At 53.5% G+C, this 56,467-nt stretch carries 55 protein-coding genes and 5 pseudogenes (2 of these 60 only partly in view); 40 read left to right on the plus strand and 20 right to left on the minus strand.

Annotation, left to right across the window (positions count from 1 at the left end; translation table 11 throughout):
• Window positions 1-44 carry the 3' portion of an aconitate hydratase AcnA gene (gene acnA / locus SK51_RS14510; protein ID WP_023306390.1) on the plus strand. It extends 2,632 nt beyond the left edge of the window, so 44 of the gene's 2,676 nt are visible here — the last part of the coding sequence; the start codon falls outside the window, past its left edge; it ends in the stop codon at window positions 42-44.
• A 37-nt stretch (window positions 45-81) separates the two neighbouring features.
• Here the strand turns inward: acnA and ribA are convergent, their stop codons facing one another.
• Window positions 82-672 carry a GTP cyclohydrolase II gene (ribA, locus tag SK51_RS14515; protein WP_013096372.1) on the minus strand — a complete coding sequence of 197 codons (591 nt, stop codon included), beginning with the start codon at window positions 670-672 and terminating at the stop codon, window positions 82-84.
• 197 nt (window positions 673-869) lie between these two features.
• On the opposite strand from ribA, the gene pgpB reads away from it, so the two are divergent.
• From pgpB to yciH, 5 genes are all read left to right on the plus strand, one after another.
• Entirely contained in the window at window positions 870-1,637 is a 768-nt protein-coding gene (pgpB, locus tag SK51_RS14520; RefSeq protein ID WP_032622464.1) for a phosphatidylglycerophosphatase B, read from the plus strand.
• 148 nt (window positions 1,638-1,785) lie between these two features.
• Window positions 1,786-2,094, plus strand: a complete 309-nt coding sequence (locus SK51_RS14525) for a LapA family protein (protein WP_006810839.1) — start codon at window positions 1,786-1,788, stop codon at window positions 2,092-2,094.
• A 6-nt stretch (window positions 2,095-2,100) separates the two neighbouring features.
• On the plus strand, window positions 2,101-3,270 hold the full coding sequence (lapB, locus tag SK51_RS14530) for a lipopolysaccharide assembly protein LapB (protein ID WP_003856819.1): 1,170 nt from the start codon (window positions 2,101-2,103) through the stop codon (window positions 3,268-3,270).
• A gap of 184 nt (window positions 3,271-3,454) precedes the next feature.
• Window positions 3,455-4,192: an orotidine-5'-phosphate decarboxylase gene (pyrF, locus tag SK51_RS14535; RefSeq protein ID WP_023306389.1), complete on the plus strand. Its 738-nt coding sequence runs from the start codon at window positions 3,455-3,457 to the stop codon at window positions 4,190-4,192.
• Window positions 4,192-4,518 carry a stress response translation initiation inhibitor YciH gene (gene yciH, locus SK51_RS14540; protein WP_023306388.1) on the plus strand — a complete coding sequence of 109 codons (327 nt, stop codon included), beginning with the start codon at window positions 4,192-4,194 and terminating at the stop codon, window positions 4,516-4,518. The genes pyrF and yciH overlap by 1 nt, the downstream gene beginning before the upstream one ends.
• A 104-nt stretch (window positions 4,519-4,622) precedes the next feature.
• Here yciH and osmB read toward each other — a convergent pair whose 3' ends face one another.
• From osmB to SK51_RS14555, 3 genes are all read right to left on the minus strand, one after another.
• On the minus strand, window positions 4,623-4,841 hold the full coding sequence (osmB, locus tag SK51_RS14545; protein ID WP_003856823.1) for an osmotically-inducible lipoprotein OsmB: 219 nt from the start codon (window positions 4,839-4,841) through the stop codon (window positions 4,623-4,625).
• A 262-nt stretch (window positions 4,842-5,103) separates the two neighbouring features.
• Window positions 5,104-5,856: a DNA-binding transcriptional regulator YciT gene (yciT, locus tag SK51_RS14550; protein ID WP_023306387.1), complete on the minus strand. Its 753-nt coding sequence runs from the start codon at window positions 5,854-5,856 to the stop codon at window positions 5,104-5,106.
• 37 nt (window positions 5,857-5,893) lie between these two features.
• Window positions 5,894-6,076, minus strand: coding sequence for a YciZ family protein (locus SK51_RS14555; RefSeq protein WP_022648315.1), 183 nt, complete (start codon window positions 6,074-6,076; stop codon window positions 5,894-5,896).
• Between the two features lie 191 nt (window positions 6,077-6,267).
• Between SK51_RS14555 and SK51_RS14560 the strand changes: the two genes are divergently transcribed.
• Complete coding sequence (locus SK51_RS14560; protein ID WP_022648314.1) at window positions 6,268-7,137, plus strand: crotonase/enoyl-CoA hydratase family protein; 870 nt, start codon at window positions 6,268-6,270, stop codon at window positions 7,135-7,137.
• On the opposite strand, the gene pdeR is transcribed toward SK51_RS14560, so the two are convergent.
• The 5 genes from pdeR to SK51_RS14585 all read right to left on the minus strand — a co-directional run bounded on the left by pdeR (window position 7,134) and on the right by SK51_RS14585 (window position 13,963).
• Window positions 7,134-9,122 carry a cyclic di-GMP phosphodiesterase gene (gene pdeR / locus SK51_RS14565; protein WP_048206781.1) on the minus strand — a complete coding sequence of 663 codons (1,989 nt, stop codon included), beginning with the start codon at window positions 9,120-9,122 and terminating at the stop codon, window positions 7,134-7,136. The two genes, SK51_RS14560 and pdeR, sit on opposite strands and share 4 nt — an antisense overlap.
• Window positions 9,123-9,328: 206 nt before the next feature.
• Window positions 9,329-11,263: an exoribonuclease II gene (locus SK51_RS14570; protein ID WP_023306386.1), complete on the minus strand. Its 1,935-nt coding sequence runs from the start codon at window positions 11,261-11,263 to the stop codon at window positions 9,329-9,331.
• 88 nt (window positions 11,264-11,351) lie between these two features.
• Window positions 11,352-12,338 carry an oxidoreductase gene (locus SK51_RS14575; RefSeq protein WP_032676207.1) on the minus strand — a complete coding sequence of 329 codons (987 nt, stop codon included), beginning with the start codon at window positions 12,336-12,338 and terminating at the stop codon, window positions 11,352-11,354.
• A 153-nt stretch (window positions 12,339-12,491) separates the two neighbouring features.
• A complete protein-coding gene (gene fabI / locus SK51_RS14580) occupies window positions 12,492-13,280 on the minus strand; it encodes an enoyl-ACP reductase FabI (RefSeq protein ID WP_003856831.1) in 789 nt (262 codons plus the stop codon).
• A gap of 281 nt (window positions 13,281-13,561) precedes the next feature.
• The gene (locus SK51_RS14585) at window positions 13,562-13,963 is read right to left on the minus strand and encodes a RidA family protein (protein WP_023306384.1); all 402 of its coding nucleotides are present in this window, start codon (window positions 13,961-13,963) and stop codon (window positions 13,562-13,564) included.
• 133 nt (window positions 13,964-14,096) lie between these two features.
• On the opposite strand from SK51_RS14585, the gene SK51_RS14590 reads away from it, so the two are divergent.
• The gene (locus SK51_RS14590; protein WP_022648309.1) at window positions 14,097-14,687 is read left to right on the plus strand and encodes a TetR/AcrR family transcriptional regulator; all 591 of its coding nucleotides are present in this window, start codon (window positions 14,097-14,099) and stop codon (window positions 14,685-14,687) included.
• On the opposite strand, the gene sapF is transcribed toward SK51_RS14590, so the two are convergent.
• From sapF to pspF, 6 genes are all read right to left on the minus strand, one after another.
• Window positions 14,684-15,490 carry a putrescine export ABC transporter ATP-binding protein SapF gene (sapF, locus tag SK51_RS14595; RefSeq protein WP_003856838.1) on the minus strand — a complete coding sequence of 269 codons (807 nt, stop codon included), beginning with the start codon at window positions 15,488-15,490 and terminating at the stop codon, window positions 14,684-14,686. The genes SK51_RS14590 and sapF overlap by 4 nt on opposite strands.
• A 1-nt stretch (window position 15,491) precedes the next feature.
• Entirely contained in the window at window positions 15,492-16,484 is a 993-nt protein-coding gene (gene sapD / locus SK51_RS14600; protein WP_048206782.1) for a putrescine export ABC transporter ATP-binding protein SapD, read from the minus strand.
• Window positions 16,484-17,374 carry a putrescine export ABC transporter permease SapC gene (sapC, locus tag SK51_RS14605; protein ID WP_023306383.1) on the minus strand — a complete coding sequence of 297 codons (891 nt, stop codon included), beginning with the start codon at window positions 17,372-17,374 and terminating at the stop codon, window positions 16,484-16,486. Before sapC ends, sapD begins: the two co-directional genes overlap by 1 nt.
• Entirely contained in the window at window positions 17,361-18,326 is a 966-nt protein-coding gene (sapB, locus tag SK51_RS14610; protein ID WP_023306382.1) for a putrescine export ABC transporter permease SapB, read from the minus strand. Before sapB ends, sapC begins: the two co-directional genes overlap by 14 nt.
• Window positions 18,323-19,963, minus strand: coding sequence for an ABC transporter substrate-binding protein SapA (sapA, locus tag SK51_RS14615; protein WP_023306381.1), 1,641 nt, complete (start codon window positions 19,961-19,963; stop codon window positions 18,323-18,325). The genes sapB and sapA overlap by 4 nt, the downstream gene beginning before the upstream one ends.
• A gap of 88 nt (window positions 19,964-20,051) precedes the next feature.
• On the minus strand, window positions 20,052-21,044 hold the full coding sequence (pspF, locus tag SK51_RS14620; protein ID WP_162882544.1) for a phage shock protein operon transcriptional activator: 993 nt from the start codon (window positions 21,042-21,044) through the stop codon (window positions 20,052-20,054).
• Between the two features lie 151 nt (window positions 21,045-21,195).
• Here pspF and pspA point away from each other — a divergent pair, with 151 nt between their 5' ends.
• The 15 genes and pseudogenes from pspA to SK51_RS14695 all read left to right on the plus strand — a co-directional run bounded on the left by pspA (window position 21,196) and on the right by SK51_RS14695 (window position 35,615).
• Entirely contained in the window at window positions 21,196-21,864 is a 669-nt protein-coding gene (pspA, locus tag SK51_RS14625; protein ID WP_022648305.1) for a phage shock protein PspA, read from the plus strand.
• A 49-nt stretch (window positions 21,865-21,913) separates the two neighbouring features.
• Window positions 21,914-22,138 (plus strand): envelope stress response membrane protein PspB, encoded by a 225-nt coding sequence (gene pspB, locus SK51_RS14630; RefSeq protein WP_022648304.1) that lies wholly within the window; start codon window positions 21,914-21,916, stop codon window positions 22,136-22,138.
• Entirely contained in the window at window positions 22,138-22,497 is a 360-nt protein-coding gene (gene pspC / locus SK51_RS14635; protein ID WP_006810819.1) for an envelope stress response membrane protein PspC, read from the plus strand. The genes pspB and pspC overlap by 1 nt, the downstream gene beginning before the upstream one ends.
• A 12-nt stretch (window positions 22,498-22,509) precedes the next feature.
• Window positions 22,510-22,734, plus strand: a complete 225-nt coding sequence (pspD, locus tag SK51_RS14640; RefSeq protein ID WP_006810818.1) for a phage shock protein PspD — start codon at window positions 22,510-22,512, stop codon at window positions 22,732-22,734.
• 184 nt (window positions 22,735-22,918) lie between these two features.
• Window positions 22,919-24,616 carry a sugar phosphorylase gene (locus SK51_RS14645; RefSeq protein ID WP_023306380.1) on the plus strand — a complete coding sequence of 566 codons (1,698 nt, stop codon included), beginning with the start codon at window positions 22,919-22,921 and terminating at the stop codon, window positions 24,614-24,616.
• 13 nt (window positions 24,617-24,629) lie between these two features.
• The gene (locus SK51_RS14650) at window positions 24,630-25,922 is read left to right on the plus strand and encodes an ABC transporter substrate-binding protein (protein WP_032676209.1); all 1,293 of its coding nucleotides are present in this window, start codon (window positions 24,630-24,632) and stop codon (window positions 25,920-25,922) included.
• A 21-nt stretch (window positions 25,923-25,943) separates the two neighbouring features.
• Entirely contained in the window at window positions 25,944-26,825 is an 882-nt protein-coding gene (locus SK51_RS14655; protein ID WP_022648300.1) for a carbohydrate ABC transporter permease, read from the plus strand.
• A complete protein-coding gene (locus SK51_RS14660; RefSeq protein ID WP_003856865.1) occupies window positions 26,812-27,654 on the plus strand; it encodes a carbohydrate ABC transporter permease in 843 nt (280 codons plus the stop codon). Before SK51_RS14655 ends, SK51_RS14660 begins: the two co-directional genes overlap by 14 nt.
• A 28-nt stretch (window positions 27,655-27,682) precedes the next feature.
• A complete protein-coding gene (locus SK51_RS14665) occupies window positions 27,683-28,735 on the plus strand; it encodes a D-guloside 3-dehydrogenase (protein WP_015570403.1) in 1,053 nt (350 codons plus the stop codon).
• Window positions 28,736-28,752: 17 nt separating this feature from the next.
• A pseudogene (locus tag SK51_RS14670) lies at window positions 28,753-29,540 on the plus strand (sugar phosphate isomerase/epimerase family protein).
• Window positions 29,541-29,551: 11 nt separating this feature from the next.
• Complete coding sequence (locus tag SK51_RS14675) at window positions 29,552-30,610, plus strand: D-glucoside 3-dehydrogenase (RefSeq protein ID WP_100248989.1); 1,059 nt, start codon at window positions 29,552-29,554, stop codon at window positions 30,608-30,610.
• On the plus strand, window positions 30,604-32,883 hold the full coding sequence (locus SK51_RS14680) for a glycoside hydrolase family 65 protein (RefSeq protein ID WP_023306375.1): 2,280 nt from the start codon (window positions 30,604-30,606) through the stop codon (window positions 32,881-32,883). Before SK51_RS14675 ends, SK51_RS14680 begins: the two co-directional genes overlap by 7 nt.
• Entirely contained in the window at window positions 32,873-33,538 is a 666-nt protein-coding gene (pgmB, locus tag SK51_RS14685; protein WP_022648295.1) for a beta-phosphoglucomutase, read from the plus strand. The genes SK51_RS14680 and pgmB overlap by 11 nt, the downstream gene beginning before the upstream one ends.
• Before the next feature lie 13 nt (window positions 33,539-33,551).
• Window positions 33,552-34,634, plus strand: a complete 1,083-nt coding sequence (locus SK51_RS14690; protein ID WP_022648294.1) for an ABC transporter ATP-binding protein — start codon at window positions 33,552-33,554, stop codon at window positions 34,632-34,634.
• Between the two features lie 66 nt (window positions 34,635-34,700).
• Complete coding sequence (locus tag SK51_RS14695) at window positions 34,701-35,615, plus strand: OmpG family monomeric porin (RefSeq protein WP_023306374.1); 915 nt, start codon at window positions 34,701-34,703, stop codon at window positions 35,613-35,615.
• 33 nt (window positions 35,616-35,648) lie between these two features.
• Here SK51_RS14695 and SK51_RS14700 read toward each other — a convergent pair whose 3' ends face one another.
• Window positions 35,649-36,659, minus strand: a complete 1,011-nt coding sequence (locus SK51_RS14700) for a LacI family DNA-binding transcriptional regulator (protein WP_022648292.1) — start codon at window positions 36,657-36,659, stop codon at window positions 35,649-35,651.
• A 155-nt stretch (window positions 36,660-36,814) separates the two neighbouring features.
• Here SK51_RS14700 and SK51_RS14705 point away from each other — a divergent pair, with 155 nt between their 5' ends.
• From SK51_RS14705 to tyrR, 3 genes are all read left to right on the plus strand, one after another.
• Window positions 36,815-38,212, plus strand: a complete 1,398-nt coding sequence (locus tag SK51_RS14705; protein WP_022648291.1) for a YcjX family GTP-binding protein — start codon at window positions 36,815-36,817, stop codon at window positions 38,210-38,212.
• Window positions 38,209-39,261, plus strand: a complete 1,053-nt coding sequence (locus SK51_RS14710; RefSeq protein WP_023306373.1) for a YcjF family protein — start codon at window positions 38,209-38,211, stop codon at window positions 39,259-39,261. The genes SK51_RS14705 and SK51_RS14710 overlap by 4 nt, the downstream gene beginning before the upstream one ends.
• A gap of 111 nt (window positions 39,262-39,372) precedes the next feature.
• Entirely contained in the window at window positions 39,373-40,914 is a 1,542-nt protein-coding gene (gene tyrR / locus SK51_RS14715; RefSeq protein WP_023306372.1) for a transcriptional regulator TyrR, read from the plus strand.
• 34 nt (window positions 40,915-40,948) lie between these two features.
• On the opposite strand, the gene tpx is transcribed toward tyrR, so the two are convergent.
• A complete protein-coding gene (tpx, locus tag SK51_RS14720; RefSeq protein WP_003856889.1) occupies window positions 40,949-41,455 on the minus strand; it encodes a thiol peroxidase in 507 nt (168 codons plus the stop codon).
• 106 nt (window positions 41,456-41,561) lie between these two features.
• Between tpx and ycjG the strand changes: the two genes are divergently transcribed.
• Window positions 41,562-42,527 (plus strand): L-Ala-D/L-Glu epimerase, encoded by a 966-nt coding sequence (gene ycjG / locus SK51_RS14725; RefSeq protein ID WP_023306371.1) that lies wholly within the window; start codon window positions 41,562-41,564, stop codon window positions 42,525-42,527.
• On the opposite strand, the gene mpaA is transcribed toward ycjG, so the two are convergent.
• Window positions 42,518-43,231 carry a murein tripeptide amidase MpaA gene (gene mpaA, locus SK51_RS14730; RefSeq protein ID WP_022648287.1) on the minus strand — a complete coding sequence of 238 codons (714 nt, stop codon included), beginning with the start codon at window positions 43,229-43,231 and terminating at the stop codon, window positions 42,518-42,520. The two genes, ycjG and mpaA, sit on opposite strands and share 10 nt — an antisense overlap.
• 183 nt (window positions 43,232-43,414) lie before the next feature.
• On the opposite strand from mpaA, the gene SK51_RS14735 reads away from it, so the two are divergent.
• The 13 genes and pseudogenes from SK51_RS14735 (at window position 43,415) to dbpA (ending at window position 55,339) form a co-directional block, all read left to right on the plus strand.
• Window positions 43,415-45,031 (plus strand): peptide ABC transporter substrate-binding protein, encoded by a 1,617-nt coding sequence (locus tag SK51_RS14735; RefSeq protein WP_023306370.1) that lies wholly within the window; start codon window positions 43,415-43,417, stop codon window positions 45,029-45,031.
• Window positions 45,032-45,643: 612 nt separating this feature from the next.
• Window positions 45,644-46,135: a type VI secretion system contractile sheath small subunit gene (tssB, locus tag SK51_RS14740; protein WP_023306369.1), complete on the plus strand. Its 492-nt coding sequence runs from the start codon at window positions 45,644-45,646 to the stop codon at window positions 46,133-46,135.
• A gap of 34 nt (window positions 46,136-46,169) precedes the next feature.
• A pseudogene (tssC, locus tag SK51_RS14745) lies at window positions 46,170-47,303 on the plus strand (type VI secretion system contractile sheath large subunit); the annotation flags it as partial.
• Window positions 47,302-47,577: pseudogene (gene tssK / locus SK51_RS24325) on the plus strand (type VI secretion system baseplate subunit TssK); the annotation flags it as partial. The pseudogenes tssC and tssK, both read left to right, overlap by 2 nt.
• Window positions 47,574-48,263, plus strand: coding sequence for a type VI secretion system protein TssL, short form (tssL, locus tag SK51_RS14750; protein WP_048206783.1), 690 nt, complete (start codon window positions 47,574-47,576; stop codon window positions 48,261-48,263). The pseudogene tssK and the gene tssL, both read left to right, overlap by 4 nt.
• Window positions 48,260-48,604, plus strand: a pseudogene (locus SK51_RS25005) (OmpA family protein); the annotation flags it as partial. The gene tssL and the pseudogene SK51_RS25005, both read left to right, overlap by 4 nt.
• A gap of 34 nt (window positions 48,605-48,638) precedes the next feature.
• Window positions 48,639-49,094 carry a type VI secretion system baseplate subunit TssE gene (gene tssE, locus SK51_RS14760; protein ID WP_022648267.1) on the plus strand — a complete coding sequence of 152 codons (456 nt, stop codon included), beginning with the start codon at window positions 48,639-48,641 and terminating at the stop codon, window positions 49,092-49,094.
• 23 nt (window positions 49,095-49,117) lie between these two features.
• A complete protein-coding gene (locus SK51_RS14765) occupies window positions 49,118-50,449 on the plus strand; it encodes a VasL domain-containing protein (protein WP_023306366.1) in 1,332 nt (443 codons plus the stop codon).
• A 25-nt stretch (window positions 50,450-50,474) separates the two neighbouring features.
• Complete coding sequence (locus SK51_RS14770; RefSeq protein WP_023306365.1) at window positions 50,475-50,963, plus strand: hypothetical protein; 489 nt, start codon at window positions 50,475-50,477, stop codon at window positions 50,961-50,963.
• Window positions 50,964-51,275: 312 nt separating this feature from the next.
• Entirely contained in the window at window positions 51,276-52,406 is a 1,131-nt protein-coding gene (locus SK51_RS14775; protein WP_022648264.1) for a methyl-accepting chemotaxis protein, read from the plus strand.
• A gap of 90 nt (window positions 52,407-52,496) precedes the next feature.
• The gene (gene zntB, locus SK51_RS14780; protein WP_023306364.1) at window positions 52,497-53,480 is read left to right on the plus strand and encodes a zinc transporter ZntB; all 984 of its coding nucleotides are present in this window, start codon (window positions 52,497-52,499) and stop codon (window positions 53,478-53,480) included.
• Between the two features lie 275 nt (window positions 53,481-53,755).
• Entirely contained in the window at window positions 53,756-53,908 is a 153-nt protein-coding gene (ynaL, locus tag SK51_RS25295; protein WP_154815129.1) for a proline-rich small protein YnaL, read from the plus strand.
• Window positions 53,909-53,965: 57 nt separating this feature from the next.
• The gene (dbpA, locus tag SK51_RS14785; protein WP_023306362.1) at window positions 53,966-55,339 is read left to right on the plus strand and encodes an ATP-dependent RNA helicase DbpA; all 1,374 of its coding nucleotides are present in this window, start codon (window positions 53,966-53,968) and stop codon (window positions 55,337-55,339) included.
• A 43-nt stretch (window positions 55,340-55,382) separates the two neighbouring features.
• On the opposite strand, the gene ttcA is transcribed toward dbpA, so the two are convergent.
• Complete coding sequence (ttcA, locus tag SK51_RS14790) at window positions 55,383-56,318, minus strand: tRNA 2-thiocytidine(32) synthetase TtcA (RefSeq protein WP_001186974.1); 936 nt, start codon at window positions 56,316-56,318, stop codon at window positions 55,383-55,385.
• Window positions 56,319-56,366: 48 nt separating this feature from the next.
• Window positions 56,367-56,467: pseudogene (locus tag SK51_RS25300) on the minus strand (tyrosine-type recombinase/integrase) (its annotated part continues 85 nt past the right edge of the window); the annotation flags it as partial.

Here is a 56,467-nt window from a genome sequence, read left to right on the forward strand (position 1 = left end):
ACGACGGCATTTTACATTATGTGATTCGAAAGATGCTGGATTGATAAAACTCGCCCGGCAGAAGTGCCGGGCGTTTTGCGTTTACTCGCTCAGCAGGTGCCCCATCTTTGCAGCTTTGGTATCGAGGTAGTGCGCGTTTTTCGGATTGCGGCCAACAATCAGCGGCACGCGTTCAACGATATTGATGCCCGCTTCAGTGAGGATCTCCACTTTTTTCGGGTTATTGGTCAACAGACGCACTTCGTCCACGCCCAGCAGCTTGAACATATCTGCGCAGAGGGTGAAATCGCGCTCGTCAGCAGCAAAGCCGAGCTGATGGTTTGCTTCGACGGTATCATAGCCCTGATCCTGCAACGCGTAGGCGCGGATTTTATTCAGCAGACCGATATTGCGTCCTTCCTGGCGGTGATACAGCAGCACGCCACGTCCTTCCTCTGCGATATGAGAAAGAGCGGCTTCGAGCTGGAAACCGCAGTCACAGCGCAGGCTGAAGAGCGCGTCACCGGTCAGACACTCAGAATGAACGCGGGACAGTACCGGCGTCTGCCCCGAAATGTCACCGTATACCAGGGCGACGTGATCTTGTCCGGTTGCCAGTTCTTCAAAACCCACCATCAGGAAATCGCCCCATGGGGTTGGCAGTTTGGCTTCTGCCACACGTTTAAGCTGCATGTGATTCTCCATACCAGGCTGACACGTTTCGTGCCTTTGCCCCATTTTGCTTTCTGTATTGGACTATTTTGCCACAAGCCCGGCTACTTCACCTAATCACCACCACGCTATACGGACGTTAAACGCACGATCCGACATATCCACCAGAAGGTGGAAATTCAGTTATGATTGTGGTGCTTAGTGAAAAAGGAGAGGACATGCTTTCAATTGCCAGACGCACGGCCGCAGGCGCCGCCGTATTGCTTGTTATACCCCTGATCGTTTGGTTCTCCGGCTGGATGTGGAAGCCCGGACAAAACGAGACGTGGCTGAAAGCCTTATACTGGATAACTGAGACGGTCACCCAGCCCTGGGGGATTATTACGCACGTGCTGCTCTGTGCCTGGTTCCTGTGGTGCCTGCGCTTTCGTCTTCGCGCGGCGCTGGTATTATTTGCCATTCTCGGAGGTGCCATTCTTGTCGGGCAGGGGGTGAAGTCGTGGGTGAAAGATCGCGTGCAGGAACCCCGTCCCTTTGTTATCTGGCTGGAAAAAACGCACCATATTCCGGTAGATGAGTTCTACACTTTAAAGCGTAAGGATCGCGGGGCGTTGGTGAAAGAACAGCTTGCGGAACAGCAGGATATCCCGACATTTTTACGCAAACACTGGCAAAAAGAGACCGGCTTTGCGTTTCCTTCCGGACATACGATGTTTGCTGCCAGCTGGGCGCTACTCGGCGTGGGGCTGCTTTGGCCACGTCGACGTACCCTCACGATTGCGATTTTGCTGGTCTGGGCGACAGGCGTAATGGGCAGCCGGATGCTGCTGGGTATGCACTGGCCGCGTGATTTGGTGGTGGCTACGCTGATTTCGTGGGTACTGGTTACGCTGGCGACCTGGCTTGCACAACGTTTCTGTGGGCCTCTGACGCCACCGCAGGAAGAGAAGGAAGAAATAGCCGAAAGGGAGTCAGGCGGAACCTGAAGCTTGATATTCCGCATTTTGACCATAAATCCATGAAGGGCGCATTACTTTTTCCGTTTCGCGCCCGCCACTAAAATGGTAGCTTATAAGGCTGATTGCAGTGAGTTGAACACGCTTTATACGCTCGAACCACATAACGGGAAGTCATGTGAAATATTTACTCATTTTCTTACTGGTGTTGGCGATTTTTGTCATTTCAGTCACATTGGGCGCGCAAAACGATCAACAGGTAAGTTTCAACTATCTGCTGGCGCAGGGCGAGTACCGGGTGTCGAGCCTGCTGGCTGTGTTATTCGCAGCGGGTTTTGTCATCGGATGGCTTGTATGTGGCCTGTTCTGGCTTAAGGTTCGTGTTTCCCTTGTTCGCGCTGAACGTAAAATTAAACGACTTGAACATCAACTTACGCCTGCGACTGACATTCCGGCGAGCTCTGGTGTGCCGGTAGTCAAGGAATAATCGAATATGCTGGAGTTGTTGTTTCTGCTTTTGCCTGTCGCCGCAGCCTATGGCTGGTATATGGGCCGCAGAAGCGCGCAACAAACAAAACAGGATGAAGCAAACCGACTCTCCCGTGACTACGTTGCGGGGGTGAACTTCCTGCTGAGCAATCAGCAGGATAAAGCGGTCGATCTGTTCCTCGACATGCTCAAAGAGGATACCGGCACCGTAGAGGCGCATCTCACCCTGGGAAACTTGTTCCGCTCGCGCGGAGAGGTTGACCGTGCCATTCGTATCCACCAGACCCTGATGGAAAGCGCTTCGTTGACCTATGAGCAACGGTTGCTGGCCGTTCAGCAGCTTGGACGGGATTACATGGCCGCGGGGCTTTACGATCGCGCCGAGGATATGTTCTCTCAGCTGGTGGATGAGACCGATTTCCGTATCGGTGCGCTTCAGCAACTTCTGCAAATCTACCAGGCAACCAGCGACTGGCAAAAAGCGATTGATACCGCCGAACGGCTGGTCAAACTCGGCAAAGACAAACAGCGCGTCGAAATTGCCCATTTTTACTGCGAGCTTGCCCTTCAGCAAATGGGTAGCGATGACATGGATAAGGCCATGGCATTGCTAAAAAAAGGCGCCGCGGCCGATCGCAACAGCGCCCGCATCTCGATAATGATGGGGCGGGTCTTTATGGCTAATGGTGATTACGCCAAAGCCGTGGAAAGCCTGCTTCGCGTTATCGATCAGGACAAAGAGCTGGTCAGCGAAACGCTGGAAATGCTGCAAACCTGCTATCAGCAGTTAGGTAAGCAGGATGAGTGGGTTGCATTCCTGCGCCGCTGTGTTGAAGAAAACACCGGTGCCACAGCCGAGCTGATGCTGTCGGATGTCGTCGAAGAGCACGAAGGGAGTGATACCGCCCAGGTATACATTACCCGTCAGTTGCAGCGCCATCCGACGATGCGCGTCTTCCACAAGCTGATGGATTATCATCTTAACGATGCAGAAGAAGGGCGCGCTAAAGAGAGCCTGATGGTGCTGCGAGACATGGTCGGTGAACAGGTGCGGAGCAAGCCGCGCTATCGCTGCCAGAAATGCGGCTTCACCGCCTATTCGCTCTACTGGCATTGCCCTTCCTGCCGGGCCTGGTCCACCATCAAGCCAATTCGTGGTCTGGACGGGCAGTGATTTTTTAAAACACTCCATTTTAGTTACAACATACTAAAGAGTGCATTATTTCTTTCAGCACCGTGCGGTCTGTGGTTCAGCAGGAAAAGCATTCGATTCTGTTCATTTACCCCGAGGGCAGGTAGAATGCACGCCGTTTATCTGTTCCGCGCCGCTGCGCGCCCATAGACGAAAAGGGCTGGTCATGACGTCTGTTACTTCCTCCACTTCCCGCGTAGTTACCGATTCTCCTGTAGTTGTTGCTCTGGATTACAATAACCGTGACGCCGCACTGGCCTTTGTTGATGGTATTGATCCCCGGGATTGCCGTCTTAAAGTAGGCAAAGAGATGTTTACGCTGTTCGGTCCGCAAATCGTCCGCGATCTGCACCAGCGTGGTTTCGACGTTTTCCTCGACCTGAAATTCCACGATATTCCGAATACCACTGCCCACGCCGTTGCTGCGGCGGCTGAACTGGGTGTGTGGATGGTTAACGTTCATGCCTCCGGTGGGGCACGTATGATGACGGCTGCGCGCGAAGCGCTGGTGCCGTTTGGCAATGACGCTCCGCTTCTTATCGCCGTCACCGTGCTGACCAGTATGGATGAATCTGACCTTCGTGACCTGGGTGTGACGTTGTCACCTGCCGAACATGCGGAGCGTCTGGCGCGCCTCACGCAACAGTGTGGGCTTGATGGCGTGGTCTGTTCAGCTCAGGAGGCGGTTCGCTTCAAATCTGAGTTAGGCCGCGAATTTAAACTGGTGACGCCAGGTATCCGTCCGGCAGGCAGCGAGTCAGGGGATCAGCGACGCATCATGACGCCAGAGCAGGCGCTGAGCGCGGGGGTAGACTATATGGTAATTGGTCGCCCGGTGACGAAATCCGCTTATCCGGCAGAGACTCTGAAAGCGATTAATGCATCACTGAAAAAGGGGGCATAATGCGTGATGCCAACACTCGTCTGGTCTATTCAACAGATACCGGGCGCATTGAAGAGCCAAAAGAGAAAGTTGAACGTCCGAAAGGCGATGGAATCGTGCGTATTCAGCGCCAGACCAGTGGCAGAAAAGGGAAAGGCGTTTGCCTTGTCACCGGCATTGATCTGGATGATGCAGAGCTGGTAAAGCTCGCCGCTGAGCTTAAAAAGAAGTGCGGATGCGGTGGGGCAGTAAAAGACGGCATAATTGAGATTCAGGGCGATAAGCGGGATTTAATTAAAACGCTGCTGGAAGCCAAAGGTATGAAAGTCAAACTGGCGGGCGGTTAAAATAAATGAGCCACGGACATTGCCGTGGCTCTTTTTTCTACGTGCGTAAGTCAGACCTGAAAATACAAAATATATTATTATACCGGTGAGAGCCGTTATGGTGATTATTTGCCCACCTGGTGACCGATAATACCACCTACGGCAGCACCACCTAATGTACCCAGCGTACTACCATCCGTTAATACTGCACCACCAAGCGCACCAGCACCGGCACCAATCGCGGTGTTACGGTCACGTTTAGACCAGTTAGAGCAAGCGCTCAGAGACATTGCTACAGTGATTGCCAGAACAGCGGCGGCTAATTTTTTGCTGGTAAAGGTCATAATACTTTCTCCTGAATTATCGATTCACGGAAAGGAATGCACTTTAAGTATAGACAATATCCATACTTAAATTCTGTTCCCGTGAAAGCTGGTCGCGCAGGCGTTACATCATCACGCAGGTGATAGTCACTTCCTGTTATATCGCTAATATTAATTTTACGTGTTTAGAACAGTTTCAACAGGTAAAAACTCTTAAAGGAAGGGTCGGAATACTCTCAGAGAAAGGTTTAAGTGCGCCCATTATTCGGGCGCAGCAGGATAATCAGGCCGTTTTTTTCACAATATCGACAGTCAGGCCGTCTTGTTCTAATTGCTGGCGATATTCATCGCGTAAACGCTCATCCGTGATCACACGGCTGAAGCGCGAAGCCGGACCCATCGTATAAGGGTGTACGGCGCCAAACTTAGAGCTATCGGTCAGCACAATCGCTTCACACTCTTTGGCGAGTACGGCGTTCACCACGTCTGAACGCATCATGTCGCGACCGGTAAAGCCGGTGTCGGGCTGCCAGCCGTCAATGCCAATGAATGCCTTACTGAAGTGAACCTGCTGAACATATTGACGCGTTAATGGCCCCACCATGCTTTCGCTTTTCTTCTGGTAAATGCCGCCCAGCAGAATGACCTCGCAGCGAGTTTCCTTCAACAGATGGGCGATATAGCTGCTTACGGTAATGATGGTAACGTCTTTTTGATCGGCAAGCGTGCGCGCCAGAAGGGCGTTACTGCTGCCATTTTCAATAAAGACGGTCTCACCGTTATTCACTAAGGATGCAGCAAACTCCGCCAGTTCCCGCTTGAGCGCAAAATTGTTCATCATGCGGGTTTCAACGTCCTCGCTGTCCAGTGGAACGGCATATCCGTGCGCACGCCGCAGGTAGCTCTGTTTTTCCAGAAGATTCAGATCCTGACGAATGGTGACTTCAGAAACGCCGGTAGCTTTAGCGAGATCGACTACGCTTACGCGTCCCTGATCGATCACCATCTGCAAAATGATTTGTTGTCGGGAATTCATAGCATCCATTTAAAAGGCAAGGGCGAAAACGACGTGGTTACACTTCCCACGGGGCTTTTGGTTGAGTGGATTCTGATGCGTTATCAGTGCCGTTCTCAGCCAGCAGTTCAGACTTGAGGATCTCAAGATTACGGATAGCAGAGTGATAATCGCCCGCGACAAGAATATCCAGCACAGTATCAATACGCTGTGCCACGGCTGTTGCATCAATGTTAGACATAAGCTCACCCTGAAGCGAAAAGTTAATATTATCAATGATGCAGAAAATTGATTCAAAAGAGAAGGTAAAAAATGCAATAACCAAAGTTCATAAATGAAAGTGACAAATTTAACCCCCGTATGCTGCGGGTTGTAGGGGTGGATTAGTCTAAAACTGCGCGCAACGCGCTTTTTTATAAGAGGAATTCGACTATGACAGTTATCAACCAGACAACCTGCACATTGTTTACTGATGCTGAACGATTCACTCAACTTGCGGCTTATTATGAGGCCGAACGGCGCACGGTGTGGATGATGTTACGTGCCACGCCACGGCCTTGCTTCAATCATGCGCTGATCGAGGAGATCATGAATCTCTCCTGGCTGGTTCGCCAGTCCGGATATGTCGTTGATTTTTGGGTCACCGGATCGCTGGTCCCTGACATCTACAATACCGGCGGTGATTTACAATTCTTCGTTGAGTGCATCAAAAACAACCGACGCGAAGCGTTACGCGCCTATGCCCGGGCCTGTGTGGACTGCGTTCATGCCGCCTCGCGAGGGTTTGATACCGGTGCTGTCACGCTGGCGATGGTTGAAGGAAGCGCGTTAGGGGGCGGGTTTGAAGCCGCGCTGGCGCATCATTTCATTTTGGCCCAGCGCGATGCCCGATTAGGCTTTCCGGAAATCGCGTTCAATCTATTCCCGGGCATGGGCGGTTATTCACTGGTGGCGCGTCGTGCCGGCATGAAAATGGCAGAGGCGCTGATCTATAAAGGTGAGTCGCATACGGCGGAATGGTATGAACAGCATGGTCTTGTGGATCTCTTATTCGAGCCGTTACAGAGCTATGTTTCGGTACGGACGTTTATCGACACGCTACAGCCGAAGCTGAACGGCGTAAGGGCCATGCTGCGCGCGCGTACGCGTGTCCTGCCACTTCCGCGAAGCGAGTTGATGGACATTACAGAGGATTGGGTGGATGCCGCCTTCTGCCTTGAACCGAAGGATATCGCCTACATGGAGCGGCTGGTTATGCTGCAAAATCGCCATCAGGCGACGGGCTTACGCAAAGCCAGCTAACGGACATTCCTGGCCTGATAGCGCTTTAGCCATCGCTCGAATGCGGCTGCGGGCATGGGCTTAGCAAAAAGATAACCCTGCCGTTCGTTGACGCCATTCTTCGTCAGAAAGGCGTCTTCTTTTGCACTCTCTACCCCTTCAGCAATGACCTGCAGATTCAACGCCTGTGCCACGGCGACTATCGCGCGCACGAGCGACTGTGAAATGGACTGCTTATGGATATCCCGGACGAAGGACTGGTCAAGCTTGATGGCGTCGATAGGGAAGCGCGCCAGCTGCGACAGGGAAGAGTACCCCGTACCAAAGTCATCAAGGTGAATTTGCGACCCCAGGCGGCTAAATTGCTGGATCACTGACAGGGCCAGCTCTTCATTTTCGATGAGACAGCTTTCGGTCAATTCCACGTCAATCGGGCAGTATTCAAAATTCAGGTCTTTCAGCGCCTGCTTCAGGTCACTGAAGATGGTCTGGTCCGCCAGCTGACGGGCGGAAACGTTGACCGCGACGCGCAGGTTGATCCCTTTGTCGCGCCATTTTGCCACCTGGCGCACCACATCGAGCATAACCCAGCGGCCAAGGGGCACTATCAGCCCTGACTCTTCCGCATAGGAGATAAATTCCATCGGCGGGATCAGGCCACGCTCTGGTGACTGCCAGCGCACCAGCGCCTCCAGACTTCTGACTTCGCCGCGCCAGGTCATTTTTGGCTGGTAGTGAATTAACAGCTGATCGTTATCCAGCGCTTTACGCAGGTTGGTATCCAGCCACAGATATTCAAATACGCGCTGGTTCATCTCTGGCGAGAAGACGCAGAATTTACCCCGGCCATTTTCCTTGGCGGTGTACATGGCGGTGTCGGCATTGCGAATGACGCTTTCCCGATCGTTACCGTGCTGGGGCGCAAGCGCGATACCAAGCGAGCAGCCGGTGTAAACCTCAATCAGCCCGATGCGGAAAGGCTGCCGCAGTCGGGTCAGAATGCGCGACGCCATAGCTTCCAGCGCGCCCTGCGAGGTATCGGTGGCCATCACGATAAACTCATCCCCACCCAGGCGCGCCAGGGTTTGTCCGTCGTCCAGGCAACTCAGGATCGCCAGCGCAACGGCCTGTAGCAGCTGGTCGCCAAACATATGCCCATAGGCATCGTTCACTTTTTTAAAGTTATCCAGATCGAGATAAACCACGCCCACCTGCGTTTCACCCCGGGAGGTGATGGCGTCGGAGATCAGCTCATGGATGGCATTTCGGTTAGGCAAACCGGTAATCGTATCCGTATTGGCGAGAACGCTCAGGCGCTCCTGGGCCCGACGCTCTTCCGTGATGTCGGTACCCGAACAGATGAGGAAAATTTCATTTTTCCCGCTGCCGCTGTGAACGAATTTATTTCTGAAGAGAAACAGGCGTTGCCCCTTGCGGGTCTTGATCCAGCGTTCGACTTCGTAGGAGCTGCCGTTACGAAAAAAACCGGTGATGTTGCGTTTTGAGGCCGCGGCTTCGCTGCGGCTCATGAACAGTTTAAACACGTTTTGCCCGATGACTTCCTGTTCCTTCAGGCCCGTATATTCTTCACTTAAACGGTTGAAGCGCTGAATATTCCCGTTCTGGTCGAGGATGACAATTACGGAGTTAGCTTCGGACACCACCTGTTCGGCGAAGGAGAGTCCCTGCGCCAGATCGCGCGCCACGGAAGGCGTGTCGTTCCATGCTGATGCCGTTCCCGCCCACTCATTTTTGTTAATTTTACGACCGACAAGATGGACGGGAACGTCCAAACCATACAAGGGAAGGGTCATGGCAATGCTGGCGGTGATAACGGTGAGCTGGCGAATCAGAGCAGCCTGCTCATCGTCCAGCGCAACCACCTGAACGATGTCAGCGCTTTCACTGGCAGCAAGATGCAGAGCATTGCTGTCTGCTGTTAGTCGCCACCAGGGGCTATGCGTACCCATGTAACGAAACAGCAAATTCTGCTCCAGATCGTCCATCCCGTTTTCTCCCGCGGCTGCTGAGTAGCGCACAAATTATTCATTTGCAGTCGACTATGACGGCTCTTTTTACTGTAGATAATTCTGGCGAAATGTGGCGGTAGGAAACAGAAAAGTGTGAGAAAAAACGATGATTTTGCGAGAGATAATGCTGGGGAGAACTCCCGGCCATCCCTGAACGGAACGGCCGGGAGTCTACGCGGTTATCAGGCGACAGGGCGCGCGATAATGCTGCGGGTTTCCATGCGGACTTCAGCGATGTTTACATCAATCACGTCAGTGACTTTGTAAACCGTTTCGCCTTTAATTTGCACGGTCCCGTTTTCCTGGCTACAAACCAGTTCGTCGCGAACGGCATGCAGGAACGGGGCAGGAATAAAGGCAACGGCGCCATTATCCACCAGACGCACGCGCATACCGCCGCGGCTGATGTCAATGATTTCAGCCGGGAAACGGGTGTCAGTCCCTGCCTTATCATTCAGGAAACGCGCGTACAACCAGTCGCCTACATCACGCTCCGCCATACGGTTCAGACGGCGACGCTCTGCCATCTGCAACGTAGTCTCATCCTGTGGCCGGGCAACAGATTCCCCTTTGATGATCGCTTTCAGCAGACGATGGTTAACCATGTCGCCGTACTTACGGATCGGGGAGGTCCAGGTGGCGTAAGCCTCAAGACCGAGACCGAAGTGCGGGCCTGGCTCCGTGCTGATTTCCGCAAAGGACTGGAAGCGGCGAATGCGGCTGTCAAGGAAACCTGACGGCTGTGCGTCCAGCTCGCGGCGCAGCTTGCAGAAGCCTGGCAGGGTCAGCACCTCTTCCGGATCGACGTGGACGTCATGGGTCTTGAGCAGGGCGGCCAGCGCTTCGGTGTTAGCCGGGTCAAAGCCGGTGTGCACGTTGTAAATGCCAAAGCCTAACTTGTCGCGCAGCACGCGTGCGGCGCAAATGTTGGCGGAGATCATCGCTTCTTCAACGATACGGTTGGCAATACGGCGTGGCTCGGCGACGATGTTGAGCACTTCGCCTTTTTCCCCCAGCACAAAGCGGTAGTCCGGGCGGTCCTTAAATACCAGCGCGTGGGTCTGGCGCCACTCACTGCGGCTCTGGCAGACGCGATGCAGCAGACGAATTTGCGCAGCGATATTATCGGATTCAGGCTTCCAGCTGCCGGTATTTTCCAGCCAGTCGGACACGTTGTCATAAGCCAGTTTGGCTTTGGATTCGATGGTGGCGGCGAAGAATTCGATATCTTCTTCAATGGTACCGTCAGCCGCGATGGTCATGCGGCAGGCCAGTACCGGACGCACTTCATGGGGACGCAGGGAGCAGAGATCGTCGGAAAGCTCGCGCGGCAGCATCGGGATGTTGAAGCCCGGCAGGTAGTTGGTGAACGAACGCACTTTGGCCATTTCGTCCAGCTTGCTGCCTTCGACAATCCATGCGGTAGGGTCGGCGATGGCGACGGTCAGATGCATTTTGCCATCCGCTGCCTCTTCGGCATACAGCGCATCGTCCATATCCTCGGTGCTGGCGCTGTCGATGGTGACAAAGTCCAGCGCTGTCAGATCGCGACGCTCAAGACCTTCGTCCTGCATTTTGGTCGCGACGCCATCCGGCGCTTCTTTTTCGAGGTTGTGGCGCGCCAGCGTCACCCACCATGGGACGAAATGGTCGTCGCCAAAGGTGATGAACTGGGTCAGCTCGGCGTAGAAACCGCGATCGCCTTTTAAAGGATGACGGCGCATTTCGGCAACCGCCCAGTCACCCTCGACAAAGTCATGCTCAACGTCACGCGCGGCGCGGCAAGGGATGGCATCTTTCAGGAGAGGATGATCCGGTACGATAGAAAGACGATCGTCTTTTTTATGCACTTTCCCGACAAAGCGGGTCAGGAAAGGTTCGATCAGTGCTTCCGGCTCGGCAGACTCTCGTTCCTTTTCGGTATGAATAACGGCCGAAATGCGGTCGCCATGCATCACTTTCTTCATCTGAGGAGGCGGAATGAAGTAGCTCTTCTGTCCGTCAACTTCAAGAAAGCCAAAGCCCTTTTCCGTGGCTTTTACGACCCCTTCTGCACGGGGCGTCTGGGAATGCAGTTGCTGTTTAAGCTGCGCTAGCAGCGGGTTGTCCTGAAACATAATGTTCTATTTTCGTAGCCATTGAGCGGCTGACAGTTTTACGCGATTCTCACTGCTACAGCAAGCGCTCTTTAGGTAAAGCGTGTGGTTATTCCTCTTTGCCAAGCGCCACGCGAAGACGGTCCAGCCAGCCATTAAAAGCGCCGTGGGTTAACAGGTTAATTGCCTTGCCCGGTGGGATACCGGCCTCCGTGAGAGGCGTTAACTGGGCGGCGCTAAAACGATCGGGAGACGTAAGCAGCAGCGCATGGGCGGCTGAGAGCGATGCAGATGGCTGGGCTTCGCTTTGTGGGTGGTTAACCAGTATCTCGCCCGTCAGATTCAGCAGCATCGGCTCATGGCAGAGAACCGGCGTGAGCGCTGAAAGCGCAGGTTCGGCCTGCCAGCGTGAGAGCGCCTCAAGTTGAACCGCACTGGCATATTTTAGTTCGACTACGGGCTGGGTGGCTGTCCATCGGGTAAAGCTCAGCGGTAGTGTATGGGGCTGAATGTGGTGTCCCGGTAGCCAGCGTACCGGATGGCCAAGCAGCGCCTGAAACACTGCAACCGCCCGCGCCTGAAAACCAGTAAAGCCGATGATCTGGTTGATAAGCACAATGTCATACGTTGTCAGTCCCACCTCATCAAGCTGAGTTTGCGCTTTATCGTCAATGACGTCCGGAGAGCTCGCCAGCTGGCGGGCATACTGAGTGATTTCTGCAAGGCGTCGATTGCTTTCCCGGGAAGAGTCGGGGCCCGGAAGGGGGGCGAGGAGCGCCGCGTAGTGGTTACAGAGCCGCTGGACGCCACACGCCTGGGAAACCGTCAACGCCGTGCTCAGTCTGTCGTAGGCGCTAAGCGTGTGCAGACGGTTCACGGGAGTATCGAGCGGGAATAAGAGGCGGCACAAGGTTCGGGCTGGCGTAAGCCACCCACAACAGCTTGCGGCAATGTCGTCAGGCAGGGCTAAATCGAGCAAAAAACGATCGTCGACGTTAGCGGCTTCAGGCACCAGCGGCAGAACGTCCGTCTGCGAATGATTCGACTGGGTTTCGTGATACCAGTGGCCTTTGCCGGAAAAACGGCGTTGTTCCATGGGCGTTCCTTGATCTCAAAATGGCGATCAATATCCTGGCGTAAGGCGGATGAGGGGAAAAATATTGTTAGGTGATAACAAATAGCAGAACGGAATAACGAAGTGCGGGGAGGGGAGAAAACTCTCTTCCCAGGCGGGAAGAGAGTAACAGACTTATTTGATTTCCAGCTCGTTCATGGCAGCGATGTTGAAGCCGCCGTCCACGTGAACCACTTCGCCGGAGATACCTGCGGAAAGGTCAGAGCACAGGAATGCCGCAGAGTTACCCACATCTTCGATGGTAACGGTACGACGAATCGGGGTAACCGCTTCGCAATGTGCCAGCATTTTACGGAAATCTTTGATCCCGGAAGCGGCCAGAGTACGGATTGGACCCGCAGAAATTGCGTTAACACGCACGCCTTCAGGACCCATTGCGTTCGCCATATAGCGCACGTTGGCTTCCAGAGACGCTTTCGCCAGACCCATAACGTTGTAGTTAGGGATAGCGCGTTCTGCGCCCAGGTAGGACAGGGTCAGCAGGGCTGCGCCCGGGTTCAGCATCGCGCGGCAGGATTTTGCCATCGCAACGAAGCTGTAGGAGCTGATGTCATGGGCGATTTTGAAGCCATCACGGGTAACCGCGTTCACGTAGTCGCCGTCCAGCTGATCGCCCGGAGCGAAGCCGATGGAGTGAACGAAACCGTCGAATTTCGGCCATGCTTTAGCCAGTTCAGCAAACATGCCATCAATGCTTTCGTCTTGTGCAACGTCACATTCCAGAACAATGCTGGAACCCAGCTGCGCGGCAAATTCTTCAACACGGCCTTTCAGCTTGTCGTTCTGGTAGGTGAACGCCAGCTCAGCGCCTTCGCGATGCATAGCCTGTGCGATGCCGTATGCGATGGACAGTTTGCTGGCAACGCCAGTTACCAGAATGCGCTTACCGGAAAGAAAACCCATAGCTTTAATCCTTATATTCATTGCTTATTTTGCCTTGTAATTCATAGCGTTACAGGCAGTATTTCAAAATCATTCGAAATTAGCTCGAAATTATAGCCCACTCACAGCCCCTTGTGTCACGATATTTCTCGCTCACGTGCCGTGACTGGGCGCACGAAAGACGTTGAACTGACTCTTTATCAGGCTATTTCGTGTGTATTCCAGCAGTATATCACCAGGTGCTGGGTTCGCCTCATCCAACCAGAGGTTGGCCAGAAGCTTCACGCTAAGACGGCCGGATATTAATTCGCTGGCGAGGGGATTCGGGCAATAACCTTAATTTCAAAATCAAATCCGGCCAGCCAGTTAACGCCGATAGCCGTCCAGTTTGGGTAAGGTGGCTGCGGAAACGCCAGTTTTTTCACCTCCATGATGACGGGGAACTGGTTTTCTGGATCGGTATGAAACGTCGTGACATCAATCAGATCGTCAAAAGTGCATCCTGCGGCGGCCAAAGTCGCCTGTAAATTATCGAATGCCAACTGCACCTGAGCGGCGAAATCAGGCTCAGGCGTGCCATCGCTGCGGCTGCCGACCTGACCGGAAACAAATAACAGATCGCCAGAGCGAATGGCAGCCGAATAGCCATGCTCATCATAAAGGGCATGTCGATTGGCAGGGAAGACAGGATTACGTTGATGCATGGCATTTCCTTTTCTGTCAGAGGCGTTGTTGTGGTTACTTAAGAGAAGTAACATACGCAATGTATGTGAAAAAAATGTAATTCACATACGCCTCGTATGTCAAATTAAAAATATCGCTTTTATAGGAAGTTCTATGGCTACAAAACGTCGTGCTGAAACAGCTCAGGAAAATCGCGAAAAATTGATTCATGCGGCGCGAAAGGCGTTTGCTGAGAAAGGCTTTGCTGCAGCGTCGATGGATGAACTGACGGCAAGCGTGGGGTTAACGCGCGGTGCGCTGTATCATAATTTCAGAGATAAGAAAGGGTTACTGGCGGCGGTGGTCGCGCAGATAGACAGCGAAATGGCGGGCAACGCGAAAGCCGTTGCCGCGGCCACAGACGATGATTGGGAGAGACTGCTGGCGGAAGGCATCGCCTACATCAACATGGCGCTCGTTCCGGAAGTTCAGCGTATCGTGCTTCTTGACGGTCCGGCCGTTCTGGGCGATCCGGCGCAATGGCCCAGCCAGAACAGCTGTCTTGAGTCGACCCGCCAGACCATCGAAAAATTAATCGAACGCAACGTGCTTAAAAAAATGGATGCGAAAGTCGCAGCCCATCTGTTGAACGGCGTTGCGCTGAATGCTGCCTTGATGATTGCCGCGAGTGATGAGCCGCAGAAGACGCTGCCGCATGCCATTGAGGTGTTTACTCTGCTGGCAAGCGGGTTACGCAACGGCTAACGATCTTTCCGCCACGCATCGGCCGTCAATGCTTCACCAAAGTGTCCGGCAATCAGGCGTTTTGTCAGGTCGTGGAGCGGGGAGGCCAGCACGTCAGCGGTACTGCCGCGCTCAACGACTTCACCCTGGTGCATCACCAGCACCTGATCGCTGATGTGCTTCATCATGCCCAGGTGCTGAGTCACGTAGATATACGAGATCCCCTGCTTTTCCTGTAACTCCAGCATCAGGTTAATGAGCTGCGAACGCATCGACATATCCAGCGACGCCAGCGCTTCGTCGGCGATGATGACCTTCGGGCGCAGGATCAGCGCGCGGGCCAGACCGAGACGCTGTTTTTGGCCCGGGGCCAGCATGTGCGGGTAATAGCTGACATGGTCGGGCAGGAGGCCTACCAGACGCAGGGTTTCGACAATCCGTTTGCGACGCGCTTCCGGCTCTAGGTCGGTATTCAACCGCAGCGGGAAATCCAGGATCTGGGAAATACGCTGGCGCGGGTTCAGGGACGTCGACGGATCCTGAAAAATCATCCGGATGCGCTGACTGCGAAAAGAGTAGTCCCCAAATTCCAGAGGATGATCGTCAATCAGTATTTCACCGCCGCTCGGCTCGACCATACCCGCGAGCATTTTTGCCAGGGTCGATTTGCCCGAGCCGTTTTCACCGATAATCGCCAGCGTCTGCTTTTCGCGCAGCGTAAAGCTCAGGGGTTTAACAGCCTCGACGGTCTGACGGTGAAACAGGCCGGTGCGATAGCGAAAGGTCTTACTCAGGTTACGTACTTCCAGTAAGGTTTCGACCATTTCACTCTCTCTCCATGTTCAGCGGGAAATGACAGGCAAACAGATGATTTTTCGGCCCTGTCAGGCGCGGTGTTTCAATGCATTTACGCTGAGCATACGGGCAACGCGGACCCAGACGGCAGCCAATGGGCAGCGATTCCAGCAGCGGTATCGCGCCAGGCAGAGTATTCAGACGGCTCTTGTGTGGCATTGCGCTGCCGAAATCAGGGATCGCCCTGATCAGCGCCTGCGTGTAGGGATGATGCGGCGTCGTCACCAGGTCTTCACTTGGCGCGGTTTCTACCGTTTGTCCGCAATACATCACGTCAATTTTATCCGCCCACTTGCTCAACATTTGTAGGTCATGGCTGATCAGCAAAATGGTGGTGTTGTTATTCTGGTTCAGACGCGTGAGCAGGCGGAAAATCTGCGCCTGAGTCGTTGGCTCCATCGCGTTCGTCGGTTCGTCCGCAATCAGCAGACGCGGCTGATTGGCCAGGGCGATAGCAATCATCACTTTCTGGCATTCACCGTCGGTCAGTTCGTAGGGGAAACTGCACATCGCGTCTTTATGGTCTTTGATCCCCACACGGTGCAATAGCTCAATGGCACGGCGTTTACGCCAGCCGAAACGCTGCCACCAGCGGCCTTTATAGGTCCAGCCGGGGATATTCTGCATCAGCTGTTTCCCAACGCGCTCGGACGGATCGAGACAGGATTGCGGCTCCTGAAAAATCATCGAGACGTTATGGCCCACCAGTTTACGGCGTTCGCGCGGGGAGAGACGCAACAGATCGATGTCGTCGAAACGCATACGGTCGGCGGTCACCCGCCAGTTGTCCTTCGCCACGCCGCAAATGGCTTTGGCGATTAGACTCTTACCGGAACCCGATTCGCCCACCAGCCCGCGTATTTCGCCCTCTGCGAGCGTAATACTGATGCGATCCACCGCTTTAACCCAGCCTTCGCCCGTTTTAATTTCGATCGTGAGGTTGCGGATATCAAGTAACGGCATTATTGCACCCCCGCATTGATTGCGCGGCGGATCCCGTCGCTAAGCAGGTTAACGAGCAGAACGCTCACCATAATGGCCGCGCCCGGCAGCATGACCGTCCACGGCGCAACGTAAATCAGCTCCAGCGCATCGCCGAGCATTGCGCCCCATTCCGGGGAGGGGAGCTGTGCGCCCAGGTCCAGGAAGCCCAGCGCTGCGATATCAAGAATCGCCATCGACAGGGCGCGGGTGATCTCCGTCACCAGCCCGGCGGCAATGTTAGGCAGCACGGCAAACCACAAAATATTAAACGTGGTGGCACCGTCCAGACGGGCGGCGACGACATATTCTTTCTCCAGTTCGTCGTGAACCAGGCTGTAAACCGATCGCACCATGCGGGGCAGAATGGCCAGCCAGACGGCGAACATCGCATGTGTGAGGTGCGGCCCCGCGAAGGCCACGACGATAATCGCCAGCAGCAGCGAAGGAATCGAGAGCAAGGTATCAAGAATATGATTAAGCACGGCAGACCGCAGCCCATGGGTAGAGCCGGCAAAAATGCCCAGCGCAAGGCCGCATATCGCGGCGGCCAGGGTGACCACGAACGCGCCGCCTACCGTAGGTGCGGCGCCGCTCAGTAAACGACTTAGCACGTCGCGTCCGAGATCGTCAGTCCCCAGGAAGAACGAAACCTCCCCGTAACGCGACCACGATGGCGGTAAAAGCTGATAACCAAGGAACTGCTGATCGATGCCATACGGCGCAAACCACGAACCCAAAACACACAGCAACACGAGGCCAATGCAGCCGTAAAAGCCGATCATCGCCGTGGTGTCGCCGTAGAAATTACGCCACACGGTGCGTAGCGCACCAGGCGTGCGCTTTTCGCTGTAGACGTTATCGTAAGGCATACCATTCCTTATGCTTCAACGGGTTGGCCATGGCACCCAAAATATCGGAAACAACGTTAACAATAATAACCAGCGAGCCAATCACCATCACTCCGGCGGAGATCGCAGCGTAATCCTGCTGGCGAATGGCGTTGATCATCCAGCGTCCAAGGCCCGGCCAGCTGAAAACCATCTCGGTGATCATCGCCAGCGTCAGCATGGTTGAGAATTGCAGCCCAAGCCGTGGGATTACCGGCGGCAACGCATTGTGCAGCACATGGCGACGTAGAATCGTCAGGCGAGACAGTCCGCGTGTGGCGGCGGCTTTCACATAGTTTTGATCGAAGACTTCGATAGTGCTGATGCGCATCAGGCGGATCACTTCGGTCGTCGGTGCGACGGCCAGCGTGAGCACTGGCAGCACCATATGGCGCATGGCGCTCACGATCATTTCGTCGCGCCAGACTGAATCGGAAAGCCAGGCGTCAACGATGGCGAAGCCGCTCACCGTTTGCACGTTATACAGCAGGTCGAAACGGCCAGACACCGGAAGCCAGCCTAACGTCAGTGAGAAGAAGAGGGTAAGCAGCAGCGCCAGCCAGAAAACAGGGATGGAAAAGCCAATTAAGGCAAGCGCGCTGATGAATTTATCCTGCCATTTATTGCGATAAATTCCCGCCAGCATCCCCACCGGGATCCCCACCATGAGGGCAAAGCCAAAGGCGAGTATACACAGCTCCATGGTGGCCGGGAAAACCATCTTCAGCTGCTCAGAGATGAGCTGTCCGTTGATGCTGGACACGCCAAAATCCCAGTGCAACAGGCCGTTAAACCAGAACAGCCAGGCGTCCCAGAGGGATGAGCCCTGAAGCGGGGCGTGCGGCGTAAAGTAGCTAAGGCTAAAGCCGACAAAGGTCAGGAAGAACAGGGTGACCAGCAGTAACAGCAGCCGCCGCAAGGTAAATATAATCATGGTTTTTTCACCTCTTGTTCTTTCTCACGAGTCACGCCCGCGAAGGAGGCGTTACCAAACGGGCTGAGTACCAGCCCTTTTATATCGTAACGGTAGGCCTGAAGGCGCAGGGAAGAGGCAAGCGGCAACACGGGAAGCTCTCTGGCCAGAATATTTTGCGCTTCATCGTAGGCCTCAATGCGTGAAGCAAGCTGTTGAGATGAGAGGGCTTTTTTCAGCACAGCATCAAATTCCCGGTTACACCAGTGCGCGTAGTTGGTCTGGGAGTTGATCGCCGCACAGCTCAGCAGCGGACGGAAGAAGCTGTCCGGGTCGTTACTGTCGGTAGACCAGCCAGCCAGCGTTAAGTCGTGATTCATGTCCATCAGACGCGCCTCCTGGAAACGGCCTTCGACAGGAACGATGATCACCTTCACGCCCACCTGGGCCATATCTGCCTGCAACAGTTCGGCGGTTTTCAGCGGGCTAGGGTTCCACGCCTGAGAGCTGGTGGGTACCCACAGCTGAAGCGTCAGGTTTTCTGCCCCCAGTGCTTTAAGCTGTTCGCGCGCTTTCGCCGGATTATATTCCGTGATCTTCGCCTCGCCGTCATAGGCCCAGGAGGCGCGGGGCAGAATAGAGGCGGCAGTTTCCGCGGTGCCGTAATAAATCGACTGCATCAGACGCTGATTGTTGATCGCTAACGCCAGCGCATGGCGCACGGCCGGATTATTCAGCGGTGGCTTATCGGTGTTAAACGCCAGATAGGCGATGTTCATTCCCGGGCGTAGGGTCAGGCGCAGGCGGGGGTCGTCGCGCAAAATAGTCAACTGGCTGGCCGCAGGCCACGCAAGGACGTCGCACTCACCGGTCAGCAGTTTGGAGAGGCGGCCTGTTCCACCTGAACCCAGATCAACAATAACCTGCGGCATCAGCGGTTTGCCGCGCCAGAAATGATCGTGTCGTTGCAGGCGAATGTATTGTCCGGCGCGGTACTCAGCTAACTGGAAGGGTCCTGTGCCCACAGGCTCACGATCGAGACGTTCCTGACGATCCTTTTTCGTCAGCTGATCCGCGTATTCGGCTGACATGACGGACGCGTAGTGCGTCGCCAGGTGCCAGAGGAAGGAGGCGTCCGGGCGCGTCAGGCGAAACTCAACCGTGCGGTTATCCAGCTTACGAACGCTTTTGACCGTGTCCGCGAATTGCAGACTGTCGAAGTAGGGGAAGTTTCCGCCGTTAACGTTATGCCACGGATGGTTGCGGTTAAAGATGCGCTGGAAGGTGAAAACCACGTCATCCGCGTTGAGCTTGCGGGTTGGGGTAAACCACGGGGTGTGCTGAAAAGCCACATCATCGCGTAGACGGAAGCGGTACGTGGCGCCGTTATCAAGCACTTCCCAACTTTCAGCAAGCTCCGGAACCAGCCGATAGGTATAAGGATCGACGTCGAGCAGGCGATCGTAAATCTGTGCGGCCAGCGTATCAACAATCACGCCGCTCCCCGCTTTTTGCGGGTTAAAGGTATCAACTTGCCCGCTGACGCAATAGACGAAACCACTATCACGAATATCAGGAGGCGCAGTACGATCGGGCGCAGCAAAGGCCAGATTGCTGAACAGACCGAGTGCAAACAGGGATGATAAAACCAGGCGCATAGTTTTTAAGGTTTTTAGATTCGATCTGCAAAGTGTATCGCACTTACGCCTGCTTCGTAAAAATGTCTGGGGGTAAGTGCTGATAATGTCAGCGCATTTGATGTTTTTTGAGCAATGCCCTTAACTGATGGTAGGTCAGACCCAGCAGTTCAGCTGCCCGTTTCTGGTTATATTTCGCCTCTTTCAGGCTCCGTTCCAGCAGTTGCTGCTCCTGCTGATGCTGGAACTGGCGTAAATCGAGCGGCAACGCCGGATCATGCTGGCGCGCCGCCGGAGCAAGGGGCTGTTTAACCTCGCGCCGAAACGGATCGAGAATAATGTTGTCCAGTTCGGTCTCGCTGCTGCCATGACGGTAAACAGACCGTTCCACCACGTTTTTCAGTTCACGGATATTCCCCGGCCAGTGGTAACCGAGCAGGGTCTCGGTGGCCTGTTCGCTGAAGCCCGGAAAGAGCGGCAGGCCCAGTTCCCGGCACATCTGAATGGCAAATTGATCGGCCAGCAGCATGATATCGCTGCGCCGCTCACGCAGCGGCGGCAACTGGACGACATCGAAAGCCAGCCGGTCCAGCAGGTCGGCGCGGAATTTATCTTCTGCCACCATCGCGGGCAGATCGGCGTTAGTGGCGCACACCAGGCGAACGTTAACCTGAAGCGGCTGACTTCCGCCAACGCGTTCCAGTTCGCCATACTCAATGACGCGCAGCAGCTTTTCCTGTACCAGCATTGGCGCGGTCGCCAGCTCGTCGAGAAAGAGCGTTCCGCCATCGGCACGTTCAAAACGACCGGGGTGCCGTTTTTGTGCGCCAGTAAACGCGCCGGCTTCATGACCGAAAAGCTCCGTGTCGAGCAGATTTTCATTCAGCGCCGCGCAGTTAAGCGAAATAAAAGGCCCGTCCCAGCGGCCAGACAGAAAGTGCAGACGGTTAGCGATAAGTTCCTTACCCGTTCCGCGCTCACCGATAATGAGCACCGGTTTATTCAGCGGCGCCAGGCGCGATACCTGCTCAAGCACTTCCAGGAAGCTGTTTGCCTCGCCAAGCAAATTGTCTTTATATTCAGCCATGATGAAATTAACCACTCCTTAGTGATATTCACCAGGTGAGAATAGCCGCTGGATGGATAAATATCAATCACACCCAGTAAAATCAATAAGATAAAAAGTTGGCATGGGATTTGTATTAACTACTCAGCAGGGCATCGCCCGATAACAGAACTATGAGGATTGAATTATGGGTATTTTTTCTCGTTTTGCCGACATCGTGAACGCCAACATCAACTCGCTGCTGGAGAAAGCAGAAGATCCGCAGAAGCTGGTGCGCCTGATGATTCAGGAGATGGAAGACACACTGGTTGAAGTACGCTCCACCTCCGCCCGCGCGCTGGCAGAGAAGAAGCAGTTAACGCGTCGTATCGAGCAGGCGACTGCCCAGCTTAACGAGTGGCAGGAAAAAGCTGAACTGGCGCTGCGCAAAGATAAAGAAGATCTGGCCCGCGCTGCGCTGATTGAGAAGCAGAAGCTGACCGACATGGTGGCCACGCTGGAACATGAAGTGACGCTGGTGGATGATACTCTGACGCGTATGAAGAAAGAGATTGGTGAGCTTGAAAATAAACTCAGCGAAACCCGTGCACGTCAACAGGCGCTGGCGCTGCGCCACCAGGCTGCAAGTTCGTCCCGCGACGTGCGTCGCCAGCTGGACAGCGGCAAACTGGATGAAGCGATGGCGCGTTTCGAATCGTTCGAACGTCGTATCGACCACATGGAAGCGGAAGCCGAAAGCCACAGCATCGGTAAGCAGAAAACCCTGGATCAGCAGTTTGCTGACCTGAAAGCCGATGATGAAATTAGCGAGCAGCTGGCGGCGCTGAAAGCCAAAATGAAGCAAGACCACCAATAATAAATCCTGCGGCACCTGAGCGTGCCGCATCGCATGACAAGGAGTACACATGAGCGCGCTTTTTCTGGCAATACCCCTGACAATTTTCGTGCTGTTTGTTCTGCCCATCTGGTTATGGCTGCACTACAGCAACCGCTCTTCTCGCGGGGAGCTGTCGCAAAGCGAGCAACAGCGGCTGGCGCAGCTCTCTTCTGAGGCAAACAAAATGCGCGAACGTATTCAGGCGCTGGAAGCCATCCTGGATGCGGAACACCCGAACTGGAGGGAGCGTTAATGGCTGGACTAAATCTGAATAAAAAACTGTGGCGCATCCCGCAGCAGGGCATGGTTCGGGGCGTTTGCGCCGGGCTGGCACACTATCTGGATGTCCCGGTAAAACTGGTACGTGTGGTCACCGTATTGTCGATTTTCTTTGGCCTGGCCTTTATTACACTGGTGGCTTACATCATTCTGTCGTTTGTACTTGATCCGATGCCGGAGGGGGAGCTGGATGCGGAAAACACGCCAACCAGCAGCGATCTTCTTAACGCGGTGGATGAACAGCTGAGCGCAGGGGAGAAGCGATTGCGCGAGATGGAACGTTATGTCACCTCCGATACCTTTACGCTGAGAAGTCGTTTCCGTCAGCTTTAAGAGAGAACTTACATGAAACAAAACTGGCAACAGGCCGGTCAGAAGGTAAAACCCGGCCTGAAAATCGCAGGTAAACTGGTTCTGATGACGGCGTTACGTTATGGTCCGGCTGGTGTGGCGGGCTGGGCGATCAAGTCTGTTGCCCGTAAGCCGGTCAGAATGTTGCTGGCGGTCGCCCTGGAGCCGCTGTTACAAAAACTGGCAAAACGCGTTTCACGTCGCTACTTTTCACGCTAATCCCGCTCATATAAGCCCTTTCTCGCGCTGAGAGAGGGCATGAATTCCCCCTCTGCTTTTTCTCTTTCTTTGCGGCAGCTCACATTACTGCGTTGCGCTGCTTTGAGAATGCCTTTTTCAGCCCCCAGGTCCGTTGACAGATATTTTTCATGGGAGTAGATTGCCACTCCGTGGGACCGCTACCATGGAAAATAATGTGAACGCAAAAATTAAATACCTTATCAATCATATTTACGGTGAATCATTTTCAGATGCACACCTTGACGTGTTATTAACTAAGCTTCAACAGGCGGCGGTTAATATTACGGAGAAGCGTAAGTCAGGCTGGGATGAAAAAGATGTTGTTCTGATTACCTATGCCGATCAGATCTCCGCGAAAGGGGAGAAAGCATTGCCGGTATTTACCCGGTTCTATAATGAGTGGCTTTCTCGTACTTTTTCTCATGTCCATCTTTTACCTTTCTATCCTTGGTCATCAGATGATGGTTTTTCCGTTATTGATTATCATACCGTTGCACCTGAAACGGGAAACTGGCGCGATGTCGCGGAATTAAAACAGTCAGCCAGCTTAATGTTTGATTTCGTTTGCAATCATATGTCAGCGAAAAGCGAATGGTTTGCGAATTATCTGGCGCAGAAGCCTGGTTATGAAGATTTCTTTATTTCTGTCGACCCGGAAACCGATTTATCCGCGGTGACGCGCCCACGCGCTTTACCGCTGTTGACGCCGTTTACGCTTAATGATGGCAGCGTTCGTCATTTATGGACTACATTCAGCGATGACCAGATCGATCTCAATTTCGCCTCGCCGCAGGTGCTGATTGCAATGGTTGACGTTCTGCTCCATTACCTCATGGAAGGGGCGCGTTATATTCGTCTGGATGCGGTCGGGTTTATGTGGAAAATCCCGGGAACAACCTGCATCCATCTGGAACAAACCCATTGCCTTATCCAGCTGTTCCGCGCCATTACGGACGCCGTGGCACCTGGAACGGTGATCATTACTGAGACAAATGTTCCGCACAAAGACAACATCTCTTACTTCGGTGATGGTGAAAACGAAGCCCAGATGGTCTATCAGTTTTCCTTACCTCCGCTGGTGCTGCATGCCGTTCATCGTCAGGATGTGAAAGCACTTTGCCAATGGGCGGGGTCGCTGGCACTGCCTTCTTCACACACTACATGGTTTAATTTCCTGGCCTCGCATGATGGTATCGGTTTGAATCCGCTGCGCGGCATTCTTCCGGAATCAGAGATCCTCTCGTTGGTCGAAAATCTTCAGCAGGAAGGCGCGCTGGTCAACTGGAAAAATAATCCTGACGGAACGCGAAGCCCTTATGAAATTAATGTCACCTATCTTGATGCGTTAAGTTTACAAGACAGTTCAGATGAGGAACGTATTGCACGGTTCCTCCTCGCGCATGCTGTGTTGTTAAGTTTCCCAGGCGTCCCGGCTGTTTATATTCAGAGCATTCTTGGTTCGCGGAACGATTATGAAGGCGTCGAACGCCTCGGATATAACCGCGCGATTAACCGGAAAAAATACACGGCGGGGCAGCTTGGTAGCGAACTGAATAATAAGAAGAGTATTCGTTATCAAATTTATTCTCGTTTGAGTGAGTTTATCGCTATTCGTCGCGGCGAGAGGGCGTTCCATCCGGATAGTCAGGCTGCTTTCGACGCAGTGGGTAAACAAATTCTTAAAATTATTCGTGTTGCTGAAAATGGCGAGCGAATTACAGCATTATTTAATTTTAGCAATAAAATGCAGACCGTTTATGAACAAACGCTTTCTGGTAAGGAGTTATTATCAGGACAGGATATTAGCGGTACGGAGCTGATCCTCAATCCATGGCAGGTAATGTGGATTAAAGAAAACTAAAAAGGACCCTAAAATGAAAATGCCAAAAATTGTGCTGTTATCAGCACTGGTTTCGTGCGCCCTGTTATCAGGCTGTAAGGACGATAAAGCATCTCAGGTCACCATTGAGTTTATGCACTCGTCGGTAGAACAGGAGCGTCAGGCCGTTATCACGAAATTGATTGAAAAATTCGAACAAGAGAACCCGACTATAACGGTGAAACAGGTACCCGTTGAGGAAGATGCCTATAACACCAAGGTTATTACTCTGGCACGTACCGGTGCGCTACCGGAGGTGATAGAGATCAGTCATGACTACGCCAAAGTCATGGATAAAGAGCAGTTGCTGGATCGTGACGCCATCGGCCGCGCCGTCAAGGCGGTGGGCGAGGAGACATTTTACGACGGTATTTTACGCGTGGTTCGCACGGAAGATGGCAACGCATGGACGGGGGTGCCGGTTAGCGCCTGGCTGTCCGGCGTCTGGTATCACAAAGATGCGCTCGCGGCAGCGGGGATCGAGGAACCGCACAACTGGGAACAACTGCTGAAAGCCAGTCAGGCGCTCAACGATCCGGCGAAAAAACATTACGGCATCGCGCTTCCAACCGCAGAAAGCGTCATGACGGAGCAGGCTTTCTCGCAGTTTGCTTTGTCTGGAGGGGCTAACGTCTTTGATGCAAACGGCAGCGTGAAAATCGATACCCCTGAGATGTCGAAAGCGCTGGAGTTTTATAGGGCACTGGCCGCGAACACCATGCCGGGCTCGAATGATGTCATGGAGATCAAAGACGCCTTCATGAACGGTTCTGCGCCTATGGCCGTTTACTCTACCTATATCCTGCCCGCGGTCTTCAAAGATGGCAATCCGGCCAACCTGGGGTTCGTTGTCCCGACGGAAAAATCATCAGCCGTGTACGGCATGATCACTTCTTTGACGATCACTACCGGCCAGACCGAAGAGGAAACGCAGGCCGCCGAGAAATTTGTCACCTGGATGGAGCAGGCTCAGAACGCCTCTGATTGGGTCATGATGTCTCCGGGCGCCGCGCTACCGGTCAATAAACTCGTGGTGGGCACTGATTCCTGGAAAAACAACGACGTTATCAAGGCCTTTGGTCAACTGCCTTACGAGCTGATTGCGCAGTTCCCGAACGTCCAGGTGTTTGGTGCCGTGGGCGACAAGAACTTTACCCGCATGGGAGATGTTACCGGGTCCGGCATTATCAGTTCCATGGTGCATAACGTGACGGTGGGACAAAAAGATCTCAATGCGACGTTAAGCAACAGCCAGAAGAAACTGACTGACCTGATATCACAACGATAGGAGCGCTTTGCGAAGGGAATTATGAAGACGTTGTTTTCTGGTCGTTCAGATATGCCTTTCGCCATGCTGCTGTTGGCCCCCAGCCTGATTTTGCTGGGGGGCCTGGTGGCCTGGCCAATGATTTCTAACATTGAAATCAGTTTTTTACGTTTACCGCTGAATCCGCGTATTGATGCGGTGTTCGTCGGTCTGGATAACTACATTCGCATCCTGGGCGATGCTGCGTTCTGGCACTCCCTGTGGATGACGTTCTGGTATACGGCGCTGGTGGTGATCGGCAGCACCGGACTGGGGCTGGCCGTAGCGATCTTCTTTAACCGTGAATTCCGCATGCGGAAAACGGCACGTTCACTGGTGATACTGTCCTATGTGACGCCGTCTATTTCACTGGTATTTGCCTGGAAATACATGTTCAACAACGGCTACGGAATTGTGAACTATCTTGGCGTTGATCTGCTGCATCTCTACGATCAGGCGCCGCTGTGGTTCGATAACCCTGGCAGCAGTTTTGTCCTGGTCGTGCTGTTCGCCATCTGGCGTTACTTCCCATACGCCTTTATCTCGTTCCTCGCGATTCTACAGACCATTGATAAATCCTTGTACGAAGCGGCAGAGATGGACGGGGCGAATGCCTGGCAGCGTTTTCGTATCGTGACGTTGCCCGCCATCATGCCGGTGCTGGCCACGGTGGTCACGCTGCGCACCATCTGGATGTTCTACATGTTTGCGGATGTTTATCTGCTCACCACCAAGGTCGACATTCTGGGCGTATATCTCTACAAAACCGCCTTTGCGTTCAATGACCTGGGTAAAGCAGCCGCCATTTCCGTTGTGCTGTTTGTGATCATCTTCGCTGTCATTCTGCTGACCAGAAAAAGGGTAAACCTCAATGGCAACAAATAAACGCGTTCTGGGCCGTATCGGTTTTTATCTGGGACTGGCGGTATTCCTGATTATCACGCTGTTTCCGTTTTTTGTGATGCTGATGACATCGTTCAAAAGCGCGAAAGAGGCGATCTCACTGCACCCGACTATCCTGCCGCAGGAGTGGACGTTACAGCACTACATCGACATCTTTAACCCGCTGATTTTCCCGTTTGTGGATTATTTCCGTAACAGCATGGTGGTGTCGCTGACCTCCTCGGTCATTGCGGTGTTTCTCGGTACGCTGGGCGCTTATGCGTTATCCAAACTGCGCTTTAAAGGGCGCACGACGATCAATGCGAGCTTCTACACCGTCTATATGTTCTCCGGGATCCTGCTGGTAGTGCCGCTGTTCAAAATCATCACCGCGCTCGGCATTTATGACACCGAGCTGGCGCTGATCATCACCATGGTGACGCAGACGTTGCCGACTGCGGTCTTTATGCTGCGCAGCTATTTCGACACTATCCCGGATGAGATAGAAGAAGCCGCGATGATGGACGGCCTGAACCGCCTGCAAATCATCTTCCGCATCACCGTGCCGCTGGCGATCTCGGGTCTGGTGTCAGTCTTCGTTTACTGCTTCATGGTGGCGTGGAATGACTACCTGTTCGCCTCCATTTTCCTGTCCAGCGCCAGCAACTTCACGTTGCCGGTGGGGCTGAACACGCTCTTCAGTACGCCAGATTACATCTGGGGTCGCATGATGGCGGCATCGCTGGTGACCGCACTGCCCGTTGTCATTATGTATGCCCTGTCTGAACGTTTTATTAAAAGTGGTTTGACCGCCGGCGGCGTAAAGGGCTGAGGCGGCCGATTTTAACAAGGAGTGAGTCATGAAAAAATTAGTTGCGACAGCGCCTCGTGTAGCGGCGCTGGTGGAATACGAAGATCGTCCTGTTGCAGCACATGAAGTGAAGATTCGTGCCCGTTATGGCGCCCCGAAACACGGCACCGAAGTTGTGGATTTCCGCGCGGCAAGCCCGTTCATTGATGAAGAGTTTAACGCCGAGTGGCAGATGTTTACCCCACGTGAAGAGGGGGCAGCCCGCGGCATCGAATTTGGTAAATTCCAGCTGGGAAACATGATCGTCGGCGACATCATCGAATGTGGTGCGGACGTAACGGAATACCAGATCGGCGACAGCGTTTGCTGCTACGGCCCATTGCAGGAAACGGTCATCGTCAACGCGGTGAACAACTATAAGCTGCGCAAAATGCCGCAGGGCGCATCCTGGAAAAACGCCGTTTGTTACGATCCGGCTCAGTTCGCCATGAGCGGCGTGCGTGATGCTAACGTCCGCGTAGGGGATTTCGTTGTAGTTGTCGGGCTGGGCGCTATTGGCCAGATTGCGATTCAGCTGGCGAAAAAAGCTGGCGCGTCAGTGGTTATTGGTGTCGATCCTATTGAACATCGCTGTGAGATCGCCCGCCGTCACGGTGCAGACCACTGCCTGAACCCAATCGGTACCGATGTCGGTCTTGAAATTAAGAAACTGACCGGCAAGCAGGGCGCGGATGTGATCATCGAAACCAGCGGCTTTGCAGATGCGCTGCAATCTGCGCTGCGCGGACTCGCCTACGGCGGCACGATCTCTTACGTGGCTTTCGCCAAACCTTTTGCGGCAGGCTTCAACCTGGGCCGCGAAGCACACTTCAACAACGCGAAGATTGTCTTCTCCCGCGCATGCAGTGAACCCAACCCGGATTATCCACGCTGGAGTCGCAAGCGTATTGAAGAGACCTGTTGGGAATTGCTGATGAACGGTTATCTCAATTGTGAAGATCTGATCGACCCGGTCGTCACCTTTACCACCAGCCCGGAAAGCTACATGAAGTATGTCGATCAGCACCCGGAACTCAGTATCAAAATGGGCGTTACTTTTTAAGCTAAGGACAGCAAATCATGAAAATTGCAACACAAAACCAGGCCTTTTTCCCGACCGCTATCATGGAAAATTCAAATATATCAGAGCGATGGGATTTGATGGCTATGAAATTGATGGCCGACTGCTGGTTGAACATCTCGACGAAGTGAAAGCCGCTATCAAAGCCACCGGTCTGCCGGTCACGACGGCGTGTGGCGGATACGATGGCTGGATCGGGGATTTCATCGAAGAACGCCGCCTGAACGGTCTCCAGCAGATTGAACGCATTCTGGAAGCGCTGGCAGAAGTTGGCGGAAAGGGGATTATCGTTCCGGCTGCCTGGGGGATGTTTACCTTCCGTCTGCCGCCAATGACTTCGCCACGTAGCCTGGATGGCGATCGCAAAGCGGTCAGCGCTTCCCTGCGCTGGCTGGATGAGGTAGCAGCGCGCACCGGTACTACCGTCTACCTGGAGCCGCTGAACCGCTATCAGGATCATATGATCAACACCCTGGCCGACGCGCGTCGTTATATCGAAGAGAACGGCCTGAAGCACGTGCAGATCATCGGTGATTTCTACCACATGAACATTGAAGAAGACTCACTGACGGAAGCGCTGCATCACAACCGCGACCTGCTGGGTCATGTGCACATTGCTGATAACCACCGCTATCAGCCGGGCAGCGGCAGCCTCGATTTCGCCAGCCTGTTCGGTCAGCTGCGTGCTGATAACTATCAGGGTTATGTGGTGTACGAGTGCCGGGTTCGTGCCGACGATCCGGCTCAAGCCTATCAGGACTCACTCAATTACCTGCGTGAATGCTAAGGATGACGAGCGTGATGAGTGCTTCTACACCTTTGCCTCTGCGCGTCGCCATCATTGGCGCCGGGCAGGTTGCAGACAAAGTGCATGCCTCGTATTACGCCACGCGCAGTGATGTTCAAATGGTGGCTGTCATGGACAGCCGCCTTGAGCAGGCACAGGCGTTCGCGGAGCGTTTTGCCATTCCAACGGCATGGCAGGACGCTCACGAGATGTTGCAGAAAGTAAAACCGGATGTGGTGAGCGTCTGTTCGCCTAACCGGTTCCATTTTGAACATGTGATGGCGGCTCTCGAAGCGGGTTGCCATGTGATGTGTGAAAAGCCGCCGGCAATGACGCCGGAACAGGCCGACCAGATGCGCATCGCGGCGCGCAAAGCAGGAAAAGTCCTTGCGTATGATTTTCATCATCGCTTTGCCCTGGACACCCAGCTCCTGCGCGATGCGGTAATGAACGGCACACTCGGTGAAATTTACTTCACTTCCGCGCAGGCGCTGCGTCGCTGCGGTGTGCCGGGGTGGGGCGTTTTCACCAATAAATCGCTCCAGGGCGGTGGACCGCTTATTGATATTGGCATTCATATGCTGGATGCCGCCATGTACGTCCTGGGTTTCCCGGCGGTGAAGCGGGTGACCGCGCACAGCTTCCAGAAGCTCGGAAACCAGAAACACAGCGGCCAGTTTGGCGAGTGGGATCCCACGCAGTTTACCGTTGAAGATGCCCTGTTTGGCACGATCGAATTCTGCAACGGCGGCGTTCTGCGTCTGGATACCTCCTTTGCGCTTAACATCCGCGAGCAGTCCGTCATGAACGTTTCCTTCTGCGGTGAGAAAGCGGGCGCAACGCTGTTCCCGGCGCATATCTATAACGACGAAGCCGGAGTTTTGGAAACCCTTGCCCAGCGTGAAGAGGCGGACGATCGGCGCCATCTGCGCAGCATGGATGCCTTCGTACGGCATGTCCTGGGTGAGCCCGGGATGATCGCTGACGCAGAGCAGGGACTGGTTATTCAACAGCTTGTAGCCGCGCTTTATGAATCCGCAGAAACAGGGGAAAGCGTGACATTATGCTGAACGTATCTGTATTAACCGATCCGGGATTTTGTCCTCACAGCCTGAATAAATATGCCTCAGTCATGACCTGCGGTAATGGCTACATGGGCATTCGCGCTGCGCATGAAGAAGATTACACCCTGCAAACCAGGGGCATGTATCTTGCCGGCCTTTATCATCGCGCGGGTCGCAACGAGACCACTGAACTGGTCAACCTGCCGGATATCACCGGTATTGATGTTGAGCTGGACGGCGTCAATTTCACCCTCCTTTCAGGGGAAATACTTGAGTGGCAGCGCGAGCTGGCCTTTGCAAACGGCGAACTGCATCGCAACGTTGTCTGGCGTTCACCCAACGGCAAACGCTATCGGCTGGAGAGTCGCCGATTTGTGTCGCTGGACCAGCTGCCTTTAGTGGCTATGCAGCTTGCAATCACCCCCCTTGATGCCCCCGCGCAGGCCGTGCTGAAAACCGGCATAGATGCGACACAAACGAACAGCGGCAGACAGCATCTGGATGAAATCTCGGTCAGGATCTTTGACCAGCACTACATGCAGGGCGTGTATGAAACGCAGGACCGTGCATCTGAGGTTGTGGTTTCGGCGTATTGCCAGCTCTCGACGAAAAGCGACAGCTGTTTCACCGCCAAAAACCGCCGTCTCAGCGTGCATCATTCGCTGACGATTGTTCGGGGTGACACTGTCACGCTTGAGAAGATCGTCTGGGTGGCTCATCGTAGCGAGAAAGCGCTGTCACAGGAGTCATTCGCGCGCAACGCGCTGGCCGATCTTAAAGTCTGCGCGGCAAGAGGTTATGAGGCGTTGCTTGAAAGCTCAGCGTATGCCTGGAAAGATGTCTGGCGCGACGCACGTGTGGAAGTGACTTCCACAGAGCAACAGGATCAGCAGGCGCTGGATTACGCCGTCTGGCATCTGACGACAATGACGCCTGCTCATGATGAGCGAAGCAGTATTGCGGCGAAAGGGCTGACGGGTGAGGGGTACAAGGGGCACGTCTTCTGGGATACCGAAATTTTCCTGCTGCCGTTCCATCTGTTTACCCGCCCGCAGATTGCCCGCAGCCTGCTACGCTATCGTTGGCTTAATCTGGCAGGCGCACGGGAAAAAGCGCGCCGTAACGGTTGGCCGGGTGCATTGTTCCCGTGGGAAAGTGCGGCCAGCGGACAGGAAGAGACGCCAGAATTCGCGGCCATTAACATCCGCACCGGGGTTCGCCAGAAGGTGGCTTCCGCACTCGCTGAACATCACATCGTGGCTGATATCGCCTGGGCCGTGGTCGCTTACTGGCAGGCAACACACGACGATGCCTTTATGCGGAATGAGGGGCTGACGCTACTGATGGAAACCGCTTCGTTCTGGATGGGACGCGCGACGGAAATCAATGGTCGTCTTGAGATCCATGACGTGATCGGACCGGATGAATACACCGAGCATGTCAACAACAACGCCTACACCAACTATCTGGCCTGGCACAACGTTGCCTGCGCGCGTCAGTTTATGGCGATGTTTGGCCGTGAAGATGCGCGTTTTACGGAGAATGCCGGGAAGTTCCTGGCGCGCCTGTGGCTGCCAGAGGCCGACGCTGACGGTGTGATCCCGCAGGATGATACCTTCATGGCAAAACCTGCCATCGATCTGAGCCGCTATAAAGCCAAAGCGGGTAAGCAAACCATTCTGCTTGATTACTCTCGCGCGGAAGTGAACGAGATGCAGATCCTGAAGCAGGCCGATGTGGTGATGCTTAACTACCTGCTGCCGGAACGGTTTACGCCGCAGCAATGTGCCGCCAATCTGGCGTTCTACGAGCCACGTACGATTCATGATTCATCCCTGAGTAAAGCGATTCACGGCATTGTGCTCGCACGCTGCGGTGACACCGAGGGGGCGTATGCCTTCTGGCGTGACGGTATCGCCATCGACCTGGGGGACGACCCACACAGCAGTGATGACGGTATTCATGCCGCTGCCACCGGTGCGATCTGGTTGGGCGCTATTCAGGGGTTTGCTGGCCTGCACATTAGCGAAGGGGAGCTGCATCTTGCACCGAAACTGCCTGTTCACTGGCAGAAACTCGCCTTCCCGCTGCGGTGGCGGGACGCAACAATGCACATTACCTGTGAAAATGACCAGTTAACCATTGAGACTACCGCACCTGTCACGTTGACGCTGTGGGGTAAAACGCTGCACGTATCAGGGCGAAAAGTCTGCGCGCATAAGGACTTTCTTGCACCTGTTAATGGGACCGCTACCACGGAGGGGCGCCATGACGCTTAACGCTGTTGTATTCGATCTGGACGGGGTGATCACCGATACCGCGCATCTTCACTTTCTGGCCTGGCGCGCCGTGGCGGAGGAGATTGGTATTACCTTCGATGAAGTATTTAACGAACAGCTGAAGGGAATAAGCCGTATGGACTCCCTCCAGCGCATTCTGAAACATGGCGGGAAAGAGGGGATGTTCAGTGACGAGCAGCGCCTGGCGCTGGCAACGAAAAAAAACGCGCTTTACGTCCAGTCGCTGGCATCACTGACGCAGGATTCGCTGCTCCCGGGTATTCGCGACGTGCTGGCGGATATTCGCGCCGCGAAGGTCAAAATTGGGCTGGCATCCGTATCGCTTAATGCCCCTGGGATTTTGCACGCGTTGGGTATTCATCAGGCTTTCGATTTTTGCGCCGATGCTTCGCGCATTTGCCGCTCAAAGCCGGACCCGGAGATCTTCCTTGCAGCCTGTAAAGGACTGAACGTGCGTCCTGAAGAGGCCATTGGTATCGAAGATGCCGCCGCAGGGGTAGATGCGATCAACGCCGCAGGAATGCTGTCGGTCGGGATTGGGCCTGGCCTGAACCATGCGGGATTACAACTTCATTCAACGCAGGAACTGACCTGGGAACGCCTGACGGCGTTCTGGGCATCCCGGGCGTATTGATAAGGAATTAATAATGGCTCAACTGTCTCTGAAACACATTCAGAAAATCTATGATAACCAGGTCCACGTGGTTAAGGATTTCAATCTCGAGATTGAAGATAAAGAATTTATCGTCTTCGTCGGTCCATCGGGCTGTGGGAAATCCACGACGCTGCGAATGATTGCCGGCCTTGAGGAGATCAGCGCAGGTGAACTGATTATTGACGGGGTTTGCATGAATGATGTTCCCGCCAAGTCCCGTGATATCGCAATGGTCTTCCAGAACTATGCGCTCTATCCGCATATGACGGTCTACGACAACATGGCGTTTGGTCTGAAGATGCAAAAAATAGCACCTTCCATCATCGAAGAACGTGTTAGCTGGGCGGCCCAGATCCTGGGTTTACGCGACTATCTCCAGCGTAAACCTGGCGCATTGTCAGGTGGTCAGCGTCAGCGCGTGGCGTTAGGCAGGGCGATAGTGCGTGAAGCAGGGGTCTTCCTGATGGATGAACCGCTGTCAAACCTCGATGCCAAGCTTCGTGTACAGATGCGCGCTGAAATCAGCAAGCTGCACCAGAAGCTCAACACCACCATGATTTACGTGACGCACGATCAGACGGAAGCCATGACGATGGCGACCCGTATTGTGATTTTAAAAGACGGCATCATTCAGCAGGTGGGCGCGCCGAAGCAGGTTTACAACGAGCCGGCGAATATGTTCGTTGCAGGCTTTATTGGTTCACCTGCGATGAACTTCATTCGTGGCGCGATCGACGATAGATATTTCGTGACGGAAACGCTGCGTCTGGAGATCCCGGAGGAGAAGCTGGCCGTACTGAATGCGCAAGGTTACCAGCGCAAAGCGGTCGTCTTTGGGATCCGTCCGGAAGACATTCTCACGCTACAGCGCAGCGGTGAAAACATCGCGGCGAAGATCAGCGTCGCTGAGCTGACTGGGGCAGAATTTATGCTTTATGCCAACGTGGGCGGGCATGAACTGGTTGTCCGTGCGGGAGCGGCGGATGATTACGTTGCAGGAGATAATATCGGCATCCAGTTCGATATGAGTAAGTGCCATTTCTTCGATGCTGATACTGAAGCAGCTATTAGATAAGAAAGGTATTCGCCGGAAATGAAAGTTTCCGGTTTTTTTGTATGTTAATTATAAAGGAATATTTTAATGAGTACTCTACTAAGAAGTGCTGCGCTCGTTCTGTGCGCAGGGGTAAGCTGCGCGCAAGCAACAGAGTCAACCAAACAGTGGGAATTTAATATTGGTGCCATGTATGAAATTGAAAACGTCGAAGGTCAGGGCGACGATAAAGATGGATTATATGAACCTTCCGTGTGGTTTAACGCCACGTATGATGCGTGGACAATTTCACTGGCGATGTATCAGGAAGGCCCGGTTGATTACAGCAGCATGACGCGCGGCACCTATTTCGATCGTCCTGAATTTGAATTACGGTATCGCTTCATTGGCACAGAGGATTTTACGCTGGGTCTTACGGGCGGATTCCGTAATTATGGATATCATTTTAAAGATGAGCACGGTGCGAAAGACGGTAGTGCTAATATGCAGCGCTATAAAATTCAGCCTGACTGGGATGTGAAATTAACAGATGACTGGCGTTTTGGCGGTTGGTTTGCCATGTACCAGTTTGCGAATGACCTGGGAAAAACCGGTTATTCTGACAGCCGCGTCGAAACGGAAACCGGATTTACCTGGACAATAAACGAAACCGTCTCTGCAAAAGTTAACTACTATTTAGAGCGTGGCTTCAATATGGACAGTTCACGTAATAACGGTGAATTCTCCACCCAGGAAATTCGTGCCTACCTGCCTGTTTCATTAGGCCAGACAACGCTTACACCTTACACCCGTCTGGGGCTCGATCGCTGGTCAAACTGGGACTGGCAGAACGATCCAACTCGTGAAGGGCATAACTTCAATCGACTGGGTCTGCTCTATGCTTATGACTTTGCGAATGGCCTTTCAATGACGCTCGAGTATGCCTACGAATGGGAAAATCATGACGAAGGCGAGAGCGACCGCTTCCACTATGCGGGTGTCGGCGTCAATTACGCGTTCTGATGACGTTATACCAGGGGCGTTTGCCCCTGGTTTTTAGCGTAACGAAGCTGCATCTGAAAAATGTGTTTCAACCAATACCTTATGCGGCGCAGGTTTATCCGCAATGCACCTGAACAACAAATCGCAGCTCTCTTCGCCCAGCTTTTTCGTGGGGATATCAAAGCCGCCTGGTGCAGGGGTTAAAATGAGAGATAGCATCGGGTCGCTGTATCCTGCCATTGCGACCTGTTCCGGGATCGCCAGATTTAGCGCATCCGCAGCACGATAAAGACTCAGCAATTTCATGCTGTCAGTCGCAAAAACCGCATCGGGCGGGTTGTCTGAGGAGAGTAGTTGGCAGGCCGCCTGAAGCGCGCTTTCATGGGTATAGCCGCCATCGATAACCCAGGTCGGGTTAATTTCGATGCCGTGTTTCTCAAGGCTGAATTTATAACCCGCCAGGCGATCGATAGAGACGTGATAATCGAGCGGGGCATGCAGGCAGGCAATTTTGGTGCGGCCATGCGTGATAAACGAGTCTGTTAATATGGCGCTGTCGCGGAAATTATCCGTGTCGACAGAATAGATATTCTGGTAATTTCCTTCCACTTTACCAATGACGACCACAGGCACACCGTATTCATCCAGCGTCGAGAAAAACGACTCGTTCGCCGGCGAGCTTAGCATGATGATGCCTTTGATCATCTTCTGCTTTATTTTACCCACGCATTTTTGCAGATCATCTTCACTGCTTTTGGACGTTTGTAAAATAACATCAAAACCTTCTTCTTCTGCTTTTGCCGTTATGGCATGCAGTACATCTGAGAAAAAGGGATTTCCTGCAGTGGTCTTGGTTGAGCGGGTCGAAATAACCATAATGGCGTCGAAGCCAGAAGAGGTGAGTGCGCGGGCAAGTTTATTAGGTTGGTAATTTAACTCATCTATCGCCTTCAACACCTTTTCACGCGCTTCAGGAGAAATATTCGTTTGTTTATTCAGAACGCGTGACACGGTTGATTTCGAAACGCCAGCAACGCGGGCAATATCATAGATGGTGGGTGACATACACCTTACTCACTCCAGACGGACAGCAATTGCGTCCATCTTACTGGAGAGAAAACGGCAATAGCAATAATTAAGAATTAATAATCAACGATCTGCCCCAATTTACTGTATTCTGAAGTGACTTTGTTCAGGGTTCCAGACAATGAAGGACGGCGATGAAGCGACTTAAAAACGAATTCAATTCTCTGGTGAACCGTGGCGTTGATCGCCATCTGCGTCTTGCCGTTACCGGGCTGAGCCGCAGCGGTAAGACGGCATTCATTACGGCGATGGTCAATCAGCTGTTGAACCTGCATGCTGGGGCGCGCCTGCCACTGCTTAGCGCGGTGCGCGAGGAGCGATTGTTAGGCGTAAAACGCGTACCGCAACGTGATTTTGGCATCCCCCGTTTCACCTATGATGAAGGTCTGGCACAGTTATACGGGGAGCCTCCCGCCTGGCCCACCCCGACGCGTGGCGTGAGCGAAATTCGCCTTGCGCTTCGTTTTCGCTCGAATGAATCCCTGATGCGTCACTTTAAAGAAACGTCCACGCTGTATCTCGAAATTGTGGATTATCCGGGAGAATGGCTGCTCGATTTACCGATGCTGGCGCAGGATTACCTGAGCTGGTCCCGGCAGATGACCGGTCTGTTGCAGGGGCAGCGGGCAGAGTGGTCGACCAAATGGCGCCAGCTTTGCGAAGGGCTGGATCCGCTGGCACCGGCGGATGAAAACCGTCTGGCTGTCATAGCCCAGGCCTGGACGGATTACCTGCATCAGTGCAAGCAGGAAGGGCTGCATTTTATTCAGCCTGGCCGTTTTGTTCTGCCGGGAGATCTAGCCGGTGCTCCCGCGCTACAGTTTTTCCCGTGGCCGGACGTTGACCGCATCGGCGAATCGAAGCTGGCACAGGCAGACAAGACCACCAACGCCGGTATGCTCCGCGAGCGATACAATTATTACTGTGAGAAGGTGGTTAAGGGTTTTTATAAAAATCATTTTTTACGCTTTGACCGCCAGATCGTGCTGGTGGACTGCCTGCAACCCCTCAACAGCGGGCCGCAGGCGTTCAATGATATGCGGCTGGCGCTGACGCAGCTGATGCAAAGTTTTCATTATGGCCAGCGTACGCTGTTTCGCCGTTTATTCTCGCCGGTCATCGACAAGCTGCTGTTTGCCGCCACAAAAGCTGATCATGTGACGGTCGATCAGCACGCCAACATGGTATCCCTGCTGCAACAGCTGGTGCAGGATGCCTGGCAGAACGCGGCGTTCGAAGGGATTAGTATGGATTGTCTGGGTCTGGCGTCCGTACAGGCAACACAGAGTGGGTTGATTGACGTGAATGGCGAGAAAATTCCGGCCCTGCGGGGCAACCGACTCAGCGACGGTGAGCCGCTCACGGTCTATCCGGGCGAAGTTCCCCCACGTCTGCCGGGCCAGGCTTTCTGGCAAAGCCAGGGTTTTCAGTTCGAAGACTTCCGTCCGCAGAGCATGAACGTTGACCAGCCATTGCCGCATATCCGTCTGGATGCCGCGCTGGAGTTTTTAATTGGAGATAAATTACGATGACGGAACCGTTAAAGCCCCGCATTGATTTTACCGGCCAGCTTGAGCAGTCCCCGCATGAGGCGTTTAAAACAGCGCAAACCTTCAGCGGTCCGCAGGCCGACAACTTTGCTCCCGTGCTGGCAGAGGAGCCGTTGGTTGAAGAGGGGCAGGCGGAAGCGGTCGTTGATGCGGCACTGCGCCCGAAACGCAGCCTGTGGCGTAAGATGGTGACCGCCGGGTTAGCCCTTTTTGGTGTGAGCGTAATTGGTCAGGGCGTGCAGTGGGGCGTCAATGCCTGGCAAACCCAGGACTGGGTAGCGCTGGGGGGATGCGCCGCCGGGGCGTTGATCGTTGGTGCGGGCGTCGGCTCGGTCGTGACTGAGTGGCGTCGCCTCTGGCGTCTGCGTCAGCGTGCGCACGAACGCGATGAAGCGCGGGATCTGCTGCACAGCCACGGCACCGGAAAAGGGCGTGCTTTTTGTGAAAAGCTTGCGGCTCAGGCCGGGATAGATCACTCTCACCCGGCGCTTCAGCGCTGGTATGCGGCGATCCACGAAACCCAGAATGACCAGGAAGTGGTCACGCTCTATGCGCACATTGTTCAGCCGGTACTGGATGCGCAGGCTCGTCGTGAGATCAGCCGCTCGGCGGCGGAATCCACCCTGATGATTGCCGTCAGTCCGCTGGCGATGGTGGACATGGCCTTTATCGCCTGGCGCAACCTGCGCCTGATCAACCGCATCGCCAGACTGTATGGCATTGAGCTTGGCTATTACAGCCGACTGCGCCTGTTCAAACTGGTGTTGCTGAATATCGCCTTCGCCGGGGCAAGCGAACTGGTGCGGGAGGTCGGGATGGACTGGATGTCGCAGGATCTTGCGGCGCGTCTCTCTGCCCGGGCGGCGCAGGGGATTGGTGCCGGTCTGCTGACGGCACGCTTAGGAATCAAAGCGATGGAGGTTTGTCGTCCACTCCCCTGGATCGATGGCGATAAGCCGCGGCTGGGGGATTTCCGTCGCGAATTGATTGGTCAGCTTAAAGAGACGCTCAATAAAAAACCTGCTCAGTGAGGTTTCGTTTACTAATCGTGCGGGCTGTCAATATTTGTTGACAGCCACCTTCCCGAATACCGTGATCTGACATATCATTTTACTGTTATTGGCTTAAACGGTGAATTTCCCATGCGTCTGGAAGTCTTTTGTGAGGACCGTCTCGGTCTGACCCGCGAGTTACTCGATCTTCTTGTTTTACGTAGCATTGATTTACGTGGCATAGAGATCGACCCTGTCGGGCGAATTTACCTCAATTTTGCCGAAATTGAATTTAATACCTTCAGTAGCCTGATGGCCGAAATCCGCCGTATCGCTGGCGTTACGGATGTACGCACCATCCCCTGGATGCCATCCGAGCGGGAACACCTTGCGCTGAGCGCACTGCTGGAAGCAATGCCGGAGCCGTTTCTCTCTCTCGATCTGAAAAACAAAGTCGAGCGCGTTAACCAGGCCAGTTGCCAGCTGTTTGCGCAGACTCAGGAAAAGCTTATCGGTCATTACGCCACGCAATTTATCCCAGGTTTTAATTTCCAGCGCTGGCTGGACAGCAACCCGCAAAATACCCATAGCGAGCACGTCGTCATCAATGGACAGAATTTCCTGATGGAGATCACGCCGGTCTACCTGAAAGGGGAAAATGCCGCGCGGGTGCTCACCGGCGCGGTAATCATGCTGCGCTCCACGGTGCGCATGGGACGCCAGTTACAGAACCTTTCCAGCCAGGACGTCGGCGCATTCAGCCAGATTATTGCGGTGAGCCCGAAGATGCGTCACGTGCTCGACCAGGCGCGCAAGCTGGCAAATCTTACGGCACCGCTGCTGATTACCGGGGATACCGGTACGGGGAAAGATCTGCTGGCGCATGCTGTGCATATGGCCAGCCCGCGTGCGGCAAAACCGTATCTGGCGCTGAACTGCGCGTCTATTCCTGAAGATGCGGTGGAAAGTGAACTGTTCGGGCATGCGCCGGAAGGCAAAAAAGGCTTCTTTGAACAGGCGAATGGCGGCTCGGTGTTGCTGGACGAGATTGGTGAAATGTCGCCACGCATGCAGGCGAAACTGCTGCGTTTCCTCAATGACGGCACGTTCCGCCGCGTGGGGGAAGATCATGAAGTGCACGTGGATGTACGCGTCATCTGCGCCACCCAGAAAAACCTGGTGGAGCTGGTGCAGAAAGGAGTATTCCGCGAAGATCTCTACTATCGTCTCAACGTTCTGACGCTCAATATTCCGCCGCTGCGCGATTGCCCGCAGGACATCATGCCGTTGACGGAACTGTTCGTCGCCCGTTTTGCCGACGAGCAGGGCGTGCCGCGTCCGAAGCTCTCTGCCGACCTGGGTACCGTGCTGACGCGTTACGGCTGGCCGGGCAATATTCGTCAGCTAAAAAATGCGGTCTATCGCGCATTAACTCAGCTTGAAGGGTATGAACTGCGTCATCAGGATATTCTGTTGCCGGATTACGATGCCGGGACGGTCTCGGTAGGCGAAGAGGCAATGGAAGGCTCGCTGGATGACATCACCAGTCGTTTCGAGCGTTCGGTGTTAACGCAGCTTTATCGCAGCTATCCGAGCACGCGCAAGCTGGCTAAACGTCTTGGGGTGTCACATACCGCGATTGCGAATAAGCTGCGCGAGTATGGGTTAAATCAGAAGAAGGGTGACGAATAAATAAAAAAGCCTCTTTGCAGAGGCTTTTTTACGTTTAGGCTTTAAGCGCCTCAAGTGCAGCGGTGTAATCCGGTTCGGTAGTGATTTCGTTAACCAGCTCACTGAAAACAACGTTGTCGTTTTCGTCGATCACCAGCACCGCACGAGCAGCCAGACCTTTCAGCGCGCCTTCGGAAATGGCAACACCGTATTTTTCCAGGAAATCCGGGCTGCGCAGAGTGGAAAGGGTGATGACGTTGCTCAGGCCTTCAGCGCCGCAGAAGCGGGACTGGGCAAACGGCAGGTCAGCAGAAATGCACAGCACCACGGTGTTGTCCATTTCGGTCGCCAGCTGGTTGAATTTACGCACTGATGCAGCACAAACGCCAGTATCGATGCTTGGGAAAATGTTCAGGACTTTACGTTTGCCAGCAAACTGGCTCAGCGTGACGTCAGACAGATCTTTAGCCACCAGAGTAAAAGGCTGTGCTTTGCTGCCAGACTGTGGGATGGAACCTGCAACAGCAACCGGGTTGCCCTGGAAATGAACGAGTTGTGACATAGATATCTTCCTGTTTACAAATAGTTAACGTCGTGGCTAGTGTATGTCATCCACAGTTAGCACGGCAAACCAATTTTCTGCCTTTCCGGCCTGCAAGGAGTCAGTGATGAGAAGCGTTAAGGTCTATGAAGAAGCCTGGCCATTGCACACCCCGTTTGTGATCTCGCGCGGTAGCCGTAATGAGGCCTGCGTGGTCGTGGTTGAATGTGAAGAGGACGGCGTAAAAGGCGTCGGGGAATGTACCCCTTATCCTCGCTACGGAGAAAGCCTGGCGTCAGTCATTGCGCAAATTATGACGGTGGTGCCCGAGTTGCAGGCGGGCCTGACGCGTGAGGCTCTTCAGCAGAGGTTGCCGGCCGGAGCGGCACGTAACGCGATTGACTGCGCACTCTGGAGTCTGGAAGCGGCGAAACAACAAAAACCGCTACCTTCGCTGCTGGACGTTACGCTGCCGCAATCGATCGTCACCGCGCAAACGGTGGTCATCGGTGAACCAGAGCAAATGGCGGCCAGCGCCCAGGCGCTATATGCAACCGGTGCAACCTTATTAAAGGTGAAGCTCGACGATCGTCTGATTAGCGAACGCATGGTCGCCATTCGTGCGGCGGTACCTGATGCCACCCTTATCGTCGATGCGAACGAATCATGGCACAGCGAAGGGCTGGCAGCCCGTTGTCAGCTGCTTGCCGATCTGGGCGTTGCCATGCTGGAGCAGCCTCTCCCGGCAGAAGACGATGCCGCGCTGGCGAATTTTATTCATCCGCTTCCCGTCTGTGCAGACGAAAGCTGTCATACCCGTGAGAACCTGTCAGCCCTCAAGGGCCGCTACGAGATGGTGAACATCAAGCTGGATAAAACGGGTGGGTTAACCGAGGCCCTGGCACTGGCACAAGATGCCCAGGCGCAAGGCTTTTCCCTGATGCTGGGCTGTATGTTGTGCACGTCCAGAGCGATCGGTGCTGCACTCCCGCTGGTGAACAGCGTGCGTTTTGCCGATCTGGATGGCCCAACCTGGCTGGCGGTTGACGTTTCACCCGCCCTGAGTTTTACCTCCGGCGTACTTCATCTTTGAGGCTGCCAGCGCAGAAGATCTGTCATCGCTCTGAGGTATTTTTCACTCGCTTCATCCGAGGAAATAGGCGGAAACTCTGCGGTGATACAGTGAAGACTGAGGTCCGCGCACCAGCTGCCAAACGACCCGGGCGTTTCATACCCGACGCTGGTTACCAGAGGTAGAGCAAACGCATCCGCCAGCCACTGCCCGAGCGCTGTATGACGAGGATCTTCAATACAGGCGAGGGGATCGTGGAAAGAGACAACCCAGGCCGGGTGGATCTTATGAATAAGCTGACACAGCGCCTGGGTTTCGGGCTCGGAACCCGGTTTTTCTCCCGTAAGCAGGACCACATCTCGTTCCTGCGCCGAACTGTTCCAGCGATACACCGTTTCACCGGCACGCCAGTTTGCTGCCGGAAAGTTCCTGTTAAGGTCAACGCCTCGTGCATTCGCCCGTAATCCAAGCTGGCATCCGTCCGGGTTGACGGTCAAAATCACATGATGTCGTCGTAAATCGGGGGCCAGCGTACGTAGCGCGCACGAAAGCGTCACGATGGACGAGTTTTCATCGCCATGTGTGCCCGCAATGATTAAGCCGCTAGTGCGATCGGGCTCGGGAGCCGGAAACCAGATCAGTGGAGCGCCTAAAAATGAGCGGCCATAATGTTCAGTCCCGGGCGGGAAGGCGCCGCGTTCCGTTCTTGGTCGGGTGGTTGCCATAATAAACCCTGATGATGAAGTCGCTTCTGGCAGTGTTGTGCAAAACCCGCGCTTAATCAAATAGTTTCCGTCTGTGTGTAAAATTGCCTGACATCAACTTTCCTGAGGAAGCATTTGCATTTCTCCGTTTCGAAACAAATAATTACGCATCTGCCTGTTACCTGACATCATTAAGGGGATCGTATGAAGCATCCTGTTTCGCTTCTTTGTACTGCGCTGTGGCTGTGCGGGTTTTCTTCACTTTCATATGCCGCGGAGGTTCCCAGGGGAACGGAGCTGGCGCAAAAGCAGGAGCTGGTTCGACACATTAAAGATGAACCCGCCTCGCTCGATCCGGCAAAAGCGGTGGGTTTACCCGAGATACAGGTGATCCGCGACCTTTATGAAGGGCTGGTGAATCAGAACGAAAAAGGGGAGCTGGTTCCCGGCGTGGCGACGCGCTGGCAGAGCAACGATAACCGTGTCTGGACGTTTACGTTGCGGGATAACGCGAAGTGGTCTGACGGTACCCCTGTGACGGCACAAGATTTTGTCTACAGCTGGCGTCGTCTGGTTGATCCTAAAACTACGTCACCTTTCGCCTGGTTTGCAGCGCTGGCGGGTATTAATAATGCGCAGGCCATTATCGATGGTAAAGCTGCACCGGAAACGCTCGGCGTGACGGCAGTCGATGCTAAAACGCTGCGCGTGCAGCTGGATAAACCGCTGCCATGGTTCAGCAACCTCACGGCTAGCTTTGCGTTCTATCCTGTTCAAAAGGCAAACGTGGAAAGCGGTAAAGAATGGACGCGCCCTGGCGCGCTCATCGGCAACGGTGCGTATGTGCTGAAAGATCGCGTGGTGAATGAAAAACTGGTGGTTGAGCCGAATACTCACTACTGGGATAACGTCAACACGGTGCTTAAAAAAGTCACCTTTGTGCCAATCAACCAGGAGTCCTCAGCGACCAAACGCTATCTGGCGGGCGATATCGATATTACAGAATCGTTTCCGAAAAACATGTACCAGAAGCTGCTTAAAGATATTCCGGGACAGGTTTATACACCGCCACAGCTTGGGACCTATTACTACGCGTTTAACACACAAAAAGGCCCAACTGCGGATGCCCGCGTACGTCTGGCGCTCAGCATGACTATCGACAGACGTATTATGGCTGAAAAAGTCCTGGGAACCGGTGAGAAACCGGCCTGGCATTTCACTCCCGATGTCACTGCCGGTTTTACACCGGAAATCTCGCCATTTGAGCAGATGTCGCAGCAGGAGCTAAATGCTCAGGCGAAAACGTTATTACAGGCGGCAGGCTATGGTCCCCAGCGCCCGCTGAAATTAACGCTGCTGTACAACACGTCTGAAAACCACCAGAAAATCGCCATTGCCGTCGCATCTATGTGGAAGAAAAATCTGGGTGTTGACGTTAAGTTGCAGAATCAGGAATGGAAGACCTACATCGACAGCCGCAATACCGGGAATTTCGACGTGATCCGTGCGTCGTGGGTAGGGGATTATAATGAGCCGTCGACATTCCTGTCGCTGCTGACGTCCTCTCACACCGGCAACATCTCACGGTTCAACGACCCTGCTTACGATAAGATTATTCATCAGGCGACGCTCGAAACCACTGAAAAAGCGCGTAATGCAGACTACAACATGGCCGAGAAGATCCTCGCCGAGAAAGCGCCGATAGCCCCTATTTATCAATACACCAATGGCCGCCTCATTAAGCCCTGGGTTAAAGGGTATCCGATAAATAACCCAGAGGATGTTGCGTACAGTCGTACAATGTATATTGAAAAGCATTAAAAAAACAGGAAAGGCGCTTAAGTGGTTTTGGCAAATAGCTATACATCGCTTAAGCGCCTGAACACACGGTTCATGGTACCTACAGGCTAGTTATTATCAAAATTCCTTTCATAAAAAATCATTTATTCTTTTGATGAATGCTTCGAGCGACATCTCCTTTCCAGTTTATTGAAAAGCGTGCAAGCATTTATACATCCTCCATGTCATAGCTTAATTCCTGCTATTTAAAACCTGACTTTTGTCCGATATAGGATTTTTCCATATTCAGGAGGTTTATTGAATAAGATGATATGTCTCTGCGATTTTGCAGCTGATGCTTAAATCAGCATTGATATAAATCAATTATTCAACGACAGGTGGCAATGAATTCAATATTCTCTATCAAGGCAGACGTTCCTGCTAATCTATTGTGAATAAATGGTTAATACTTTCTGCGTGCCACTTATATCTGGAATTTATAAATACTAGTGATTAGTGGAAAATTCTTAAGAAAAATCCATATGCAGATCTTTGATCTGAAAAGTTGATCATGAATGGGCTTTTGCTCTAATATGGTTTTGTAAAGACCCGTCACTCACTTAACTCGTATTTCTTGCAAAGAAAGGGACTGCTATGGCCGATTCATTTCAGCATGAGGTGCCCAAGGCACGCATAAACTTAAAGCTGGCGCTGCATACAGGCGGCGCGCAGAAGAAAGTCGAACTGCCGCTTAAACTTCTCACAGTCGGTGATTTCAGTAATGGAAAAGAGAATCGTCCATTGTCCGAAAGGAAGAAAATCAACGTCAACAAAAATAACTTTAATAGCGTACTTTCGGAATTTAACCCGGAGGTTAATCTGACGGTGCCTAACACCATGGCTGTCGATGGTTCGGAGGAAAGTATAAAACTGAATTTCTCCGATATTAAGGATTTCGAACCTGAACAGGTTGCCCGCCAGATCCCCCAGCTCCGCGCCATGCTGGCCATGCGTAATTTATTACGCGACCTCAAATCCAATCTTCTTGATAACGCCACTTTCAGAAAAGAACTCGAGAAAATTCTTAAGGACCCGGCGCTGTCTCAGGAATTACGCGACGAAATGAGTGCACTGGCCCCGAAATAAGCGGCATGTGTAATTTGATGGATTAACCGGGAATATGCTGATGTCTGTGAATAGTGAAACCGCCTCCGCGCAGGGGCAGACCATCGTACTGGAAAAAGAGGGCGTTTACGCCTCCCTGTTTGAAAAAATCAACCTGACTCCGGCCTCGAGCCTGGGTGATATCAATGCGTTTCTGGATGATGCCGCGCTTTCTGACGCGCCGGCGGGTGAACGCCTGACGGCGGCGATGCAGGTGTTTATGGACTGCATCCGCAAATCCGGTCAGCCCGTGGAGAAGCTCGACAAAACGCTGATTGACCACCATATCGCCGAACTGGATTTCCAGATCAGCCGTCAGCTGGATGCCGTAATGCATCACCAGGCGTTCCAGAAGGTGGAGTCCCTGTGGCGCGGCCTGAAGCAGCTGGTGGACAACACCGACTACCGCCAGAATGTGAAAACCGAAATTCTGGACGTCTCCAAGGACGACCTGCGCCAGGATTTTGAGGATGCACCGGAACTGATCCAGAGCGGCCTCTACTGGCACACCTATACCGCCGAATACGACACCCCGGGCGGCGAGCCGATTGGTTCCGTGATTTCATCCTATGAATTTGACGCCAGTCCGCAGGATGTGGCGCTGCTGCGCAATATCTCTAAAGTATCAGCTGCCGCACATATGCCGTTTATTGGCTCTGTCGGCCCGAAATTCTTCCTGAAAGACTCGATGGAAGAGGTCGCTGCAATTAAGGATATCGGCAACTACTTCGACCGCGCCGAGTACATCAAGTGGAAATCTTTCCGCGACACCGACGACGCCCGCTACATCGGCCTCGTGATGCCGCGCGTGCTGGGGCGTCTGCCGTATGGCCCGGACACCGTACCAGTACGCAGCTTTAACTACGTTGAGCAGGTGAAAGGCCCGGATCATGAGAAATACCTGTGGACCAGCGCGTCGTTCTCCTTCGCGTCAAACATGGTGAAGAGCTTCATCAATAACGGCTGGTGCGTGCAGATCCGTGGCCCGCAGGCGGGCGGGGCGGTGAAAGATCTGCCTATTCATCTGTACGATTTGGGTACCGGCAACCAGGTGAAAATCCCGTCTGAGGTGATGATCCCGGAGACCCGCGAGTTTGAGTTTGCCAACCTCGGCTTTATTCCGCTCTCGTATTACAAAAACCGCGACTATGGCTCAGCTGCAGGAGCAGTTCCCGCGCCAGTGCAAGGTTGGCAGCCCCGATCATGTCAGAAGTATCGTCAATTCATCGCGGGTGGGCGTGCCGCTGACCCCGCTGCGCCATGTGCCGGCAGCCATTCCGTTACGTCTGGAAAATCAGTATTTCAGTCTTGATGTCTCTCATCCTCAGGCCACTGAAATGCTCCAGGGCGGCACCTGCATGTTTTACGTTCCGGGCATGCTCGGCGAGCCTGAACTCGAACTCTTTGCGGTGCTGAGAACATGAGTGAGCGTAAACGCGGCGCTGCCGCGGCCATTGATATTGATGCCCTGCTGCAGGATACCTGGCTGCAGGTGATCAGCCTGCGTCACGGTCCGAAATTTCAGGATGGAGAAGGGCGCACGCTGTGGGAGCGTTGCATTGCTGATGTCGAACGTGTGCAGCGTGAGCTGAAAGCGGGCGAACTTGATGAAGCCAGCTGCCGGCATATTCTCACCGCACAATGTGCGCTGCTGGATGAGGCGGTTAAGAGTCGCGGTGTGGAGGATGATGCCTGCGTGCAGTGGTATGACATTCCCCTGCAGGGGCACTTCCTTGGCACCATGGACGCCGGTGACACGCTGTGCGATCGGATGCGCGATGTGCTGCGTGAACCGGCTCCTGACCACGCTGTCGTGACCTGCTTCCAGCGGGTCATGATGCTCGGATTCCTCGGCAACTACCGCTCCCTGAACGATCCTGAGCGGCAGAAACTCATGAATGCACTTAATGAACATGTTGCGCCGTTCAGCTATTCACAACCCCATCCCGTTCTGGCGGAAAGCCATGCCGGACGGGGGATAGGGGGTTGGCTTGCATCATGGCCCATGCGCATTGGCCTGAGTGTGGTGGTGGTCACCGCATTATGGTGGGGACTGGATTGCTGGCTGGATCAGACACTGCTTACCCTGCTGCCGGGAGCCGTGAAATGAGCCCTGCACAACAGCGCGGGCTTGCGCTCTGGGCTGCCCTGCTGAGTGCAGTGGTCGGCCTGTGGTTTCTGCCAGCATCCCGGCTGGTTTCCGTTCTCGTCCTGCTGGCGGTACTGGGGCTAATCATGGCGTTCTGGGCTGTCGCCTGCCGTCGCGTGCAGCACGATTTCACCCTGTGTCTGGAGGACCTGCCTGAAACCAGTTATTGCCAGCCCGTGGTACTGGTCTGTGGCGATCTGCCGCTTGCCTGGCCGCATCAGTCACCGGTACTTACTGTCACGCAGGGCTGCTGGATCCGTGTGGAGGATCATCTGGAACTGGAGCAGGCCGCCCGTCAGGTAACCACCTGACGTTACAGCCATTGAAGGATGACTGATGCCAAAGGGACATAATACGCCATCGCTGTATGAAATGCTGAGCGGCAATTTCTCAGGTGGCCTGAACCTCAACCAGGTCAGCGAACAGAATCAGGTGATTTTATCAGTACTCGATAACATGCAGCGCATCCTCAACTGCCGCGCTGGTACGCTGGCTCACCTGCCAGACTACGGCCTGCCGGATATGACAAAAATCCTCCAGGGGATGCCCGGAACCGCCCATCAGCTGATCACCACACTGTCGGCCGTGTTGCTGAAATATGAGCCGCGCCTGAATCGAATTAACGTGGTGATGCAGGAACAGATTCAGGCCGGTGAGCTTCGCTACGCCATTGACGCGGAGCTGAAGGGGGTGGGGCTGGTGCGCTACGGCACGGAATTTATGCCCGAGGGCAGGGTATTAATCCGTCATCTGAAACAACAGCAATACCTCGATGCACGAGCCGCCATCTAGTTATTACTCAGGTTAAAACAGTTATGACAATAAATTCTGAACGCCAACTTAAAACCGGCGGGGATCCGCGCACGCTTGCGGATTATGCTGCCTTGCGCGAAGAAATGAACAAGCTCACCCATCCGGCACGCCCGGATGTGAACTGGCAACACGCGGAAACGCTCTGTCTGTCACTGTTCGGGCATAACGGTGTGGAGCTACAAACGGCTGCCTGGTATACGCTCGCCCGTACGCATCTGGCCGGATTGTACGGTATGAATGAGGGGCTTGCGTTACTTGCTGCACTGGTAGCCCGCCAGTGGGGAAACCTCTGGCCACAGCCTGTCCATGCGCGAATCGAAATCCTCAGTGCACTCAGCAAGCGCCTGCAACAGGTAGTACGAACGCTATCGCTGACGTACGCTGACTTAGGGCAGCTGTATCAGTCTGAAGAGCATCTGAGCGCTTTGGGGGAAGTCTTGCAGCGTATGGAACTCAAGCATGCTACTCAGCTTGATGCTCTGCGCACGATGATGCAGAACGCAGCAGTGCGTCTGGAAAACAGCGAAAATACGGACATGAGTCTGCACGGTGACGCATTGGGTGCTACGGAAATTCACCTCGTCGAACCGACTGAGCGTAGTAAATGGGTTTATGTGGTTGAGCCCGAGCCGGTGCTGAACGTTGGGGTGGTTAAAGAACCTCCGGTGTCGATGAAACCCTGGAAGCCATTTGCTGCTGGTATGTTGACCATGCTGGTGGCAGCCAGTGTCGTCGCAGGAGGATGGCAGATGTTGCATGCGCCAGATTCGGCACAAGCGCAGCTAGCCGCGGCTCTGGCCCCTCTACCTCAAGGGCTATCTACAGGGCAATTAGAGGCGCTGCAACAAACGTCACCGTCACCGGAACCGGGGATTGGCAAGACACAACAGCTGTTAGCGCAGCTTTTACAGTTGAAACCAGACTGGGCAGTGAGCTTCGGCGACCGTCTGGTGCAGCAGGCGCTGACGCTGTGGCCGGAAGAGGCCAAACCCCTGGCGCAGCATTGGCAGAAACAGATGAGTATCGCTGCGCTAGCAGATTTAGATCTGAATGGATGGCATCAGGGTATGGCGCAGTTGCAGCAATTGACGAACAAGCTGAACGCACTGGATGAACAGAAGGGGAAGTACATGACGGTGAGTGAACTGAAATCAGACGTGTTTGCCATGTCGCAGTCATTTAGCCAAACCATACCGCTTGAGGAGCAGCTTCGTCTGCTTTCCACTCTACCTGCCGGGCAACCCCGGTCAGCAGCGCAGCAAAACAAGGTCGAACAACATCTTCAGCAGTTGATTGTTAGCTACGCCCTGCTGAAGCACAAAAAAGAACAATAAGACTGGCGAAAAACACGGAGTTAACATGTCAGTAAGAGAGCGTTTTTTTAAGAAAGTGCAGCAGAATAACGTAAATAAACCGATTCATATTAATACGGCTGAAGCCGAAGTCAGGGCTTTTTGTCAGCGGATGGATGATCTTGCACAGCAAATTATTGTTTGGTTTGAGGGTTCTGGTATTGAAGTCCTGTTATCCCAAAAGCATATCACCGATTTGAGTACGGTCGGCTACAGCCTCAGTAGCAGTATATGTCGTTATGTCATCACGACTGTCATTCTGCGAAATGGAGATCGCAGCGTCAGCATTATACCAGAACAGATCATCAGGGGATCAGAGAAGGGGTGTATGACAATGTGCATTAATGCCCCCGGCAGTATATCGGGGGAGAGGATATACCATTTAAGCATGGCGCCTGAAACAGGCTGGTATATTCGTCGCGGACATCAAAGTGTGAAAGAGAATGTTCTCATGACGGAGGACTATTTTTTCCAGTCAGTCGACTGTCTGGCCTGAACGTAAGCCAGCCTGGTGGGAGGTCACGGTAACGTAGTTGATATATATTAACTACGTTAACTTATTAAGCATGACTAAACAATGTTGCCCTACGGTACTCCTTCTTAAATAGGTAAGTGCTAATATTTAAGGGGGACGGTAACCAAACTACAAGCTGGATTTTTACAGTATATCATGCTTTTTATCTGCCTTAAGCGAAACTATGCAAATCAAACTGCAAAACAACAAACCAACGACGAACGTGAGGACAAAATACTGTGGCAATGCTATAAACCTTAGAGCCCACAAAAATATAAAGTCGTAGGAAAAACTATGCTAAGAAATATTAGTGTCAGAACCTTCATTGTCTATTTCCTTTTATGTGTGTTTTTGGTAAGTGATGGAGTTATAGCGCTATTTTCAGGGAGTTTTTCGCTTTTTATTGCAGTCATTATCGTACAATGTATCGCCTTAATTTTACTCTGGGCGTATATGACAAAATATCTTGTGACGCCGATCAATACTGTGAAAAAAAGTATTGAAGAAGTGACGTCAGGCAATCTCGGCGTGTCGATCCCTGAATTCGGCAACAACTGTGCGGGACGACTGATCCCGGGCATTAATAGTCTCTCCAGCAACATTGCAACGCTGGTCCGTGAGATCCGCGCCTCCTCGCAAACCGCGATGACCCTGTCAGATCAGCTTTCTTCACGCAGCGCGCAGCTTTCCGTTAAAACAGAACAGCAGTCAGCTTCGCTGGTGCAAACGGCAGCCAGCATGGAAGAGATGGCTGCAAGTACAAAAAATAATGCCGACAATACCCGTTTAGCCAGCGAACAGGCGAATATCGCGACGTTGCAGGCGCGTAAAGGCGGAGAGTTAATGGGGCAGGTCGCGAACAATATGCAATCAATTACCGACTGCGCCCAGCAAATGACAGAGATTATCTCGCTGATTGACGGTATCGCTTTCCAAACCAATATACTGGCGCTTAATGCTGCCGTTGAAGCGGCAAGAGCGGGCGACCATGGTAAAGGATTTTCAGTAGTCGCCGGTGAGGTCAGAAGCCTGGCGCATCGTAGCGCCGAAGCGGCAAAAAATATTAAGTCATTGATTGAAGTCACCAGCCATAACGTGACGCAGGGCGTTAACGTAGTCTCTGAAGCTGAAAAAAACATGCACGACATCGTTACCGGCTCGGGCAACGTCAGCAGACTGATGGATGAAATTTCCGCCTCAACATCGGAACAAGAAAAAGGGATTTCACAAATCACGCTGGCATTGTCAGAGCTGGAACGCGTAACACAGAGCAATGTGTCGATGGTTGAAGAACTCAACGGCTCGTCAGATGTGTTGCGCAATCAGGTGATTGAACTTCAGACACGAACACGTAATTTCCGTCTGAAGAACGAGTACCAGGCTGATAATGCGTTAATAAGCCGCGAATGGGTGGTGAATTCCTGAGCATATTCAGGATGATGCCTCACATAATTATTGCTTAACCCTCGACGAAAGCTAGACTGACACCGAAAGAGATAAATCGGTGGAGGCGCTGTGGAGAGCATTAAAGGGTCTGAAGTTAACGTACCTGACGCGGTTTTTGCATGGGTACTTAATGGGCACGGGGGCGCAAGGCCGCTTGAAGATCAGGATCACATCGACAACGAACACCCATGCTGGCTGCACCTCAACTACACGCACCCGGACAGCGCCGAGTGGCTCGCGTCCACGCCGCTATTGCCCAACAACGTTCGGGATGCGCTGGCGGGAGAAAGTCTCAGACCTCGCGTCAGCCGGATGGGTGAGGGGACGTTAATAACACTGCGTTGCATAAACGGCAGTACAGATGAGCGTCCGGATCAGCTGGTGGCAATGCGTGTCTACATGAATGAACGATTGATTGTTTCCACCCGTCAGCGAAAAGTGCTGGCGCTGGATGACGTCATTAACGATCTGAAAGAGGGCACGGGGCCTACGGATTGCGGAAGCTGGCTGGTGGATGTATGTGATGCGCTGACCGATCATGCCAGCGAGTTTATTGAAGAACTCCACGATAAAATCATCGATCTGGAAGACAACCTGCTCGATCAGCAAATTCCCCCACGTGGTTTTCTGGCGTTGTTGCGAAAACAGCTTATTGTTATGCGCCGCTATATGACCCCGCAGCGCGACGTCTATGCGAGACTGGCCAGCGAACGCATGATCTGGATGAATGACGATCAGCGTCGCAGAATGCAGGATATTGCTGACCGGCTGGGACGTGGTCTGGACGAAATTGATTCGTGTATCGCCAGAACGGCGGTCATGGCGGATGAGATAGCACAGGTAATGCAGGAGTCATTAGCCAGGAGAACCTATACCATGTCGCTGATGGCGATGGTTTTTTTGCCAAGTACGTTCTTAACCGGGTTGTTTGGCGTCAATCTTGGGGGGATCCCCGGCGGTGAATATCACTATGGCTTCACCACGTTTTGCGTCATGTTAGTGGTTTTGATTGGGGGTGTTGCATGGTGGTTGCATCGTAGTAAATGGCTGTAAATTTACGCATTTTCTAATGCTGCGACTGCTTCAAAACGACATTTTAATTGAGCGAAGTCAATAAACTTAGACCATGTTAGGTGCAATATTACTCCCGCAGGTGAATGCAACGTCAAGCGATGGGCGTTGCGCTCCATATTGTCTTACTTCCTTTTTTTGAATTACTGCATAGCACAATTGATTCGTACGACGCCGACTTCATAGTCGGCTTTTTTTTGCCTCCTTTTTATCTGCGTCTACCCTTTAGGGGTAAGCACCCAAATCTGGAGGAAAAGATGAGTATGCTACTTGCCCTGCAACGCCTGAACACATGGCAGTCCGATCCGGTGCCCACCGATCCGACCCCAATTCCCGATCCCATCCCGCGTCCGCAGCCGATGCCGGATCCGCCACCGGACGAAGAACCGATTAAATTGTCGCATCGTTAGCGGAGATCTGCGAGGATACGCGCCATCTGACTGCAATCATTACCATGAGAGTATATTGTGACCGCTTTTTCCACGCTGAACGTTCTGCCTGAAGCCCAACTGACAAACCTGAATGAGTTGGGTTACCTCACTATGACCCCTGTCCAGGCCGCCGCGCTGCCGGCTATCCTTGAAGGCCGGGATGTGCGCGTGCAGGCGAAAACCGGTAGTGGAAAAACGGCTGTATTTGGACTCGGCCTGTTGCAGCATATTGATGCAACCCTGTTTCAGACCCAGTCCCTGATACTCTGCCCGACGCGCGAGCTGGCCGACCAGGTCGCGGGTGAGTTGCGTCGTCTGGCGCGTTTTTTGCCTAATACTAAAATTTTAACGCTCTGCGGCGGGCAACCGTTCGGTGCGCAGCGCGATTCCCTTCAGCACGCCCCGCATATCATTGTGGCAACGCCGGGCCGTCTGCTCGATCACCTGCAAAAAGGCACCGTTTCACTCGATGCACTGCAAACGCTGGTGATGGATGAAGCTGACCGCATGCTGGATATGGGCTTCAGCGATGCGATTGACGACGTGATCCGCTTTGCGCCCGCCACACGCCAGACGCTGCTTTTTTCTGCCACCTGGCCAGAGGCGATTGCGGCGATCAGCGGGCGCGTGCAGAAGAACCCGCTGACCATTGAAATCGATACTGTCGATGCGTTACCAGCGATTGAGCAGCAGTTCTTCGAGACGTCGCAGCAGGGCAAAATTCCACTGCTGCAAAAATTGCTTAGCCAACACCAGCCAGCGTCCTGCGTGGTGTTCTGTAATACCAAAAAAGATTGTCAGGCGGTGTGCGATGCCCTGAATGATGCCGGACAGAGCGCATTATCGCTGCATGGCGATCTGGAGCAGCGCGATCGCGATCAGACGCTGGTGCGTTTCGCTAACGGCAGCGCTCGCGTGCTGGTTGCAACGGATGTGGCGGCTCGTGGCCTGGATATTAAATCGCTTGAACTGGTGGTGAATTTCGAACTGGCATGGGATCCGGAAGTGCATGTCCACCGCATCGGGCGTACCGCGCGTGCGGGTAACAGCGGTCTCGCGATCAGCTTCTGCGCGCCTGAAGAGGCGCAGCGCGCTAATATTCTTGCGGAAATGCTGCAACTGAAACTCAACTGGGTGAATGCCCCCGGTAATATCGGCATCGCTCCGCTGGCGGCGGAAATGGCCACCCTGTGCATCGACGGCGGAAAAAAAGCCAAAATGCGACCCGGTGACGTTCTGGGGGCGTTAACAGGGGATATCGGTCTCGACGGGGCAGATATTGGCAAGATCACGGTCCATCCTGCACATGTCTATGTAGCGGTTCGCCAGTCGGTTGCGCATAAGGCCTGGAAACAGTTGCAGGGCGGGAAGATTAAAGGGAAAACCTGCCGCGTTCGGCTGCTGAAGTAAGGGAAAAAAGCGTCTCAGAAGCACTGTCTGAGACGCAGTCAGGTTATTTCACTTCCACCACGTTCAGGCGCAGTTCATCGAATTGCGCATCCTCTTCCTCTGGCTGCCAGCCAGCAGGCTGCATCGGGATCTCTTCGCGGTCAAACGCCAGATCCCCGCCGTTCACCACCTCTGAACCGTGGTTAATCCCTTTGAAATCGAACAGTTCAACATCGGCGAGGTGCGAAGGCACCACGTTCTGCATGGCGCTGAACATGGTTTCAATGCGACCCGGATAGCGTTTATCCCAGTCACGCAGCATGTCGCCAATGACCTGACGTTGCAGGTTCGGCTGTGAACCGCACAGATTGCACGGAATGATAGGGAAGGCTTTGGCCTGAGAGAAACGCTCAATGTCTTTCTCGCGACAGTAGGCGAGTGGGCGGATCACGATGTGTTTGCCGTCGTCACTCATCAGCTTCGGTGGCATTCCCTTCATTTTGCCGCCGTAAAACATATTCAGAAACAGTGTTTGAAGAATGTCGTCCCGGTGATGACCAAGCGCAATCTTAGTGGCGCCCAGTTCGGTTGCGGTGCGGTACAGAATGCCGCGACGCAAACGTGAGCAAAGCGAGCAGGTCGTTTTGCCCTCCGGGATCTTCTCTTTAACAATGCCGTAGGTATTCTCTTCTACGATTTTGTACTCAACGCCCAGGTTCTCAAGGTACTCCGGCAGGATATGCTCCGGGAATCCTGGCTGTTTCTGATCGAGGTTAACCGCGACCAGGGAAAAGTTCACCGGTGCGCTTTGCTGTAGATTGCGCAGGATCTCCAGCATGGTGTAGCTGTCTTTACCGCCCGACAGGCAGACCATGATGCGATCGCCTTCTTCAATCATGTTGAAGTCTGCAATGGCTTCGCCCACGTTACGGCGCAGTCGCTTTTGCAGTTTATTCAGGTTGTACTGTTCTTTCTTGTTAATCTCTTGATTTTGTTGCATCTATTCGTTACTCAGATCTCAAATGGGGCACAGGGTGAGAAAACGCTTTCAAAGCGTCAGCTTCGTGTTCATCTCTTCTATCCATGTAGCATAGATTTCATACACCATCTGCGCATTTACGTGCCCCATCTGGTTAGCGATAAAAGACG

The organism is Enterobacter sp. MGH85, from assembly GCF_001037655.1.
Classification (GTDB): Bacteria; Pseudomonadota; Gammaproteobacteria; order Enterobacterales; family Enterobacteriaceae; genus Enterobacter; species Enterobacter intestinihominis.

Excerpts from the sequence above, each read along its gene's own strand:
- ribA (WP_013096372.1), bottom strand. The coding sequence starts at position 672 with ATGCAGCTTAAACGTGTGGCAGAAGCCAAACTGCCAACCCCATGGGGC.
- pgpB (WP_032622464.1), top strand. The coding sequence starts at position 870 with ATGCTTTCAATTGCCAGACGCACGGCCGCAGGCGCCGCCGTATTGCTT.
- lapB (WP_003856819.1), top strand. The coding sequence starts at position 2,101 with ATGCTGGAGTTGTTGTTTCTGCTTTTGCCTGTCGCCGCAGCCTATGGC.
- pyrF (WP_023306389.1), top strand. The coding sequence starts at position 3,455 with ATGACGTCTGTTACTTCCTCCACTTCCCGCGTAGTTACCGATTCTCCT.
- yciH (WP_023306388.1), top strand. The coding sequence starts at position 4,192 with ATGCGTGATGCCAACACTCGTCTGGTCTATTCAACAGATACCGGGCGC.
- osmB (WP_003856823.1), bottom strand. The coding sequence starts at position 4,841 with ATGACCTTTACCAGCAAAAAATTAGCCGCCGCTGTTCTGGCAATCACT.
- yciT (WP_023306387.1), bottom strand. The coding sequence starts at position 5,856 with ATGAATTCCCGACAACAAATCATTTTGCAGATGGTGATCGATCAGGGA.
- SK51_RS14555 (WP_022648315.1), bottom strand. The coding sequence starts at position 6,076 with ATGTCTAACATTGATGCAACAGCCGTGGCACAGCGTATTGATACTGTG.
- SK51_RS14560 (WP_022648314.1), top strand. The coding sequence starts at position 6,268 with ATGACAGTTATCAACCAGACAACCTGCACATTGTTTACTGATGCTGAA.
- pdeR (WP_048206781.1), bottom strand. The coding sequence starts at position 9,122 with ATGGACGATCTGGAGCAGAATTTGCTGTTTCGTTACATGGGTACGCAT.
- SK51_RS14570 (WP_023306386.1), bottom strand. The coding sequence starts at position 11,263 with ATGTTTCAGGACAACCCGCTGCTAGCGCAGCTTAAACAGCAACTGCAT.
- SK51_RS14575 (WP_032676207.1), bottom strand. The coding sequence starts at position 12,338 with ATGGAACAACGCCGTTTTTCCGGCAAAGGCCACTGGTATCACGAAACC.
- fabI (WP_003856831.1), bottom strand. The coding sequence starts at position 13,280 with ATGGGTTTTCTTTCCGGTAAGCGCATTCTGGTAACTGGCGTTGCCAGC.
- SK51_RS14585 (WP_023306384.1), bottom strand. The coding sequence starts at position 13,963 with ATGCATCAACGTAATCCTGTCTTCCCTGCCAATCGACATGCCCTTTAT.
- SK51_RS14590 (WP_022648309.1), top strand. The coding sequence starts at position 14,097 with ATGGCTACAAAACGTCGTGCTGAAACAGCTCAGGAAAATCGCGAAAAA.
- sapF (WP_003856838.1), bottom strand. The coding sequence starts at position 15,490 with ATGGTCGAAACCTTACTGGAAGTACGTAACCTGAGTAAGACCTTTCGC.
- sapD (WP_048206782.1), bottom strand. The coding sequence starts at position 16,484 with ATGCCGTTACTTGATATCCGCAACCTCACGATCGAAATTAAAACGGGC.
- sapC (WP_023306383.1), bottom strand. The coding sequence starts at position 17,374 with ATGCCTTACGATAACGTCTACAGCGAAAAGCGCACGCCTGGTGCGCTA.
- sapB (WP_023306382.1), bottom strand. The coding sequence starts at position 18,326 with ATGATTATATTTACCTTGCGGCGGCTGCTGTTACTGCTGGTCACCCTG.
- sapA (WP_023306381.1), bottom strand. The coding sequence starts at position 19,963 with ATGCGCCTGGTTTTATCATCCCTGTTTGCACTCGGTCTGTTCAGCAAT.
- pspA (WP_022648305.1), top strand. The coding sequence starts at position 21,196 with ATGGGTATTTTTTCTCGTTTTGCCGACATCGTGAACGCCAACATCAAC.
- pspB (WP_022648304.1), top strand. The coding sequence starts at position 21,914 with ATGAGCGCGCTTTTTCTGGCAATACCCCTGACAATTTTCGTGCTGTTT.
- pspC (WP_006810819.1), top strand. The coding sequence starts at position 22,138 with ATGGCTGGACTAAATCTGAATAAAAAACTGTGGCGCATCCCGCAGCAG.
- pspD (WP_006810818.1), top strand. The coding sequence starts at position 22,510 with ATGAAACAAAACTGGCAACAGGCCGGTCAGAAGGTAAAACCCGGCCTG.
- SK51_RS14645 (WP_023306380.1), top strand. The coding sequence starts at position 22,919 with ATGGAAAATAATGTGAACGCAAAAATTAAATACCTTATCAATCATATT.
- SK51_RS14650 (WP_032676209.1), top strand. The coding sequence starts at position 24,630 with ATGAAAATGCCAAAAATTGTGCTGTTATCAGCACTGGTTTCGTGCGCC.
- SK51_RS14655 (WP_022648300.1), top strand. The coding sequence starts at position 25,944 with ATGAAGACGTTGTTTTCTGGTCGTTCAGATATGCCTTTCGCCATGCTG.
- SK51_RS14660 (WP_003856865.1), top strand. The coding sequence starts at position 26,812 with ATGGCAACAAATAAACGCGTTCTGGGCCGTATCGGTTTTTATCTGGGA.
- SK51_RS14665 (WP_015570403.1), top strand. The coding sequence starts at position 27,683 with ATGAAAAAATTAGTTGCGACAGCGCCTCGTGTAGCGGCGCTGGTGGAA.
- SK51_RS14680 (WP_023306375.1), top strand. The coding sequence starts at position 30,604 with ATGCTGAACGTATCTGTATTAACCGATCCGGGATTTTGTCCTCACAGC.
- pgmB (WP_022648295.1), top strand. The coding sequence starts at position 32,873 with ATGACGCTTAACGCTGTTGTATTCGATCTGGACGGGGTGATCACCGAT.
- SK51_RS14690 (WP_022648294.1), top strand. The coding sequence starts at position 33,552 with ATGGCTCAACTGTCTCTGAAACACATTCAGAAAATCTATGATAACCAG.
- SK51_RS14695 (WP_023306374.1), top strand. The coding sequence starts at position 34,701 with ATGAGTACTCTACTAAGAAGTGCTGCGCTCGTTCTGTGCGCAGGGGTA.
- SK51_RS14700 (WP_022648292.1), bottom strand. The coding sequence starts at position 36,659 with ATGTCACCCACCATCTATGATATTGCCCGCGTTGCTGGCGTTTCGAAA.
- SK51_RS14705 (WP_022648291.1), top strand. The coding sequence starts at position 36,815 with ATGAAGCGACTTAAAAACGAATTCAATTCTCTGGTGAACCGTGGCGTT.
- SK51_RS14710 (WP_023306373.1), top strand. The coding sequence starts at position 38,209 with ATGACGGAACCGTTAAAGCCCCGCATTGATTTTACCGGCCAGCTTGAG.
- tyrR (WP_023306372.1), top strand. The coding sequence starts at position 39,373 with ATGCGTCTGGAAGTCTTTTGTGAGGACCGTCTCGGTCTGACCCGCGAG.
- tpx (WP_003856889.1), bottom strand. The coding sequence starts at position 41,455 with ATGTCACAACTCGTTCATTTCCAGGGCAACCCGGTTGCTGTTGCAGGT.
- ycjG (WP_023306371.1), top strand. The coding sequence starts at position 41,562 with ATGAGAAGCGTTAAGGTCTATGAAGAAGCCTGGCCATTGCACACCCCG.
- mpaA (WP_022648287.1), bottom strand. The coding sequence starts at position 43,231 with ATGGCAACCACCCGACCAAGAACGGAACGCGGCGCCTTCCCGCCCGGG.
- SK51_RS14735 (WP_023306370.1), top strand. The coding sequence starts at position 43,415 with ATGAAGCATCCTGTTTCGCTTCTTTGTACTGCGCTGTGGCTGTGCGGG.
- tssB (WP_023306369.1), top strand. The coding sequence starts at position 45,644 with ATGGCCGATTCATTTCAGCATGAGGTGCCCAAGGCACGCATAAACTTA.
- tssL (WP_048206783.1), top strand. The coding sequence starts at position 47,574 with ATGAGTGAGCGTAAACGCGGCGCTGCCGCGGCCATTGATATTGATGCC.
- tssE (WP_022648267.1), top strand. The coding sequence starts at position 48,639 with ATGCCAAAGGGACATAATACGCCATCGCTGTATGAAATGCTGAGCGGC.
- SK51_RS14765 (WP_023306366.1), top strand. The coding sequence starts at position 49,118 with ATGACAATAAATTCTGAACGCCAACTTAAAACCGGCGGGGATCCGCGC.
- SK51_RS14770 (WP_023306365.1), top strand. The coding sequence starts at position 50,475 with ATGTCAGTAAGAGAGCGTTTTTTTAAGAAAGTGCAGCAGAATAACGTA.
- SK51_RS14775 (WP_022648264.1), top strand. The coding sequence starts at position 51,276 with ATGCTAAGAAATATTAGTGTCAGAACCTTCATTGTCTATTTCCTTTTA.
- ynaL (WP_154815129.1), top strand. The coding sequence starts at position 53,756 with ATGAGTATGCTACTTGCCCTGCAACGCCTGAACACATGGCAGTCCGAT.
- ttcA (WP_001186974.1), bottom strand. The coding sequence starts at position 56,318 with ATGCAACAAAATCAAGAGATTAACAAGAAAGAACAGTACAACCTGAAT.